The sequence below is a fragment of the Paraburkholderia sp. CNPSo 3281 genome, assembly GCF_024206515.1.
Taxonomy (GTDB): Bacteria; Pseudomonadota; Gammaproteobacteria; order Burkholderiales; family Burkholderiaceae; genus Paraburkholderia; species Paraburkholderia nodosa.
The window spans coordinates 55760-113430 of sequence record NZ_JAMBPS010000022.1 but is presented as its reverse complement, the minus strand read 5'-3'; the positions used below and the strand labels follow the sequence as shown (position 1 = coordinate 113430).

The following is a 57671-nucleotide window of genomic DNA, read 5'->3' as shown; positions in this document are numbered from 1 at the left end:
GACGAACGGGCAAATTTGGGTCTACTACATCAACGCCCTTATCGGAAGCAATCAGCTGGAAGCGGCGCGAATCGCACTCTCCATCGCGCATCGGGAATACGGCCTTCCTGCAGAGGCCGTCGAGACGTTGAGCACTCGCATCAGCCAGTCCAATGCCTCGAGCGAGCCCGCGCGCGCGCCCTTGCACGCAGCCGCGACGCAAAGCGAAACGCCTGTGCAAGAAGCGCCAGAAACGGCGAAAGCCGCGACCACCGGGCACATCGATACGCGCCGCGCAACTCCACGGGAGCTGCGCGAATTTACGCAGCTCGCCAGTTCTGGAAAACTCAATGCCGCGCTGAAGTTTGCCCAACGCCTCACGCAGCAATATCCGTCGCATGGCGAATGTTGGCTTGCGCTCGCCACCACCCTGCGAAACGCGGGCCAGTACCCAGAGTCCGTAGGCGCCGCGGAGCGTGCCGCTGACTTGCTTCCCAACGATCTCATCGCCCAGACCATGCTGACCGACGGGCTGCTTGTCACCCGCCAGTACCGGAAAGCAGCCGTACGCTGCCGTCAAGGTCTCGAAAGGCATCCTGAATGCGTAGCACTGCATCGCACGCTGGGAAGTGCCTTGCAGGCGATGGGCCAACACGCCGAGGGGCTCGTCCATGCCCGGCGTGCAGTGGAACTGGCGCCGAATGACGCTCTCGAAGTCGACGCGCTCGGCAACGCCCTGATGCTTCACGGGCTGTATGACGAAGCGGAAGCCACCTTTCGCCGTGCACTCGAACTGGCACCCACGCAGGCCGCAACACGCAGCAATCTGCTGTTCTGCCTGATGCACAAGATCGATCTCGATGCGGCAAGCGCATTCGCGGAGTTCCGCGAGTTCTCGGCTCACCAGGAAGCCCCCCTGCGCGCGCGCTGGCCGAAGCATACGAACAATCGTAATCCGTCACGGCGCCTGAAAGTCGGCTTCGTTTCGGGAGACCTGGTGAATCACCCAGTCGCTTATTTCTTTCTCTCTGTACTGGAGTATCTGGCGCGCGACCCCAGCCTGTCGCTGCACATTTACTCGAACTATGTGGTCAGCGACGGTTTCACGAAGGAAATCCGGGCACACGCGCACGAGTGGCACGAAGTCTTCAGCCTGAACGCCACCGCATTCGCGCAGAAGATCCGCGACGACGGCATCGACATTCTGATCGACCTGTCTGGCCATACCGGCCGCAACCGGCTCGTGACCTTCGCGCACAAACCGGCGCCGGTCCAGGTCAGTTGGATCGGCAATCCGGCCACAACCGGCCTGACGGCCATCGACTATTACATGTCAGACCGTTTCGTCACGCCGCTCGAACAGTTCGCCGATCAGTTCTCCGAAAAGCTCGTGTTTCTCCCGGCGCTCGCGCCATTCAAGCCTCACCCGCAAGCACCGGACGTGAACGCGTTGCCGGCCCTAAAAAACGGCTACCTGACGTTCGGCAGTTTCAGCCGGCTCGTGAAGGTCGGGCCGGAAGTTGTCGCGCTCTGGGCACGCGTGCTACGCGAGGTGCCGAATTCACGCATGCTCATCGGCGCCATTACGGCGCCGGAGCAAATGAGCAAGCTCGCGAAAATGTTCGCGGACGAAGGAGTCTCCCCGCAGCGCATCGGCTTTCTGCAGCGCAAGGGGGTGACGACCTATTTGCAGCAGCACAATCTGATTGACGTGTGCCTCGACGCGTTCCCGTTCGCCGGTTCGACCACCACGATGCAGGCCCTGTGGATGGGCGTGCCCACCATGACGCTGCCCAGCGTTTCGATGGCGAGCCGCGGCAGCACGGGATGGCTGTCGCACCTCGGGCTCGACGAGGCATTCGTCGCGCGCGACAAGGAGGACTTCGTGCGCAAATGCGCCGCGCTGGCCGACGATCTCGATGCGCTCGCAACGGTGCGCCGCGAGCTTCGTCAGCATTGCATGCAGTCGCCGCTCATCGACGCGAGCACGATCGCCGATGCCGCGTCGCGCGCGCTGCGCATCATGTGGCGGCGATGGTGCGACGGGCTCGAACCCGAGCATTTCGAGGTGCTGGCGCAGACCGGGAATACGCCGGCGTTGCCGGTCGAAGCCCCGGCGCGCGAATCGCAACCGGTGGTACGACAAACCATAGTGATCGACACCGGCGGCCTTCCCGCAGGTATGAAACCCATTCGCTTCGTCTGCGGGACGCGTTGCAACCGCCAGCAGTTCTTTAGCGAAACGGCGCTCGGGCGCTCGCTGAATCTCTACGAAAGCCTGCCCGGTTTACAGCTTCAGTTGTTCGACAACAATACGCGCGGACTCTCCAGCATCTACAACGAGGCAATCGATTACGCGACGCAGCATCCGGCCATTCTCGTATTCGTTCACGATGACGTCTGGCTTAGCGATAACTTCTGGAACGAGCGTATCCGTGAGTCACTCGCCCGTTTTGACGTAGTGGGTCTGGCCGGCAACGTGCGCCGATTGCCGCGCCAGCCGGCATGGTGCTATCCCACGCCAGACCTGCGCCGAGAAGAGCCCCAGTACGTGAGCGGAACTGTCGCTCATGGCAAGGGATTCCCAAGCAAAAACGTATTGACGTTCGGCCCTTCCGGAAAGGAATGCAAGCTCCTCGACGGCCTGCTGCTGATTGCCGATAGCGAAACGATCAACCGCCGGGAGTTGCGTTTCGATGAGCAGTTCGAATTCCACTTTTACGATATGGACTTCTGCCGCCAGGCCGAACTCAAGGGCCTGCGCATGGGGACGTGGTCGCTGAGCGTGGTTCATGAAAGCGTCGGCTCGTTTGGATCGCGCTCGTGGCGCGAAGGTTACGATCTTTATTTAAGCAAATATAAGGAGTAGTACGGTGGATCAAACTCCTGTTCACCAGAATCACAACCCAGATTTGCTCAAGCTCATGCCAGCAGGTGCCCGGCGCGTGGTGGAAGTGGGTTGCAGTTCCGGTGCTTTGGCGCGCGAATATAAAAAATTGAATCCGGCGGTGCATTACACCGGCATCGAAATCGTTCCGGCGTATGCCGAGATGGCGCGCGAGCATTGTGACCGTGTAGTCGATGTGGATATCGAACAGGTACCCGTCGAGCAATTGCGCACGGACTTCGACGCCGACTGCTGGGTCTTCGGAGACGTGCTCGAACATCTTTACGATCCCTGGGCGCTCTTGAAGAAAATCCGCGGGTCGATGGATCGTGGCGGGTGCGTCGTGGCGTGCATTCCCAACGCGCAGCACTGGAGTGTGCAGGCGCGTTTGAGCATTGGCGATTTCCGGTATCAGGATTCCGGATTATTCGACCGCACGCATATCCGCTGGTTTTCGCGCGTCACGATGCTGGAAATGTTTCGCAACGCAGGTTTTATCGTCGATGCCGGCAAGGCCCGCGTATTCAACGAACCGCAACGCGAAGCCTTTTTGCCCGTTATTCGCGCGATGGCGACTGCAGCGGGCGCCGATGCGAACGTTGCGGTCGAGGACTCGAAAGCGCTCCAGTACGTGTTCAGGGCAAGCGTTCTGTGAGCACAATCTAACGGTAGTTCGCGACACCATCGCCTCAGCCCGCCGCGCGCGGGCTTTTTTCTTCTGTGCGAGGCGCAGGCCGGTCCGGCGTTCGGCCTACGCAAGTGGCGCGGCACCAGTCAACATGCTGCGCGTCTGCTTTCCATGCCTTTCCCCTACGCGGCGAGTTCGCCTACCACGCGCTTGAAGTGCTTCTCGAGATTGCGCACGAACTTGGGCGTATCGTAAAGCACCCCGCTCTCCTTAACCTGCGCCAGCTCGCCTCGCAGGCGGCGCAGTTCAGCCGGGTCGTGCGCGAGTGCGACCGCCTTTTCCTCGTAGCCTTCCCATGTATGGGTAATCAGCTCCGGCAGCCCGGCTGCAGTCAGGAGCGCGCCAGCCATGCGCGAGGCGAACGACTGGCCCGAGCAGGTCAGAAGCGGCAGGCCGGCCCAGAGCGCGTCGTTGGCCGTCGTGCCCGCGTTGAACGGGAACGTGTCGAGGAACAGGTCGGCGACAAGGTAGCGTGCGAGATAGGCTTCGGGCGTCACACGCGGCGCGAACACGAGGCGCTGCGGATCGACGCCACGCTTTTGCGCTTCCTTGCGCAGATTGGCTTGCGCCCAGGCGTTGTCCGCGAGCAGCCAGAGCACGCTGCCTGGCACGCGCGAGAGAATGCGCATCCAGACGTCGAAGACCTCTGGCGTGTATTTGAAATTGTTGTTGAACGAGCAGAACACAATGCCGTCTTCGGGCAACCCGCTATCCTTGCGTGACGGCGCCGCGGCAATCACGCGCTGGCGGTCGCTTACCTGATAGACGTCGGGCATGTAGAGCGGCGTTTCGGTGTAGTACTTCGCAGACTTCTTCGGGATGACGAACTCATCGGCGACGACATAATCGATGAACGGGAAGCCCGTTGTGGCCACGAGTCCGAGATACGTCACCTGAATCGGAGCCGGACGCGCGGCGAGAATCTGCGGGCGTGCACCGAGTGTCTGTCCGTGCAGGTCGACGAGAATGTCGATCTCGTGCTTGCGGATCTGCTCCGCTGCCTCCTGGTCCGTGAGGCCGTCAATGCGCTCGAAATGATCCATGCCGCGAATCACGCGCTGACGCAGCGCCGAGCCGTCCTCCTTAGTCCAGCAAAAGCCGTACACCTCGAAGCGCTTGCGGTCGTGCAGCTCGAACAGTTCGGCCGCCAGCATGGCGATCGGATGCAGGCACAGATCTGAAGACAGATAGCCAATACGGATCTTCTTGTGTCCGTAGTTTTTCTTCTCCGCCAATGCGGGCACGTCGCAATTGAGCTTGGCGGCGACGAAGTTGCGCGCGGCGGCAAGCTGTTCCTCGAGATCGTCCGATTGGGAGATCATTCCGAGGGCAGAGGTCGAGCGGCGCATCAGTGCGGGATCGACGCCTGGCAGCGATACGTAGACCGGCCACTCGCAGGCCCGCGCGCGCAGGAAAACGAGGTGATGCAGCACGTCCGGCTGCGATGGATCGACTTCCAGGCTCTTGATGAGCCAGTTCATCGCCTCGCCGTAGTTGCGCTTGTTCTCATGAATCCGCCCCAGATTGTTGAACGCCTGTATGCGCAATGGCGCGTTCTCGGGATCGGTGGGCGAGGCGGTATTCGCAACCCACGTCCATTCGGCAATCGAAGCGTCGATCCGGTCGATACGCTCGTAGATGATGGCAAGGTTGACGTGCGCTTGCGCAAACGAAGGCGCAAGCTCGACGACGCGCAGAAAAGCGCTCTTCGCCTCTTCGGTCATCCCGAGCGCGTTGTAGCTCGCGCCGAGATTGAACAAAACAAAATGATTGAACGGCGTGTTGTTGTGGGCGAGCCAGGTCTGGTAAAGCACAGCAGCCAGTTCATGCTGGCCGGCCGCGCCCAGCGAAGAACAGTAGTCAACGACCTCGTTCAGGCTGAGGCCTGCGCGCCAGGCCGACACGAGCTTGCCTGTGTATCCGGCATCGACCGGATTCGTCTGGGAAATCATAAGTAGATGGAGTTGAGCAAACGTTGTCGGACAGTCGCCTCAAATGGCAGTAGCCCTCAATAAAAGAGGCCAAGCATACCGTGGGGTGGTAGGCCTGGCCTCGTGAACAATACTTCTGTCGTGTCTCCGATACGTCCCTCACGCGGCCCTTTCGGGCGCGCGCGAGGACGTAGCCGTGCGCTAGCTTCAGCGCTTAGTGAACATGCAGCGCCTGGAGCTGATCGCTGCTGAGACCCGCCACCTGCGCCGACGTCAGCGCGTTGACCTGGGTGCTGGTCAGCGAGTTCAGCTGGCTGGTGGTCAAGCCGTTGGCCAGCTGGCTGCTGGTCAGGCCCGAGATCTGGCTCGTCGTCAGGCTCTGCAGAGCGCTGCTGCTGAGGCCCGCGAGACCCGCGGTCGACAGCGAACCGACTTGACTCGAGCTGAGCGACTTCGCTTCGGCCGTCGTCAGGTTCTGGAGCTGCGACGAACCGAGACTCGAGAGCTGCGCAGTGCTCAGACCCGCCACCTGACCCGTCGTCAGCGAGGCGATTGCCAGCGTTGCCAGCTGTGCCGTACTCAGCGAGTTCAGCGTTGCCGTGCTCAGCGCCTGCACCTGCGTGCTGCTCAGCGAGGCGATACCCGTCGTGCCGAGACCCGCCGCGAGTTGCGAGCTGTTCAGCGCCTTGAGATCAGCCGAGTTCAGCTGCTGCACCTGCGTCGTGCTCAGTGCCGCGAGCTGGCCCGTGCTCAGACCCGAAACCTGTGCGCTCGTCAGCAGGTTCACCGACAGCGTCGCCAGCTGCGACGTCGTCAGCGCGTTCAGCGCCGTCGAGGTCAGCGACTGCACTTGCGACGAGGTCAGCTGGCCAATGCCCGCCGAGCCCAGTGCCTGCACTTCTGCCGTGTTCAGTGCGTTGAGGTCCGCCGTGCCGAGCTGCGCGACCTGGCTGGACGTCAGTGCCTTGATGCCCGCCGAACCCAGACCGTTTACAACCTGGCTGGTGCTCAGCGCCTTGATATCAGCCGAACCCAGTTGCTGGACCTGGCTCGAAATCAGGCTCGACAGCTGGCCCGTGCTCAGGCCGGCCACCTGACCCGTCGTCAGCGAGGCGATCGCCAGCGTTGCCAGCTGTGCCGTGCTCAGCGCGTTCAGCGCCGTCGTGGTCAGCGACTGCACCTGCGTGCTGGTCAGCGACGCGATGCCTGCGGTGCCAAGACCGTTCACGAGCTGGCTCGTGCTCAGCGCGCGCAGGTCAGCCGAGTTCAGCTGCTGCACCTGCGTCGCGCTCAGTCCCGCGAGCTGGCCCGTGCTCAGACCCGAAACCTGTGCGCTCGTCAGCAGGTTCACCGACAGCGTCGCCAGCTGCGACGTCGTCAGCGCGTTCAGCGCCGTCGAGGTCAGCGACTGCACTTGCGACGACGTCAGCTGGCCAATGCCCGCCGAGCCCAGTGCCTGCACTTCTGCCGTGTTCAGTGCGTTGAGGTCCGCCGTGCCGAGCTGCGCGACCTGGCTGGACGTCAGTGCCTTGATGCCCGCCGAACTCAGACCATTCACAACCTGGTTGGTGCTCAGCGCCTTGATGTCGGCGCCGTTCAGCGCGTCAACCTGGGCCGAGGTGAGATTCGACAGTTGAGCCGTGCTCAAGCTGGCGATCTGGAACGTCTGCAGCGTGCCGATCGCGTCGGTGCCCAGACCGACGATCGCGCTTGCGCTAATGGCTGCGATCTGATTCGTCTTCAGCGCCTGGAGGGCCGAAGTGGAGAGCCCCGCAATCTGCTCGGAGTGAAGCTGGTTGATCGCTGCGCTGCTGAGCGAAACGATTGCCGATGCACTGATCGCGTTGAGCTGGCCCGAACTGAGGCTGCTCATATCCGCTGTGGTCAGTGCTGCGACATCGGCCGTAGTAAACGTCGCAAATTGCTGTGTTGACAGCTGCCCGACCTGAGTCGGTGATAGCGACGAGATGATCGAAGTCATGTTTTATTTTCCTTCCGATTGCATCCAGTGAGGTTCGCGTGCGGCCTAACTGCTGCCTTTGCCGCCGACAATCACACCAAACCAAAAAGTGTCGGCACTTTGTAAACATTGGCCACTACCCCAGCTCTCAGCGCTGGAGTGCACCCTCCGTGCATAACGGCACTGGCCAGAGCGAGTTAAGGGTTTGGAAGAAAAATTTGGTAAGAACTTCAGAATATTTGTAAGGCGGTCGATGAAATAGGCACTGCCGATGGTTTGCGCCCGAAAGGCGCAAACGTTTCAATTGAGAAAATCGATGCTTTCAGAAAGAAAACAGCGTGAATCGCGGCACTTTGGCGGTGATTGTCAAATGCAGACGCCACGCGGCGCCGGGCCAATTCGTCAGACTTTTGAAGGCGTGTTCGGCTTCGGAATTTCCGATATATTTGCAGCGGCCGCCAAATCGCACGCGCAGGAACACCGGCTGCGGGACATTTTCGTGTCGGATATCTTACAAATTACCACCGAAGTAAGCGGTATACGGCGCCGCCCGATTTCATCGTTGAAGGCGACGCGCAGTTTAACCTTACGGCCAAATAACACGATCTATCATGCGCACTGGAATTGTCACGATACAAAAGAACCGCGCCCCATGGATTCCTGAGTGGATTGCATTTCATCACCTCGCAGGTGTCGAGCGATTTTATTTTTATGCCCACAACTGCACCGACGATACGTCGGATGTGTTGCAGAAGCTCATGCAGTTCTATGACATAAAGTCTTTTATTCTGACCACCGATCAAAACCAGATTCAATTGAGCGCTTATCAACATGCCTATGAGAATTTCGGGCATGAATGCGATTGGCTCGCGTTCATTGATGGCGATGAGTTTCTGTTTCCGGTTGCGGACAGCACGATTGGCGGCGCGCTAGAGCGCTTCAATTACGAAAAAATTTCTGCAATTGGAGCGTATTGGGCGTGTTTTGGCAGTTCGGGCCATGTCGAAGAACCGGCAGGGCTGATCACGAAGAACTATCGATATCGCCATTCACACGATGTACTCGCCAACAGGCACATCAAGAGCATTGTTCGGGGAAGGCAAGCTGTCTCGGTCGGGCCGAATGCACATATCTTCAACACGCCGTATGGCACTGTCGATGAAAATCGACGCAGCATAGTCTCAGGCAGACCGGATTACGATCCGACGTACCAATACTTCAGAATCAACCATTACGTTTGCCAAAGCCTCGAATACTTTCAAAGATTCAAGCAGCGGTCCGGAGCGGCGGACGCAGGTAGCGCATTCGTCAGGCCAGATACCTGGTGGACCGAGCACGATCGCAACGAGGCTTTCGATGACTCGCTTGAAGCGTGGTATCCGCGACTGGAAGCGGAGATGCAGCGGATTGGATTCGAAGACTTCGCGGGCGTCGTGACGCCTTCCGCGCGGGAGTGACCAACTGAACGCGTGCGTGGCTGTTCTCGCCACAATGCACAACATGTGAAGGAAAAGTGCGGCCGCCGCCGGTCAGCCGAAGACCGGCGGCGACAACCACAGCCCGTCAGGAACTCTCGCACCTCTCGAACGGGTCCACCGGATTGGCCGTGCGATTGCCCGCCGCCAACCCGAACCTGATCCTAGTCGTACCTGAAAAGCACGCCCGGCTTGTACTGGCAATTGATTGCATTGAGAACGGCCAACCCGCGCTCGAACGAAAAACTCTTGTCGCTAGTCGGCTGGAAGAATTCAATGAAATCAAGACTTTGCTTTCCATAAACGAAGCCGCCCACGAGCGGCGCGTTGATGGAATACATCCTGGGAATAAGTGCCATCATCGACGTAGCGGGAACGCCGATCAAATGCTCTTCCAGATCGCCATCCTGCATTTGATCTTGCGGATAGAACCATAATGGCGTGCTGATAAAGAGAAACGAGTCGTCTCCCATGCACGTAAGCAGCGTTCGCAATAACCACTTCGCTGTTTCGGCCGACAGGTGCTCGATGACATCCAGCAAGCAGATGATTTTATATTTGCTGATTTGATCGGACGGCAGATTTTGGGCCAATCCATGCCAGACATTTCGATATGTCTTGCTATCGAACAATTCTTGATTATTGCAATTGACATCAAAACCATCGATACCGTCGACGGCCCAGTGCGCCGTGGCCGGATTTGCCTTGATAAGCTTGCCAAGCCCGCCCGTGCCAAATCCGATATCGAGCACATCCACGTCCTGCGAGTTGTCTTGCAAGATATGAAAGATCACTTCCTTGGGGGACGCGGAGGCGCCTTGCGGAGTGAGCGCCGAGCTCGCGATTGGAGCAATGATCGAATAATCATCTACGACTTTCTTTAACATTTAGTCGACTTCCTTTACGCCTTGCGGCAATTTATGCGTGTTTAGGCGCGGCGAGCTAGCCGGTCGCCATCGCGACGCGAAATTGCCGGCCCAGGTTCAGAAGTTTTGCTACAGGACATTACTGTCACCGTGCGGCTGCCTCTACAGCAAGACGATCAAGCAGACTGGCTCTCATCTGGAAATACACGTTGAGGTATTCCGGATGCCCCGTGTCGTTAGCCGCGCGCTTGAGCGCATCCATGGCGACGAGGTCCAGTGCGCTGCCCATGAACGGTGAGTTGTATGAAAACGGCAGTCTCATCGCGCTGAAGCCGCGCACTTTCCATTGCGGCTCGGTGCCGAGAATCAGCGAAGCGATCCGCTCGATAAGAAATACCTTCGCCGGCGCCGCTTTGTGGTCGTACTTCACGTCGCTGCTAAGCAGCCGGCCGAAATCGCTGGTTTCATCTTCCGCGAGATGGAACAAGATCTCGCATTTTTCCAGCCAGCGGCGCCAGAATGCCGGCGTCGCGACGAGATAATTGCAGAAGATCGCGCTGGCCGTGCTCATGACGACGCTGTCCATCTGAATGCCAGGTGCGAGGAATTCGAGCGCCTGCTTGATGATTTCGTCGCTGCCGGGATGCAGAAACTTCATCTGCTCGAACACATTGAGAAACAGCGCGGAATGATCGAAAAACGGCGAAAACGTCACGACATCGACATCGTCCGCCGTTTCCGAAAGAAACTGCATCACCTGCGCGGAATCCAGCCCCGTCTTGCCGGCGAATTTGGGCGACAGGAAGCCGTAACGCGTGTTCTCGTCGAGCGATTCGCGCATCAGGAAGTTTCTGATCGGCCAGTATTCGTACCAGTCTGGCCGCTGCCCCGTGTTGTCGAGCGGGATGAAGCCGGAATCGAGACCCGCGTGAGTTTCCGGCGAATAAAAGATCTGATAGACGAGATTATTCGTTGCACGCGCGCTCGCCGCCAGGGGCGGGTCCTGGGAGACAACTTCGTCCAGGGCGGTGTCCCCGCTCGGGGGTTGGGTATCAGACATGGGCAAGCTGGCGCTGTTCTGGATGCAATTGGGCTGGGGGGCAGTCTAAGCCACGCCCTGGCGCCGCAATTCTCCAAGCAGGCACGAAGTTCACACGCAATTCTTCGTTTGACGCCGCGCGAATGCGAAAGCGCAAGCCGGCTTCCCTGGCGGGTCAGCTAGTGGCACATCGGAAAAACGAAAAGAAGGGTGGGAAAAGCGAAACAATTTTGGCGCGCCCGGCTGGGATCGAACCAGCAACCCCTGCCTTCGGAGGGCAGTACTCTATCCATTGAGCTACGGGCGCGTTGACTTGCTGGCGCCGCCGACTGACCGAAGAATACGGGAAAGGCAGCGCCGAAGAGAGAGCGAGAGAATAACCGGTTTCGGTTAAACCGTCCACCGCGCAGGCTATTAAGGGCCGCATCGACATAGGCACAACAGCTCGAGCCGCCGCCAGTCCGCTCCGGGTAAACGCCCGCTGAACTACGTCCGCACACGCCCACCAGCCGGAAAACCTTCCGTCTATAATCGTCGGTGTTTGATCTGCCGCATGGCCATTGCCGTCCTGCTGTACCGCTCACCATAAAACAACGGGAGTCGAGACAAGCATGAGCGAAGCACCCCACGGAGTCCCGATCAAAACGCCCGGCCAGCTGATCGCCGCTGTCATCGCCGGGTTTGCCGTTCCCATCGTCATCATCATTCTGCTCGTCTACTACGTCGACAACACGACGCGCACCGGCGCGGGCACCGACGAGCTCTCCACCCAGCAGGTCGCCGCGCGCATCGCGCCGGTCGCGCAAATCAACGTGCGCGACGCCAATGCGCCGCGCGTGTACAAGACCGGCGAGCAGGTCTTCCAGGCTGTCTGCTCGGCGTGTCACGCCTCGGGCGCCGCCGGCGCGCCGAAGTTCGGCAACTCGGGCGACTGGGCGCCGCGCATCGCGCAGGGCTTCGACGCGCTCTGGAAAACGGCGCTTTCCGGCAAGGGCGCGATGCCCCCGCGCGGCGGCACGAGCCCCGACGACTACAGCGACTACGAAATCGGCCTCGCCGTCGCCTATATGGCGAACCACGCCGGCGCGAACTTCCAGGATCCGCCCAAGCCCGCGCCAGGCGCGGCCAATGCAGCCAATGCGGCTTCGGGCGCGGCAGCCGCTGCACCGGCCTCGGGTGCGTCGGCCGCCGATGCGAACGCCGCCCAGGCCCAAGCTGCCGCAGCCGCGATCGCGGCCATCCCGCAGGCTTCGTCCGCTCCCGCGGCTGGTGGCGGCTCGCAGAGCGCCGACGCCTCGCAGGCGGGCAAGGCGCTCTATCAGCAGGTTTGCCAGGCGTGTCACGCGGCGGGTGTGCTGGGCGCGCCGAAATTCGGCAACAAGGCCGACTGGGCGCCGCGCCTCGGGGTCCCGATGGACACCGTCTACAACTACGCGCTGCACGGCAAGGGCCAGATGCCACCCAAAGGCGGCTCGACCGCCTCAGACGCCAACGTGAAGGCAGCCGTCGACTACATGGTCAGCGCGGCGAAGTAAGCGCCCCACGCGCGCCAAAGCGCGTAACAATCCCCGCCCGTAGGGATACGGCGCGGGGATTTTTGTATCCGTCGATGAAAAAGCGGTCGCGCATCAGCGCACGGGACGCGCAAAATCGCGGGCAAAGGCGAACGAACCCGAAGCGTCCCCGGCCAGCGCGCCGTAACGCGCAGCCAGTTCGGCGGGAGCGAGCCACGGATAGGTCAAGCCCTCTTGCAGGCGCTCGAGCCGCGCACCGTCCGGGTCGTCGATCACGTCCATCCGGGCAATGTGAATGTGGAATGCCGAAACGCGCGGCGCGATGTCGTTCGCATCGAAAGTCCAGCGATAAGTGCCGTGACCGATGCGCAGCGCGCCCACCGCGTCCTCGCGCATTACGACGAGCCAGGGCAGCACTTCGATCGTGCGCTCGCGCACAACGAGCGCAGCGGCTTCGCAAAGGTAATACGTGCGGCAACGCGAATAACGCTCACCAAAATCGCTGACCAGCGTCTTCGCGATCGCTTCCGCGCCGACGCTACGCGCCGGAAACGCGATATTCGGTGTGGCCAGCGAGAACGTCAGTTCCGCATCAGACGCGAATGCTTCGTGAATCCGTGCGGGCTTCGTGTTGTCCTTCGCGTCGATATACGTTTCAAGCGCGTGACGGTAATGCGGGAGCAATGGATCTTCCATCGGCGGCAGCGAGCAGGACAGGGGCGTTCACTCTACTGCCGTCCGCGTCCCAATAAAGCAAACACCCGCTGCACGCCAGGGTCATCACCCCTTCTGCAACAACGCCTTCAAACTCGCCAACCGGTCCTTCGGCGTCATCGGCGCTTCTTCGGCGGTCGGCGGCGGCGCGTCGTCCAGGCCCATCTCCGGAATGAAGCGCGACGCCTCGCACACCACCGTCTCGCGCGCCCGCTTGCGCTTCTTGCACCAGTTCAGATGCAGGCTGCGCTGCGCACGCGTGATCGCCACGTACATGAGGCGGCGCTCTTCCTCGATGCGCCCTTCGTCGATCACGTCGTCTTCCGAGCCGCCGCGGTGCGGCATGATCCCCTCTTCCACACCCACCAGGAACACGTGCGGATACTCCAGCCCCTTCGAAGCATGCACGGTCGAAAGCCGCACGGCGTCCGGATCCTCTTCCTTGCCTTCGAGCATCGACATCAGCGCGACGGTCTGGATCAGGCCCATGAGGTTCTTGCCGGTGTCGGCGAGGCCGTCGGCGTTGTCGTAACCGGTGGCCTCGCTGTCTTCGCCGATCTCCTGCTCGGGCTTGGTGCCCTTGCGCTTGAGCCACTCCAGGAATTCGAGCACGTTCTGCCACTTCGACTGCGCCTGGCGCTCGTCGAAGGCGTCGTAGAGATACGCCTCGTAGTGAATCGCGTCCATGAGGTCGTCGAGCACGACTGTCGCCGGGTCCTTTTCCGCGCGCTCGGCGAGGCGCTGCATGAAGTCGCAGAACACGCGCATCGGCTCGACCTGACGCGCAGAGAGCCGCGCCTCGATGCCGCCCATGTACACGGCCTCGAACAGCGACACCTTCGCCTGCCCCGCGAACGAGCCGAGCGCTTCGAGCGTGGTGTTGCCCACGCCACGGCGCGGCGTGGTGATCGCGCGGATAAACGCGGGATCGTCGTCGTGATTGGCGATCAGGCGCAGGTAAGCGCAGATGTCCTTGATCTCGGCCTTGTCGAAGAACGACTGGCCGCCCGAGAGCACGTAGGGAATGCGCTCGCGGCGCAGCACCTGTTCGAAGATGCGCGCCTGGAAGTTGCCTCGATACAGAATCGCGTAGTCGCGAAACTGCGCGCGCCGCTCGAACTTGTGCGCCGAAAGCCGGAACACGACCGATTCGGCCTCGTGTTCTTCGTCGTTGCAGGGCGTCACGGTGATGGTGTCGCCCATGCCGTGCTCGGACCAAAGCTTCTTCTCGAACAGCTTCGGATTGTTCGCGATGACGTTGTTCGCCGCCGTGAGAATGCGCACCGTCGAGCGGTAGTTCTGCTCGAGCTTGATGACGTGCAGCTTCGGAAAGTCCTTGCCGAGTTGCGCGAGGTTTTCGAGCGTGGCGCCGCGCCAGCCGTAGATGGCCTGATCGTCGTCGCCCACGGCCGTAAACGCCGCCCGCGGGCCCGCCAGCAGTTTCAGCAGTTCGTACTGGCAGGCGTTGGTGTCCTGGTACTCGTCGACGAGCAAATAGCGCAGCTTGTTCTGCCAGCGGTCGCGCACCTGCTCGTTCTTCGCGAACAACTCGGCAGGCAGCCGGATCAGGTCGTCGAAGTCCACCGCCTGATAGGCATGCAGCGTCGCCATGTAGTTGCGGTAGACGATGGCCGCCTGGTGCTCGTCCTCGTTCGAGGCCGTGGCGAGCGCCTCCTCGGGCATGACGAGACCGTTCTTCCAGAGCGAGACGATCGACTGGATCTTGCGGATGAAGCCTTTGTCCGTCGAGCCCACCTGCTCCTGGATCATGGCGAAGCAGTCGTCGGCATCCATGATCGAGAACTGGGGCTTCAGGCCCAGGTGCTCCGCCTCCTGGCGCAGGATCTGCACGCCCAGCGAGTGGAACGTGCAGACCGTCAGCTGGTTGGTCGGCACCTTGCGGCCTTCCTTGCCGGGCGTGGTGAGCGTCTTGCCTTCGAGCAGCTTGCCCACGCGCTCGCGCATTTCGGCGGCGGCCTTGTTGGTGAAGGTGACGGCGGCGATATGGCGCGGCTCGAAGCCTTTCGCTTCGATGAGGTGCGCGATCTTCTGCGTGATGACACGCGTCTTGCCGCTGCCCGCGCCGGCGAGCACGAGACAGGGCCCGTCGAGATAGCGCACCGCTTCGTTTTGGGCGGAATTGAGGCCTGCGGACATCGTTGCTGGATTGGGAAAACGGGTGGTACGGCTGGGAGGCGTGCGGGCGGGGCGCTTGGCCTTTCGTGACGCCGCACGGCGCGAGGCGTGCGTACGTCGCAGCGGCCTCTCACGCGGGAGGTGCGATGTTAACACGGCGCAGCAATACGCCGATGCCGCCCCCGATGTTCCTCTCTCCGCAGCTCATCCGCCCCTCGCCTCGTTCCGCACGTTATACGCGCCGTGCCACAATGACGGGCTCCCGCCACCCGCACTCGCTGGAAAGAGGACGCGCTAAATGACTGCATCGCAACCGCTGCAAATCGGCCTGATGGGCTACGGCTTCGCCGGCCAGACCTTCCACGCCCCCGTGATCGCGCATAGCGGCGCCGCGCAGCTCGCCGCCATCGCCACGAGTCAGGCCGAACGCGCCCAGGCCGACTATCCCGACGCCGCGATCGTGCCCGACCTCGACGCGCTGCTCTCGATCGACGCCATCGAATGCGTCGTGATCGCCACGCCCAACGACACGCACTACGACCTCGCGCGCCGCACACTCGAGCGCGGCAAGCACGTGTTGGTCGACAAGCCGGTCACGCTCACTGCCGAGGAAGCACGCACGCTCGCAGCCATCGCGAAGCAGCGCGGCCTCGTGTTCGCGCCGTTCCACAACCGTCGCTGGGACGGCGATTTCCTCACCGTTCGCGAGCTGATCGACCGCGGCGAACTCGGACGCATCACGCATTACGAATCGCACTTCGACCGCTTCCGCCCGCAAGTGAAACAGCGCTGGCGCGAAGACGCCACGCGCGGCGGCGGCCTGCTCTACGATCTCGGCCCGCATCTGATCGACCAGACGCTCGCGCTCTTCGGCGCACCCGAGTCGATCACCGCGTTCGTTCACACGCGGCGCGAAAACGCGAGTGCGCCGGATTACGCGCACCTCGTGCTGCGCTACCCGCACCACGACGCCGTGCTGCACGCCAGCGCGCTCGCCGCGTACGCGCCGCGCTTCGCAATTCACGGCACGCGCGGCAGCTATCTGAAGAACGGGCTCGACACCCAGGAAGATCAGCTCAAGGACGGCCTGCGCCCCGGTCAGCCCGGTTTCGGCGCGGGCAACGAGTCGGGCCGCCTGCATGTGCTGCGCGACGACGGCCAGGAAGCCGATCTCGACGTGCCCAACGCCGCGGGCAATTACGCCGATCTGTACCGCGCGCTTGCCGCGGCGATCCGCGAAGACAAGCCGTTCCCGGTGAGCCCGCAGGACGCCATCGACGTCATGACGCTCATCGAACTCGCCATGCAAAGCGCGCAGGAAGGCCGCACGCTGGCGTTCGTGCGCCGGTCCTGAGCGCGCCGGCGCGCGCTTTCGGCTGCGGCGTCGACCTTGCATTGCGCCGACACCGCTGAAAGGTCCATACAAATGGTTACATCTGGTTGCCGCAGCGGGGTCATCACGCGGCAATCGCCAGACGTTTGTGGACATGCAGGACAAAAAAGGCAGCAACGACAAGACAAAGGAGAGTCTGAATGACCCGCTACACCCACGCTCTACGCCTGATCGCCGCTGGCGCGCTCGTCTCGACCCTCGCCGCGTGCGTGGTCAACCAGCCGGCGTCGCGCCCCGCTCCGCCGCCCCCGCCCGGCCCGAATCCGCACGAGGTCGCCGTCGATCGCCTGCATCAGGTCGACGGCCGCATCGACAACCTGGGCCATCGCATCGACATGCGCGTGAGCCAGGGCTATTACCCGCCGCCCCAGGGCGGCGCGCTCCATCACCGCCTCGACACGATCCGCGGCGAAGCGCACGACATGGCCGCGCAGCACGGCGGCGGCATCTCGCCCGACGAGCAGCGCGTGCTGAACCAGGAACTCGACACGGCCGCTCGTGCCATCGGCGAGTAAGCGCTACGCGCATTTGCCTCTCGGCACGGACCGCGCGCTCGCGGTCCGTGCTGCGCCTCACGGCCGCCAGGAACCGTCCCCGTTTTCCCCGGCGCTATGCATGGCGCGCTGCGGATCCGCGCAAGCTCATACCAGCGAGCCTCGCGGCCCGTTGGCCGCGCTGCGGGCAGAATTTTTCCGCATTGACATAGCCCCGAGGCGTCGCGCACAATCGCTGCGCGCGCCGGGAGAGCGCGCCGTTTGCCTCAGCTTGTTTTTGCTAGTGCAACCGGCGCCGCCGAAGGGGCAACCCACAAACTCTCAGGCAAAAGGACCGTGCGCGCCGGACCGCTGATTCGCTGCGTTTGCGCTTTTTTGCGCGAGATAACGCGAAGCAGCACACAGTCCGCAACTCTGGAGAGCGGCAGTAGAACGGGCGGCGGCGGATCGTAACCCCCACGCGTTCAGGCTGCCCACCGAAGGGGCGCGCGCCAGCGGCAACGGCGCAATCTCTCAGGTACCGAGGACAGAGGGGCCATGCAAGAACCGACCACGGGCATCGTGCCTGCGGCGCTTCCTGCATGGCCTTTTTCGTTTTCGCGCGAATTTTCGCGACCGCCTGAGGCCCCATGACCGAACTCAAACGCACCCCGCTGAACGACACGCACCGCGCGCTGAACGCCCGCATGGTCGACTTCGGCGGCTGGGACATGCCCGTCAACTACGGCTCGCAGATCGACGAGCATCGCGCCGTGCGCACCGACGCCGGCATGTTCGACGTCTCGCACATGTGCGTCGTCGACTTTTCGGGCCCGAAGGCGCGCGAGTTCTTCTCCCGCGCGCTCGCCAACAACGTCGCCAAGCTCACCACGCCGGGCCGCGCTCTCTACTCGTGCATGCTGAACCCCGAAGGCGGCGTGATCGACGACCTGATCGTCTACTTCTTCGCCGACGACCAGTTCCGCACCGTCGTCAACGCCGGCACGGCCGAGAAAGACATCGCCTGGTTCGAGAAGCTCAATGCCGAAGGCGGCTTCGGCCTCACCATCACGCCGCGCCGCGATCTCGCGATCGTCGCCGTGCAGGGCCCGAACGCGCGCGAAAAGGTCTGGCAGGTCGCGCCCTCGTCGCGCAGCGCCACTGAAGTTCTCAAACCCTTCAACGCCGCAAAGGTCGAAGCCACGCCGTTCGGCGAGCTGATGATCGCGCGCACGGGCTACACCGGCGAAGACGGCTTCGAAATCGTGGTGCCCGCCGCCGCCGTCTGCGAACTTTGGGACGCCCTGCAGCGCCAGGGCGTGAAGCCCTGTGGCCTCGGCGCGCGCGACACGCTGCGCCTCGAAGCGGGCATGAACCTCTACGGCCAGGACATGGACGACGGCGTCTCGCCGCTCGACGCCGGCCTCGCCTGGACGGTCGACATGAAGGAACCGCGCGACTTCGTCGGCCGCCCGGCGCTGGAGGCGAACGGCTCGCGTTCGGCCTTCGTCGGCCTGATCCTGCAGAAGGAAAACGGCAAGGCCGGCGGCGTGCTGCGCGCGCACCAGAAAGTGCTCACGCCGCACGGCGAAGGCGAGATCACGAGCGGCACGTTTTCGCCGAGCATGCAGGAATCGATCGCCTTCGCGCGCGTGCCGCAGGGCGTGCAGCCGGGCGATATCGTGCAGGTGCAAATCCGTGACAAAGCCCTTCCCGCAAGCGTGGTAAAACTGCCGTTCGTGCGCAACGGCAAGGTGCTCGCCGCCTGATCCGCGAGGATCCTGCTAGCGCGCACGCCCTCCCCTTTTCGAGCAACAAAAACCGAACCACGCACTGGAGCAACCATGAGCATCCCGGCCGATCTGAAATACACCGAATCGCACGAGTGGATCCGCACCGAAGCCGACGGCACGCTGACCATCGGCATCACCGACCACGCGCAGGAAGCGCTCGGCGACATCGTCTTCCTCGAACTGCCCGAAGCGGGCCGCGCGGTCACCGCCGGCGACGCCGTGGCCGTGATCGAGTCGGTCAAGGCCGCCTCGGACATCTACGCGCCGGTCGCAGGCGAAATCATCGAAGCGAACACGTCGCTCGTCGACACGCCCGACCAGGTGAATGGCGCGCCGTACGAGTCGTGGCTCTTCAAGATCAAGCCCGCCGCCGACGCCAAGCTCGACTCGCTGATCGACGCCGCAGCTTACGAAAAGGCGATCGGCGCTTAATTCGCAACCTCGCCTCAACCGCCACGGCGCGGCGGCGCGCTCAGAACGCCGCCCGCGCCCGCAGGAATCCCTATGAAGCTCGAACACCCGGATCGTCTGATGAACTCCCCGCTCTCGCTTGCTGCACTTGAAGCGCACGACGCCTTCGCTGCCCGCCACATCGGCCCCGACACGGCCGACCAGCAGGCGATGCTCGACGCGCTCGGCTTCGCCTCGCGCGCCGCGCTGATCGATGCGGTGATTCCGGCCAAGATCCGCCGCAACGAGACACTGCCACTCGGGCCGTTCTCGCAGCCGCGCTCGGAAGCCGAGGCGCTCGCCGCCCTGCGCGCGCTCGCGGACAAGAATCAGGTGTTCCGCTCGTATATCGGGCAGGGCTACTACGACACGCACACGCCGGCCGTCATCCTGCGCAACGTGCTCGAAAATCCGGCGTGGTACACCGCGTACACGCCGTATCAGCCGGAAATCTCGCAGGGCCGCCTCGAAGCCCTGCTGAACTTTCAGCAAATGATCACCGACTTGACAGGCCTCGCGATCTCGAACGCGTCGCTGCTCGACGAAGCCACCGCCGCCGCCGAAGCCATGACGCTCGTGCAGCGCGTGGGCAAGTCGAAGTCGAACGTGTTCTTCGTCGCCGACGACGTGCTGGCGCAGACCATCGAAGTCGTGAAGACGCGCGCCAAGCCGATCGGCATCGAGGTGAAGGTCGGTCCGGCCGCTGAGGCGGCCGAAGTTGCCAAAACCACAGGCGCCTTTGGCGTGCTGCTGCAATATCCGGGCGTCAACGGCGATGTGCGCGATTACCGCGCACTTGCGCAAGCCGTGCACGCAGCCGGCGGCGCGGTGATCGCCGCCGCCGACCTGCTCGCACTCACCGTCCTCACGCCGCCGGGCGAATGGGGCGCGGACGTAGCCGTGGGCAACTCGCAGCGCTTCGGCGTGCCGATGGGCTTCGGCGGCCCGCACGCCGCCTACCTCGCGGTGAAGGACGAATTCAAGCGCCAGATGCCGGGCCGTCTCGTCGGCGTGACCGTCGACGCGCAAGGCAACCCGGCGCTGCGCCTCGCGCTGCAAACGCGCGAACAGCACATCCGTCGCGAAAAGGCGACCTCGAACGTCTGCACGGCGCAGGCGCTGCTCGCGATCATGGCGAGCATGTACGCCGTCTACCACGGCCCGCAAGGCTTGAAGCGCATCGCGCAGCGCGTGAACCGCGTCGCCGCGATCCTCGCCGCGGGCGCGAAGCAGCTTGGCTACACGCTCGTGACCGAAGCGTTCTTCGACACGCTCACGTTCGAAGCCGGCCCCCGTACCCAGGCGCTGCACGACGCGGCGCTCGCGCGCGGCATGAACCTGCGCCACGTGAGCGAGACGCGTGTGGGTGTGTCCGTCGACGAAACGACCTCGCGCGCCGATCTGGCCGATCTGCTCGCCGTGTTCGCGCAAGCCGCGTTCGCCGGCGAAACGCCTTCGGTCGACAAGCTCGACGCCGAACTCACGCAACGCGCCGCTTTGACGTTCCCGGCCGCGCTGGTGCGCGAAAGCGCGTACCTCACGCATCCGGTGTTCAACCGTCACCATTCGGAAACGGAAATGCTGCGCTACCTGCGCAGCCTCTCCGACAAGGACCTCGCGCTCGACCGCTCGATGATCCCGCTCGGCTCGTGCACGATGAAGCTCAACGCGACCTCGGAAATGCTGCCGGTCACGTGGCCCGAGTTCGGGCGCATCCACCCGTTCGCGCCTGCCGAGCAGACGGTTGGCTATCGCGAGATGGTCGATCAGCTCGAACAGATGCTCGTGGCCGCAACGGGCTACGCCGCCGTTTCGCTGCAGCCGAATGCGGGCTCGCAGGGCGAGTACGCGGGTCTGCTCATCATCCAGGCGTACCACGCCTCGCGCGGCGAAGCGCATCGCAACGTCTGCCTGATTCCCGCTTCGGCGCACGGCACGAACCCCGCATCGGCGCAAATGGCCGGCATGCAGGTCGTGGTCGTAGCGTGCGACGCGCAAGGCAACATCGATCTCGCCGACCTCGAGGCCAAGGCCGGGCAGCATGCGGCGAAGCTCGCGGCGATCATGATCACGTATCCGTCCACGCACGGCGTGTTCGAAGAGAACGTGCGCGAAGTCTGCGAGATCGTGCACGCGGCGGGTGGCCAGGTGTACGTGGACGGCGCGAACATGAACGCCATGGTGGGTCTGGCGGCGCCGGGCCAGTTCGGCGGCGACGTCTCGCACCTGAACCTGCACAAGACCTTCTGCATTCCGCACGGCGGTGGCGGCCCGGGCGTCGGTCCGGTCGCGGTGGGCGCGCACCTCGCGCAATTCCTGCCGAACCAGCTTTCGTCGGGCTACAAGCGCGACGATCACGGCATCGGCGCGGTGAGCGCGGCGCCTTACGGCTCGGCCTCGATCCTGCCGATCTCGTGGATGTACATCGCCATGATGGGCGCGGCCAACCTGACCGCTGCGACCGAAAACGCGATCCTCAACGCCAACTACGTGGCGAACAAGCTCGCGCCGCACTTCCCGGTGCTCTACAGCGGCCCGGGCGGGCTCGTCGCTCACGAGTGCATTCTCGACCTGCGCCCCATCAAGGATGCAAGCGGCATCACCGTGGACGACGTCGCCAAGCGCCTGATGGACTACGGCTTCCACGCCCCGACCATGAGCTTCCCGGTGCCGGGCACGCTGATGGTCGAGCCGACCGAGTCGGAGTCGAAGGAGGAACTCGACCGCTTCATCGACGCGATGGTCGCCATCCGCGAGGAAATCCGCGCCGTGGAAGATGGCCGCGCGGACAAGGAGGACAACCCGCTGCGCCACGCGCCGCACACGGCCGCCGTGGTGGTCGCCGACGACTGGAAGCACGCCTACTCGCGCGAGCAGGCCGCCTACCCGGTCGCATCGCTCGTCGCGCGCAAGTACTGGCCGCCGGTCGGCCGCGCCGACAACGCTTACGGCGACCGCAACCTGTTCTGCTCGTGCGTGCCCATGAGTGAATATTCGGGCGAGCATGCCGACGAAACGGCCGGCGAGTAAGCCGCGCGAAGCCGCCGCGTTATCTTCGGGTAATGCAGCGGCGGTCATCCCCCTCACATTTGCCGCCGCAAACCGCTAACATCACACACCTGTCAGCCTTGAATCAGGGAGTCGCGCATGGCGCGGAAGGTGCGAATGGTTCCATTGCGGGACTCGGTGCGGGACTTACCGCATGCCGCAACGCGGAATTCGGTCCGGCAGACCCGGCACGCGCGCGGTGCGCTGCAAAGCCGCCCACAAAGCCTTGCCGCCGCGCTGGCGCTGGCCTGCGCCACCTTCACCGGCACTTTCGCCGGCACGGCCCACGCGGCCATGAACCTCTGCGCGGCACCCGCGCTGCAATCGAGCGAGCGCACCAACTCCGATCCGGGCGTGAAGGCGCTCGTGGCCGAGGTGCTGACGCACGTGAACGACACGCCGCGTCCGCTGCCGCGCCTGCACACCGAGGGCACGCTGCCGCACGAGGGCATCTACGATCAGAGCGTCGAGGCCGCGAAGGAACTGGACCTCATGCGCAACGCCGCGCTCGCGTGGCGCGCGACGAGCGACGAGCGCTTCCTGAAGCTCGTGGACCGCTTTCTGCTGGCGTGGGTCACCACGTACAAGCCGAGCTTCAATCCCATCGACGAAACGCGTTTCGAAGGGCTGATACTCGCCTACGACTTGACCGCGAGCGCGCTGCCCGTGAAAACGCGCAACGCGACCATGCAGTTCCTGAACAGCTTCGCGACCGGCTATATCGCGCAGATCGACGCGCAGCCGCGCCCGCTCAAGGGAAATTTCGCGAACAACTGGCAGAGCCATCGGGTCAAACTGATAGCGATGATCGCGTTCACGCTCGACAACCGCAAGATGATCGCGACGGCGCAGCGGCTTTTCGTGGAGCATCTCGGCGACAACGTCGCGCCCGACGGCTCGACACTCGACTTTTCCGAGCGCGACGCGCTGCACTACGTGACCTACGATTTGCAGCCGCTCGTGACCGCCGCACTCGCCGCGCGCCGCCACAACCGCAACTGGCTGACCGAGCGCGCGGCCAACGGCACTACGCTCGCCAACGCGCTCGACTGGCTCACGCCCTATGCGCTCGGCCAGAAGACGCACGAGGAATTCGTGCATTCGAACGTACCGTTCGACGCGAAGCGGCGCGAAGCGGGCCTGCCGGGCTACACCGGCCAGTGGGACCCGAAAAACGCCGCCGAACTGTTTCATCTCGCGGCGCGACTCGACGGCCGCTTTGCGCCAGTCGCGCTGAAACTCGCGCCCACGCCGCCCGCGTGGCTCGCTGTCTGTCTGCCGTTGCCGGCGCGGTAAAAAGCGCGCGGGTTGCGGCGGCGGCACGGAAATAACGATGCCGCGAATCGCGCCGCATCCCCACCAACCAACGTCAGACAAGCAGGAGCAGTACCATGGCAGTAAGCGTTTTCGATCTCTTCAAAGTCGGCATCGGGCCCTCCAGCTCGCACACGGTCGGGCCGATGCGCGCGGCCCTGATGTTCGCCGAGGGACTCGAGCGCGACGGCCTGCTCGCGAGCACCGCCGCCGTGAAGGTCGAGCTGTACGGCTCGCTCGGCGCCACCGGCAAGGGCCACGGCACCGACCGCGGGGTCATGCTGGGCCTCATGGGCGACGCACCCGACACCGTCGATCCCGACACCATCAGCGAGCGTCTCGAAGCCGTGCGCACCTCGCGCCAGCTCGCGCTGCTCGGCCGCCATCCCATTACGTTCGTTCCGAAGGAGCACGTGGCGTTCTATCGCCAGGCGCTACCCGAACACCCGAACGGCATGAAGCTGCGCGCGCTCGACGCGAACGGCGATACGCTGCGCGAAAGCACCTACCTCTCGGTGGGCGGCGGCTTCGTCGTCACGGCCGGCGCGCCGAACACGAAGGTGCTCGCCGCCGCGCAGCAATTGCCGAATCCGTTCACCACGGGCGCGGAGATGCTCGCGCTGTGCGCCTCGACGGGCAAGAGCATCGCGCAGCTGATGCTCGAAAACGAGCGCGTCTGGCACAGCGACGAGCAGATCCGCTCAGGTCTCCTGCGCATCTGGAACGTGATGCAGTCGTGTGTGTCGCGCGGTTGCGGCATCAACAATCCCGACGCCGACGGCACGCTGCCCGGCCCCTTCGCCGTGAAGCGCCGCGCGCCGCAACTCTACCGCGCGCTGACCAGCAACCCCGAGCGCGCGCTGCAAGACCTGCTCTCGATGATCGACTGGATCAACCTGTACGCGATCGCCGTGAACGAGGAAAACGCCGCGGGCGCGCGCGTGGTGACCGCGCCGACCAACGGCGCGGCCGGCATCATCCCCGCCGTGCTCCACTACTACGTGCGCTTCACGCCGGGCGCGAACGAACAGGGCGTGATCGACTTCCTGCTCACCGCAGCCGCCATCGGCATTCTCTACAAGCTCAACGCGTCGATTTCGGGCGCCGAAGTGGGCTGCCAGGGCGAAGTGGGCGTGGCCTGCTCGATGGCCGCGGGCGCGCTCGCCGCCGTGCTGGGCGGCACGCCGCTGCAAGTGGAAAACGCCGCCGAAATCGGCATGGAGCACAACCTCGGCCTCACCTGCGACCCCGTGGGCGGCATGGTGCAGATTCCCTGCATCGAACGCAACGCCATGGCTTCGGTGAAAGCCGTGAACGCCGCGCGCATGGCGCTGCGCGGAGACGGCGCGCATTACGTCTCGCTCGACTCCGTCATCAAGACGATGCGCGAGACCGGTGCCGACATGAAGACGAAGTACAAGGAGACCTCGCGCGGCGGCCTCGCGGTGAACATCGTCGAGTGCTGATTCGTTGAAGCGCTGTCGCCTTGCCTGACGCATCTGAACGTAATCACGTAACGATTGAAGGAGACTTGACCGCCATGCAGCAGCCGAACGCATCCGCCACCACCGAAGCCACCACGACCGGGGCTCGCCTCGTCGTCGATGCACTCGTCGCCAACGGCGTCGAGCGCGTGTTCTGCGTACCGGGCGAAAGCTATCTCGCGGTGCTCGATTCGTTGTCCGACGAAACCACGAAGATCGAAACCGTGGTGTGCCGTCACGAGGCGGCGGCGGCGAACATGGCGGAAGCGATCGGCAAGCTCACGGGCAGGCCGGGCGTCGCGCTCGTCACGCGCGGGCCAGGCGCCACGCATGCCTCGATTGGCGTGCACACGGCGTTCCAGGACTCCACGCCGATGATCCTCTTGATCGGCCAGGTCGCGCGCGAGCAGATGGACCGCGAGGCGTTCCAGGAAATCGATTATCGACGCATGTTCGGCCAGATGGCGAAGTGGGTCGCGCAGATCGACGACGCGCGCCGCGTGCCCGAATACCTGAGCCACGCGTTCCATGTCGCGATGTCGGGACGGCCGGGTCCGGTCGTGCTCGCGCTGCCCGAAGACATGCTGAGCGGCGAGATTCCCGCGTCCGAAGCGCAACCCATCGCGCCGCCCGCGCAACGCGTGCAGGCGTCGCCTTCCGCCGCGCAGATGGAGCGCGTGCGCGCATTGCTCGCGGGTGCGAAGAAGCCGTTCGTGATTGGGGGCGGCCATGGCTGGAACCCGCAGGCCTGTGCGGACTTCCAGCGCTTCGTCGAGAACTGGCAATTGCCGGTCGGCCTCGCGTTCCGCTTTCAGGACACGCTCAACAACGACCACCCCAACTACGCGGGCGACGTGGGTCTCGGCGTAAATCCCGCGCTCGCGAAGCGCATCCGCGAAGCCGACGTGCTGCTCGCACTCGGTCCGCGCCTGGGCGAATCGACGACGGGCGGCTACACGCTATTCGACATTCCCAAAACGAAGCAAATACTCATTCACGTACATCAGGGCGCGGAGGAACTCGGCCGCGTCTATGCAGCCGATCTGCCGATCGTTTCGGGCCTCGTGGAATTCGCAGCGCTGCTCGCAGAACTGCCCGCTCCCGCTCAACCCGCGTGGGCCGGCAGCGCCGCTGAAGCGCACGAGGCGTGGCACGCATGGCGCAAGCCGCTGCCGATGCCCGGCGACGTGCAACTCGGCGAAGTCATGCAGCAACTGCGCGCGCGCCTGCCCGACGACGCGATCGTCACGAACGGCGCGGGCAATTACGCAACGTGGCTGCATCGCCATTTCGCCTACCGCCACTTCCGTTCGCAGCTCGCGCCCACGAGCGGCGCGATGGGCTACGGCGTGCCCGCCGCGATCGCCGCGAAGTCGCTCTACCCCTCGCGCACCGTGGTCGCTCTCGCGGGCGACGGCTGCTTCATGATGGCTTCGTCGGAACTCGCCACGGCGATGCAGTACGGCCTGAATGTCGTGTTCATCGTCGTGAACAACGCGCACTACGGCACGATCCGCATGCATCAGGAGCGCCACTATCCGAACCGCGTGCACGGCACGCAGCTCACGAACCCCGACTTCGCGGCATTTGCGCAGTCGTTCGGCGCGCACGGCGAAGTCGTCACGACCACGGCGCAATTCGCCCCCGCGCTGGAGCGTGCGCTCACGGCAGGCAAGCCCGCGCTGATCGAGATCCGTGTGACGAAGGAAGCAAGCACGCCTGCGGCCACGCTCGAACAGATTCGCGATGCAGGCAGGAAAATGCGCGGAGAATGACTGAAAAGGAATCCTGAACAAGCCCACCTTTTACGCTGGATGAGCAATTGCGAGCGCACAATCAAAAGCCCCGCAGATCTTTCGATTCTGCGGGGCTTTTTACTTCCCTGAAGCTCAGGCGCTTACTTGCCGCCCACGCTTTGCAGCGTCGTCCACTTGCCGTCGACAACCTTGTACAGCGTGATGCCGCCGTTCTTCAGGTCGCCGCGCGTGTCGTACGCGAGGTCCGACGTCGTGACCGCCTGCATGCTGGTCTTCGCGAGGAACGGCAGGTACTTCGCCGGATCCGTCGAGTTGGCCTTCTTCATCGCGTCGAACATCGCCATTGCGCCGTCGTAGGCGTACGGCGAGTACGTCTGCACGTCTTCGCCGAAGCGCTTCTTGTACTTCGCGACGTAGTCCTTGCCACCCGGCATCTGGTCGAGCGGCAGGCCGGCGAGCGACGCCACCGTACCGTTCGCCGCGTCACCCGCGATCTGCAGGAAGGTCGGCGTGTGCACCATTTCGCCGCCCATCAGCGGGGCCTTGATGCCCAGCGACTTCATCTGCTTGACCATCGGTGCCGCTTGCGAATCCGCGCCGCCGAAATAGACCAGGTCGGGGTTCATCGCTTTCGCCTTCGTCAGGACCGACTTGAAGTCGACGGCCTTGTCGTTGGTGTATTCACGGTCGATGATGTTGCCGCCCGCAGCCTTCGCAGCCTTCGAGAATTCGTCGGCGAGACCCTGGCCGTAGGCCGTGCGGTCGTCGATCACGACGATCTTCTTCATGCCGAGGCTCTTCACTGCGAACGTGCCTGCCACCGAACCCTGCTGCGTGTCCGAGGTCATCATGCGGAACGTCGTCTTGAAGCCTTGCTGCGTGTACTCAGGCGCCGTCGCCATGGCGATCTGCGGGATGCCTGCGTTCGCGTAGATACGCGAAGCCGGAATCGTCGTGCCCGAGTTGAAGTGACCGAGCATGCCCTTGATGCCGTCGTCGACGAGCTTCTGCGCGACCGTCGTGCCCGTGCGCGGGTCGGCCTGATCGTCGGCCGAGTCGAGCACGAAGTGAACCGGCTTGCCGCCGATCACGGGCTTCGTCGCGTTCATGTCTTCGACTGCGAGCGTGATGCCGTTCTGGAAGTCCTTGCCATAGTGCGCCTGCGCACCCGTCATCGGACCGGCGAAACCGATCTTCACGTCATCGGCTTGTTGTGCGTGCGCAGTCCCCGCCAGCGACAGGGCGGCAACAAGCGTCGCGCCTGCCAGCTGCTTCATCGTGTGTTGCATTGCTTCTCCTTGGTACCAGGTATCAAACGAGCGGCTTCGGTTTCTATGGGCCTTGCCGCTTCCTTGTCTTGAGACGACCGACAGTATCGCTTGTGCTTAACCGATCGTCATCAAATTTGCATTACCGCCTGCTGCTGCCGTATTCACGCTGACCGAACGTTCCGCGAGCAGTCGTTCGAGAGCGTAATCTTCGTCGCCGTTGGCGAGCGCGTGCGCTGCCACGCCCTGCACCGAGACGATCGGACCAGGACGCTTGGCCACTTCCTTCACGAGTGCGAGCAGCTCGTCGCTGTCGCCTTCGAAGAGGACTGCGTCGAAGTCGGCATCCGCCGTCTTCTTGATCGCCACGTGCGCCTTCAGTGCCGCAGGCAACGCGCTCACCAGCGCTTCGCCCGCCGCGCCCTGGAACAGCGCGCGGTTGCCCGTTGCGAGCGCAACGGCGAGTTGCGCGCGGGCGCCCGTGGCCGTCGAGGACACGCACAGCACCGTGCCGCGCGCCGAAAGCGTGTAGGTGTTGCGCTCGCCCGTCGGGCCCGGCAGAACCGCCGTGGCGCCCGCGAGCACGTATTCGAGGTAGCCGTCGCAGCGTGCCGCGAGCGCGGGCTCGCGCTCGGCGATGAGCCAGTCACGCAGCGTCGTAAGCGCAGACTGTGCCGATTGCGGCGCGCCGTTGTTGCCTTCAGCAGCTTGCGGCGCATCGACGACGAGCACATCGGCGAGCGACTTCGGCAAACCAGCTGGACGCTTCGCTAGCAAGCGCGAAAGATACAGCGCGCCACCCGCCTTCGGACCCGTGCCCGAGAGGCCTTCGCCGCCGAACGGCTGCACGCCCACCACCGCGCCGATCACGTTGCGGTTCACGTAGATGTTGCCCACGTGCGCGCGGCCGATCACGTGCGCGATCGTTTCGTCGATACGCGTGTGAATGCCGAGGGTGAGGCCGTAGCCCGTTGCGCGGATCTGCTCGAGCAGCTTGTCGAGCTGGCTGCGGCGATAGCGCACCACGTGCAGCACCGGGCCGAACACTTCGCGCTTGAGTTCGTCGAGGCTGTCGAGCTCGATGAGCGTGGGCGGCACGAACGTGCCTTGCGCGCAGGTGTCGGGCGTCGGCATCTGCTGGACCTTGCGGCCCTTTTCGCGCATGCCGGCGACGTGCGTATCGATACCGCGCTTCGCGTCGATGTCGATCACGGGGCCGACGTCGGTCGAGAGGCGGTCGGGGTTACCCACCGCGAGTTCCTTCATCGCGCCCGTGAGCATTTCGAGCGTGCGGTCCGCCACGTCGTCCTGCAGGCACAGCACGCGCAGCGCGGAACAGCGCTGGCCGGCGGAGTCGAACGCGCTTTGCAGCACGTCGGCCACGACCTGCTCCGCGAGCGCCGACGAATCGACGATCATCGCGTTCTGGCCGCCGGTTTCGGCGATCAGCGGAATCGGGCGGCCTTCGGAGTCGAGGCGCTCGGACAGCGTCTTGTTGATGAGGCGCGCGACTTCGGTCGAGCCCGTGAACATCACGGCGCGCGTGCGGTGATCGGCGACGAGCGCCGCGCCCACAGTTTCGCCGTTGCCCGGCAGCAGTTGCACCGCGCCCGCCGGCACGCCGGCTTCGCGCAGGATGCGCACGGCTTGCGCGGCGATCAGCGGCGTTTGTTCAGCGGGCTTCGCGAGCACCGTGTTGCCGGCTGCGAGCGCGGCCGCCACCTGGCCCATGAAGATCGCAAGCGGGAAGTTCCACGGGCTGATACACACCACGGGGCCGAGCGGGCGATGCGTGTCGTTCGAGAACTCGTCGCGGATCTGCGTGGAGTAGTAGCGCAGGAAGTCGATCGCTTCGCGGATTTCGGCCACGGCGTTCGCCAGCGACTTGCCCGCTTCGCGCACGATCAGGCCCATCAGCGTATGCATTTGCGCTTCGAGCAGATCGGCGGCGCGTGCGAGGCAATCGGCGCGCGCTTCGACGGGCGTGGCCTGCCAGATCGGCGCGGCGGCCACGGCGTGCGAGAGCGCGGCGCTCACGTGCTCGCTCGTGGCTTCCGCCACGGTCCCGACGAGATCGCGATGATCGGCGGGGTTGCGCACGTCGCGTGCAGCGCTGTCTGCGATATCGCTGTCCGCGAGCATCGGCGCGGCGCGCCACGGATGATGCGCGCTCGCCAGCAGCGCCGACGAAAGCGACGCGAGACGATGCTCGTTCGAGAGATCGAGGCCCATCGAATTGAAGCGCTCGCTGCCGTACAGCTCGCGCGGCAGCGGAATCTTCGCATGCGGCGCGCCGAGCGGCACGACCTTGGCGGCGTCGTCGATGGGGTTCGTGACCAGTTCCGCGACCGGCACGGACGCATCGGCGATGCGGTTCACGAACGACGTGTTCGCGCCGTTTTCGAGCAGACGCCGCACGAGATACGCGAGCAGCGTTTCATGCGTGCCGACCGGCGCGTAGACGCGGCACGGACGGTTGAGCTTGCCCTGCGAGAGCGGGCCCGTGACCTCTTCGTACAGCGGCTCGCCCATGCCGTGCAGGCACTGGAATTCGTACTGGCCGGGATAGTAGTTCTGGCCCGCGAGGTGATAGATCGCCGAGAGCGTGTACGCGTTGTGCGTGGCGAACTGCGGATACACGGCATCCGGCGCGCCGAGCAGCTTCTTCGCGCAGGCGAGGTACGACACGTCCGTGTAGATCTTGCGCGTGTACACCGGGTAGCCTTCGAGGCCATCCACCTGGGCGCGCTTGATTTCCGTATCCCAGTAGGCGCCCTTCACGAGGCGCACCATGATGCGGTGACGGCTGCGGCGCGCGAGATCGACGATGTAGTCGATCACGAACGGGCAGCGCTTCTGGTAAGCCTGCACCACGAAGCCAATGCCGTTCCAGCCCGCGAGTTCCGGATCGAAGCAGAGCGCTTCGAGCAGGTCGAGCGAGAGTTCGAGGCGGTCGGCTTCTTCGGCGTCGATATTGAGGCCGATGTCATAGCGGCGAGCGAGCACGGCGAGTGCGCGCACGCGCGGCAGCAGCTCGCCCATCGTGCGTTCCTGCTGCGCGCGCGAGTAGCGCGGGTGCAGCGCGGAGAGCTTGATCGAGATGCCCGGGCCTTCGTAGATGCCGCGGCCTCCCGCGGCCTTGCCGATGGCGTGGATCGCCTGCTCGTACGAGGCGTAGTAGCGCTGGGCATCGGCTTCCGTCGTGGCGGCTTCGCCGAGCATGTCGTACGAGTAGCGGAAACCGCGTGCTTCGAACTTGCGGCTGTTGGCCAGCGCTTCGGAGATGTTCTCGCCCGTGACGAACTGCTCGCCCATCAGGCGCATGGCCATGTCCACGCCCTTGCGGATCAGCGGCTCGCCGCCCTTGCCGATCATGCGCGTGAGCGCCGACGACAGACCGGTTTCGCTGTTCGTCGTGACGAGCTTGCCGGTGATCATGAGGCCCCACGTGGCGGCGTTCACGAACAGCGACGGCGCGTGGCCCACGTGCGATTTCCAGTCGCCCTTGCTGATCTTGTCGCGGATGAGCGCGTCGCGCGTGGCGCGGTCGGGAATGCGCAGCAGCGCTTCGGCGAGGCACATCAGCGCCACGCCTTCCTGGCTGGACAGCGAAAACTCGTGAATCAGCCCTTCCACACCGCCGCCGGTGCCCTTCGCGCGCAGCGTTTCCACGAGCTTTGTGGCGAGCTTCGTCACGTCGCCCGTGAGGTTGGCCGGCAGGCGCCCTTCGCCGATCAGGAACGGCACGCACTCCGGCTCCGGACGGCGGTACGCGGCCGTGATGGCCGCGCGCAGCACCGACTGCGGTTGCACGTTTTGCGCGAATTCGAGGAACGGGTGCGATGCCGCTTCGTCGTCGTCGGTGGTAGCACCTTCGGCGAGATCGGTCGCACCAACATGGCCCTTGAGTTCCGGAGGCAGCTGGCCGTGCTCGATTTTCTCGAGATAGGCAAAGATGGCTTGCTTGATGAGCCAGTGCGGCGTGCGCTCGAGCCGCGTGGCGGCGTCCTTGAGGCGGGAGCGGAGGAGGTCGTCGACCTTGACGCCAAGTGTGGTGCTAGCCATGTTTCCTTCGTATGCCGGCAGACCCGCACCGGCGGTGACCAAAAAGTTGGCGAATCGTAACCCTACCAATAAAAAGGTGCAACCACTCTATCAAAATGGTTGCACCATGGTTGAGGCCTTGTGCAGCCTGGGTTTGCGGCCGACGTCCGCCCACCGGGCCACGCGGGTTGCGCTCGGTATTTTCCCTGGCCCAACAACACGCTGGACAACCCTAATCGATTCCGCGGCCGTGCCGTTATACAAACAGAGCGGGGGTTGTTGATCACAAGAAAGAGCGTAGGGACCGGAAAATGGAAAAGCTGCTGGTAATCGCAGGGATCTGGACGATGTGCGCCATGTGCGCCGTGCTGTTCATGCGCGGCGCGACGGCGCCGGATGAACGCCGCATGAGCTTGAAGCGCGCGGCGCGCAGGGACGTGGCCGATACCGTCGGCCAGTGAGGCAGGAAACGGGAAGTTGATGCCAGGTGGCCCCGCTGTTGCGGCAACGGGGCCAGGCCGGCTGCTGTCCGCTGCTAGATGTCGAGCGGATCGACTTCGAGATTCCAGCGCAGCACGCCGCGCAACGCGCGCAGCGCGGGCTGCCACGCGCGCAGCGTTGCCTGCAGCGCGGCACGCGACTGGCTTTCCACGAGCAGTTGCGCGCGATGCACGTTCATCACCTTCACGATGGTGAGCGGCACCGCGTCGTAGGCCATGACACGCTCGGCGCCTGGAATCGCGGTGAGCGCCGCTGCGGCCTGGGCGAGAAACGCCAACGCCGCCTCCAGCGTGCGCCCTTCGGCGCGCAATAACGCCTGATAGACGAACGGCGGCAGGTGCGCATCGCGCCGCTCCGCGACCTGCGTATTCGCAAACCCCACATAGTCCTGGCGCGCCAGGGCGTGATAGAGCGCGTGGCGCGGATAGCGCGTCTGCACGAGCACCTCGCCGGCCAGTCCGGCGCGCCCCGCCCGCCCGCTCACCTGCATCAACTGCGCGAACAGGCGCTCGCCGGCCCGGAAATCATGTGAAAAGAGCGCATTGTCGGCGTTCAGCACGCCAACGAGCGACACGCGCTGGAAGTCGTGCCCCTTCGCGATCATCTGCGTGCCCACCAGGATGTCGACTTCGCCCGCGTGCACGTCGGAGAAAAGTGCCTGCGCGCTGCCCTTGCGGCGCGTGCTGTCGGCGTCGATGCGCAGCACCCGCGCGCCCGGCACCGCGCTCGCGAGCGCCTCCTCGATGCGCTGCGTGCCGCGCCCCATCGGCGCGATGTCGACGTTGCCGCACTCGGGGCACGAATGCGGAATGCGCGATTCCCAGCCGCAGTGATGGCAGCGCAGCGCGCGCTCGGGCTTGTGCAGCACGACGTACGCGCTGCAGCGCGGGCAGCCCGCCACCCAGCCGCAGGCGTCGCACGCGAGCGTGGGCGCGTAACCGCGACGGTTCAGGAACACGAGGCTCTGCTCGCCGCGCTCGAGACGCGCCTTCATCGCCGCGACCAAAGGCCCCGAGAGCCCTTCGAACGAAGCGCGGCCGCGCCGGCGCTCCTCTTCGAGATCGATCAGCTTGACGGTGGGCAGCACCGCGTCGGCAATCGCGCGGCGCGAGAGCGTGAGGCGCGTGTAGCGGCCCTGCTCGGCCTGCCACCAGCTTTCGAGCGACGGCGTGGCCGAACCCAGCACGACCGGCACGCCCAGCTGCTTGGCACGCCATACCGCGAGGTCGCGCGCCGAGTAGCGCAGCCCTTCCTGCTGTTTGTAGGCGGGGTCGTGCTCCTCGTCGACCACGAGCATCGCGAGACGCGGCAGCGAGGCCAGCACCGCGAGCCGCGTGCCGAGCACGATGCGCGCGCGGCCCGTGTGCGCCGCGAGCCAGTTGCGGGCGCGCTCGCCCTCCGCGAGGCCGCTGTGAAGCGTGACGATGGCCTCATCGGCGAGCGTGGCCGCGAAGCGCGTGCGAAAGGCCGCCTCGAACTGCGGCGTGAGATTGATTTCCGGGACTAGCACGAGCGCCTGGGCGCCCGGGTCGCGCTCGAGCAGCGCCGCGAGCGCGCGCAGATAGACCTCGGTCTTGCCGCTGCCCGTCACGCCGTGCAACAGGAAGGGCGCGAAGCCGCCCGCCGCGCCAATGGCTTCCACGGCGTCGGCCTGCTCGTCGCTCAGGCGCGGGACTTCCACCACGGCGGTCGTCTCCGCGGCGCTGTTGGTCACGCTTGCGGCCGCGCCGAACTCGATGCTTTCATGCTCGACCCAGCCGGCGTCGCGCCAGGCTTCGAGCGTAGCAATCGCCTTGGGATGCAGCGCGCGGGCCGCGGCTGCGTCGAGCTCGCCGGCATCGGCCAGCGCCTGCGCGAGACGGCGCAGCGCCGGCGCGCGCGCCGGCAAGGCGTCGGGCAGCGCGGCGCACCCTTGCGGCGACAGACGGTAGCGCTCCTCGGGGGCGAGCAGGCGTGCCCAGCGCAACGGATCGCGCAACGCCTGCGGCAGCGCCGGCAAGGCAACTTCGCCCAGGCCCCGCTGATAGTAGTCGGCGGCAAAGCCAGCCAGCGCGAGCCATTGCGCCGAAAGCGGAGGGCAGGCGGCGCACACCGCGCTCACGTCACGGAGCTTGTTCGCGGGCACGTCGCTGTGAGCGTTCACTTCGCAGATCAGGCCGACCACGTCGCGACGCCCGAACGGCACGCGCACGAGCATGCCGGGCTCGGGCGCACAGTCGAGGCCATAGCGATAGTCGTAGAGCGCATCCAGTGGATGGTCCAGCGCCACGCGCACGTACTGCCCTGTCATGTCTCGCTCCCAGGGAAGTTCCGTACGCCAGCGCACAGACACGCAAACCTAAAGTAATACTTTAGATTTCGCGCTAAGTTTTGGATTCCGCAGAACAATCGCGCCCCCGAATCTGCGCCTGTGGATAACTTTGTTGAGAACTTCTCGAGCGCTGCCTGCGTGCGCCCGCGCGTGGTCGTTATGTGGGATACCGCACAGAGCGCCGTGGAGCGCCGAAAGCCTTGTCTGTCAAGGGTCTGATTGATTCTGCTCAGACCTAAGCGGGCGCCTGCGACAACCTTTCCCTCTTGCGCGCCGCAACGAGGCAAGTGTGTATAAGTCAAGTCTTGACAGGACCGCGATGGCGTCTGGATGGCCTCTTGAGCCCGGTCATACCCTGACGCCCGGAGCCCAGCTTGCTGCGACGCACCAAAAAAGTCACGCACCGGTCGCGCGAAGCGCGCGGCTGTGACGATGCACTTCGTCCACGAGTTCGGCCACGCTTTCGGGCGGGCTGAACTGCGAAATGCCGTGGCCGAGGTTGAACACGTGACCCGGGTGCGCGCCAAAGCTGTCCAGTACCGCGCGCGCCTGCTCGCGAATCGCGGCCGGCGAAGCGAACAGCACCGTGGGGTCGAGATTGCCCTGGAGCGCCACGCGGTCGCCCACGCGCTCGCGCGCGCGGCCAAGGTTGACGGTCCAGTCGAGGCCAACGGCGTCCACGCCCGTATTGGCGATTTCGTCGAGCCAGAGGCCGCCGCCCTTCGTGAACGTGATCACGGGCACGCGCTCGCCATCGTGCTCGCGCTTGAGCTGCGCCACCACCTGCGCGATGTACGCGAGCGAGAAGCGCTGATACGCGCCGTCCGCGAGCGCGCCGCCCCAGGTGTCGAAAATCATCACGGCCTGCGCACCGGCTTCGATCTGCGCGTTCAGATAGGCCGCCACTGCCTGCGCGTTGACTTCGAGAATGCGCTGCATGAGGTCCGGGCGCGCGTACAGCATCGACTTCACGGTGCGGAAGTCGTCCGAGCCGCCGCCCTCGACCATGTAGCAGGCAAGCGTCCACGGGCTGCCCGAAAAGCCGATCAGCGGCACGCGCTGGCGCCCTTCTGCATTGGTGAGCGCGCGGCGAATTTCGCGCACGGCGTCGGTCACGTAGCCGAGCGTCGCGTCGATATCCGGCACGGCGAGTCGCGCCACGTCTTCTTCAGTGCGCACGGGGTGCGCGAACTTCGGCCCTTCGCCCGCCTGGAACGAGAGGCCGAGGCCCATCGCGTCCGGAATCGTGAGGATGTCGGAGAACAGGATCGCGGCGTCGAGCGGATAGCGCTCGAGCGGCTGCAGCGTGACCTCGGTCGCGTAATCGGGATTCTTCGCGAGGCCGAGGAAGCTGCCAGCGCGGCTGCGCGTGGCGTTGTACTCGGGCAGATAGCGGCCTGCCTGGCGCATCAGCCAGATCGGCGTGTACTCGGTCGGCTGGCGCAGCAGCGCGCGCAGGAAGGTGTCGTTCAGGAGAGTGTGGGCCACGTGCTGGATGCGCGAAGTCGCGCCAAGGTTCGGAAGCAAGCGGCCATTTTACCGGAGCGTGCGCCGCGCCATGCCGCTGATGGGTGGGATCAAACAGTGCAACGACACTGAAGTATAGGTCGTTGCCTACCCAGGTAAGTCCGCGCTTATCTGCCGCGTACGCGAGGACTATCATCAGACGGCTTTCCAAAACATTACATCAATCAAAACCAGATCTGGAGACACGATGAAAAAAGCCGTCCTCGGCCTGACGATCGTGAGCGCCGCTTTGCTGAGCGCGTGCGCCACGAGCCAGTCCGCCGGCACACCCGCCAACGGTGCGCAGGCCGCCACCGCCCCTTCGCGCCTCGACGAAATCATCGCGCGCGGCACGCTGCGCGCCTGCACGACCGGCGACTACAAGCCCTACTCCTTCTACCGGCAGGACGGCACGTTCGAAGGCATCGACATCGACATGACCCAGTCGCTTGCGAAGTCGCTGGGCGTGAACGCCGAGTTCGTGAAGACGTCGTGGTCGAACCTCATGAACGACTTCCTCGCGAAATGCGACGTTGCGGTGGGCGGTGTCTCCACGACACTCGAACGCCAGAAGCGCGCGTTCTTTACCGGGGCTTATCAGGTCGACGGCAAGACGCCGATCGTGCGATGTGAAGACGTCAAGAAGTACCAGACTGTTGCGCAGATCAACCAGCCTTCGGTGCGCGTGATCATGAATCCGGGCGGCACGAACGAGCGCTTCGCGAAGCAATTCTTGCCGCACGCGAATCTCATCATGTATCCGGACAACGTGACGATCTTCAAACAGATCCTCGCGGGCAAAGCCGACGTGATGGTGACCGACGCCTCCGAGACCATGCTGCAGCAGAAGCTCAACCCGGGCCTGTGCTCGGTGCATCCCGACAAGCCCTTTCAATACGGCGAGAAAGCGTGGATGGTGCCGCGCGGCGACGTGGTGTTCCAGCAGTATGTCGATCAGTGGCTGCACCTTGCGCGCGCGAGCGGCGAATATCAGGCAATCTCCGACAAGTGGCTGAAGTGAGGTGTTGAATCGCGCCGCATTGTTATGGCCCTTCGAATTGCTACGATGAGTTGCAGAAGATGGGATGACAGGCGGCGGGCAAAGTTTGCATTTCGCGCACGAGCGCAATGTCGACGCATTGCGCATGTGCGCAGCCGGTAATTCTGTACGGTGCGCGTCGTGCGTAAAAGGCCCATACCGTGGGCCTTCCTTCATGCAATTCGAATCCTCGTGCCCGAGTTGCCGTCAAGGCTGTCAAACAGCCGCGAAAAATAGCGGTAAAAATGACTTGCGCGAAACGCTCAGGATGGCAAAAAGCGCCGCAGAGCCTTATCTGACGGGCGTTACAACCTGAAACACTTTGTTACCGCGAACCTATCTTAATTCGCCCACAATGCCTTCAACGGTTTCAACACGGATGTGGCGCGGTGCCAGTGTGAGCGGACACAAAACACCGGCCGGTCGGCCCTACGCCGAAGCCCTCTCGAGGGGCATCCTTGTTGGAGCCGTGACCGGCGTCGAAGACGTTTCATGACCCGGCTCCTCCTTTGGTCTCCTCGCGCTAACCCCGTAGCGTGTGGTTTTTAGCGGGCTCCAGGCCCGCTTTTTTTTCGCCTGTACGTTTCGTTATTCAACAGGCATCGTTCGACTCCCACTCCCTCCAGCGCCAGCTAATCGTTCGGTTTCCAGACTATTTTTTGCGCGCCCTGAAAAGCTGCCGCGGCGCCATGCATCGCCCGCCGCGGCATGGCATCGAACCACGTATCAAGCCGTCTTCTGCTCGCTGATCTTGAGTTCATCGATCATGCGCGCGCGCATCACGAACTTCTGCACTTTGCCCGTCACGGTCATCGGCAGTTCGTCGACGAAGCGGATGTACTTCGGGATCTTGTAGTGCGCAATCTGCCCCTGGCAGAACGCCTGAATCTCCTCCGCCGTTGCCGCTTCGCCCGGACGCAGCACGATCCACGCACACACTTCCTCGCCGTACTTCGCATCGGGCACGCCGAACACCTGCGCGGACTGCACCTTCGGATGGCGGAACAGAAACTCCTCGATCTCTCGCGGATAGATGTTCTCGCCGCCGCGGATGAGCATGTCCTTGAGGCGACCAACGATGTTGCAGTAGCCTTCGGCGTCGATCGTCGCGAGATCGCCCGTATGCATCCAGCCATCGACGATCGACTCGGCCGTCTTCTCCGCGTCGCCCCAGTAGCCCTGCATCACCGAATAGCCCTTCGTGCACAGCTCGCCCGTTTCGCCCACCGGCACAGTATTGCCGAGCGCGTCGACGATCTTCACTTCGAGATGCGGCTGAATGCGGCCCACCGTGGTCGTGCGCTTGTCGAGCGGGTCGGTGGTTGAACTCTGGAATGACACCGGGCTCGTTTCCGTCATGCCGTAGGCGATCGTGATTTCGGCGAGATGCATCTTCGAGACCACGCGCTTCATCGTCTCGATCGGGCACGGCGAGCCGGCCATGATGCCCGTGCGTAGCTTCGAAAGATCGAAGCGCGCGAACTCCGGATGATCGAGTTCCGCGATAAACATCGTGGGCACGCCGTGCAATGCCGTGCAGCCCTCTTCCGAGACCGCTTCGAGCGTCGCGCGCGGATCGAAAGCCTCGCCCGGGAACACCATGTTCGCGCCAACGGAGACACACGCGAGTACCGCGAGCACCATGCCGAAGCAGTGATAGAGCGGCACCGGAATGCAGAGCGAGTCTTCTTCCGTGAGGCGCATCGCCTGGGCGATGAAACGCCCGTTGTTGAGCACGTTGCGGTGCGTGAGCGTGGCGCCCTTCGGATTGCCGGTCGTGCCGCTCGTGAACTGGATGTTGATGGCCTCGTCGGGCGATAGCGTCGCGTTGATCGCGTCGAGCCACGCCGTGCCGTCGCGGACGATGCGCTCGCGGCCCATCTCCACGAGTTCGCTGAAGCAGAGCATGCCGGGCGTGGCCGTGTCGCACATGCGCACGACCGCGCGAAGTTCGGGCAGGCGCGCAGCCTGCAACTGGCCGGGCGTGGCACTCGCAAGCTCGGGGGCGAGCGTCTGCAGCATCTCCAGATACTTCGAGGTCTTGAAGCTCTCCGCGGAGACGATCGCCTTGCAGGCGACCTTGTTCAGCGCGTATTCGAGTTCGGCGAGACGATAGGCGGGATTGATGTTGACGAGCACCGCGCCGATCCGCGCGGTCGCAAACTGGGTGAGCAGCCATTCGACGCGATTGGGCGACCAGATGCCGACGCGATCCCCCTTGACGATGCCTAGCTCGGCGAAGCCGGCTGCGAGCACGCCCACTTCGGCGGCGAACTCGCGCCAGTTCCAGCGGATACCCTGCTCGCGGAACACCACGGCAGGCCGCTCGGGAAACTGGTTCGCGGTCTCCTGCAGGAACGTGCCGAGGGTCGCGTCGCTGAGCGGCACGTCGGTCGTGCCTCGCACGTAGGAAAGCCCGTCTTTCGGCGCGATGAGCGGCTCATGTACACCGGGCGCGGCGCGCGCGCCTGCTGCGTCGATTGCCATGATGGCTGTCTCCTGGGGAGCGTCACTCCCGCGTTTGAAATGAATTTGAAAACCATTGTGCCACCGGCTTTCCCGGGGGCGGCATCAAGTCTTACCCGCAGGGTCTGGGCCAGCTGCGAACGCATGATTTGGCATTACCTTTCCGTAAACGTCAAGTATGTCAGAGCGTTTTTGTCGACCACCGTGGCCCACGGCATTTATGCCGTGTTTTTCAGCGCGATGCCATTGGGCCGTGCCCGCCCAGCGGCGCGCACATGCAAAAAGGGCTCCCCGGTTGGGGAGCCCTTTTTGCTTCGAACGCGGCGCCACAAGGGCGCGCGTACGAGAACCGATTAGTGCTGGTTCATTTTGCGCAGGCGCTGGATCGCCGCGAGCTGCGCGACCGCGTAGGCCAGCTCGGCCTGGGCGGTGGCGTACTCGAGGTTCGAGCCCGCGTTCTGCAGCGTCTCTTCAGCGCGCTTGCGCGCTTCCGTGGCCTTCGCCTCGTCGAGATCCTTGCCGCGGATCGCGGTGTCGGCGAGCACCGTGACGGCGCCCGGCTGCACTTCGAGAATGCCGCCGGCGACGAACACGAACTCTTCACCGCCGTCTTCCGCCACGATGCGCACGGCGCCCGGACGAATACGCGTGATGAGCGGCGTGTGGCCCGGCAGGATGCCCAGCTCGCCCGCCTCGCCCGGAAGCGCGACGAACTTCGCCTGGCCGTCGAAGATGCTCTCTTCGGCGCTGACGACGTCTACCTTGATGGTTGCTGCCATATATGTCGACTCCTGTGTCGATCGGAGTTGGCGCTTTAGCGCTTACTCCGGTCCCATGCACAGCTTGAGTGGGTTGCGAAGGCGATGCGCCTCACGAATGAAGCGCCGCGCCTTGTTGCCTGCAACTCAACCCTTACTGGATCTTCTTGGCCTTTTCGAAGGCTTCGTCGATCGTGCCGACCATGTAGAACGCCTGCTCCGGCAGATGATCGCATTCGCCGCCAACGATCATCTTGAAGCCGCGGATCGTTTCCTTCAGCGGCACGTACTTGCCCGGCGAGCCCGTGAAGACTTCCGCGACGTGGAACGGCTGCGACAGGAAACGCTGGATCTTGCGTGCGCGGGCGACGGTCAGCTTGTCTTCCGGCGACAGTTCGTCCATGCCCAGAATCGCGATGATGTCGCGCAGTTCCTTGTAGCGCTGCAGCGTTTGCTGCACACCGCGCGTGATCGAGTAGTGCTCTTCGCCGATCACGTTCGGGTCGATCTGGCGCGAGGTCGAGTCGAGCGGGTCGACTGCCGGGTAGATACCCAGCGAGGCGATGTCACGCGACAGCACGACGGTTGCGTCCAGGTGGCCGAAGGTCGTAGCCGGCGACGGGTCGGTCAAGTCGTCCGCAGGGACGTACACGGCCTGAACCGAGGTAATCGAGCCCTTCTTGGTCGACGTGATGCGCTCTTGCAGCTTGCCCATTTCTTCAGCCAGCGTCGGCTGATAGCCCACTGCCGACGGCATACGGCCGAGCAGTGCCGACACTTCCGTGCCAGCCAGCGTGAAACGGTAGATGTTGTCGACGAAGAACAGCACATCGAGGCCTTCGTCACGGAAGTGCTCGGCCATCGTCAGACCGGTCAGCGCGACGCGCAGACGGTTGCCCGGCGGCTCGTTCATCTGGCCGTACACCAGCGCGACCTTGTCGAGAACGTTCGAGTCCTTCATTTCGTGGTAGAAGTCGTTGCCCTCACGGGTACGCTCGCCCACGCCGGCGAACACGGAGAAACCACCGTGTTCCTTGGCGATGTTGTTGATGAGCTCCATCATGTTGACGGTCTTGCCCACGCCGGCGCCACCGAACAGACCCACCTTGCCGCCCTTTGCGAACGGGCAGATCAGGTCGATCACCTTGATGCCGGTTTCGAGCAGTTCGGCCGACGGCGACAGGTCTTCGAACGCCGGTGCCTTCTGGTGAATCGCACGCGTCGTTTCGCTGACGATCGGGCCCGCTTCGTCGATCGGGCGGCCCAGCACGTCCATGATGCGGCCCAGAGTGGGCTTGCCAACCGGCACGCGGATGGGGTTACCCGTGTTCTTCACCACGGTGCCGCGGCGCAGACCGTCCGACGCACCCAAACAGATGGTGCGGACAACGCCGTCGCCCAGCTGCTGCTGCACTTCCAGGGTCAGTTCCGACCCTTCGAGAATCAGCGCGTCGTAGATCTTCGGCATGGTCTCGCGCGGGAATTCCACGTCGATCACCGCGCCGATGCACTGTACGATCTTGCCTTCTACCAAAGCAGTTGTACTCATCGATTTTCCTTTAGATACCTGAATTCTTCACTCGCTCACCGGCATACACCGGCGCGGTTTCGCAATCGGTTCGCGCTTATCAAACGGCTGCTGCACCGCCGACGATTTCCGAAAGTTCCTTCGTAATCGCGGCCTGGCGGCTCTTGTTGTACGAGAGCTGCAGTTCGTTGATGACCGTCTTCGCGTTGTCCGACGCCGCCTTCATCGCCACCATACGGGCCGACTGCTCCGAAGCCATGTTTTCCGCCACGGCCTGATAGACCAGGGCTTCGACATAGCGCACCAGCAGTTCGTCCACGACGGTTTGCGCGTCCGGCTCGTAGATGTAATCCCACGCCGACTTCGGCGTCGTGCCGTCGTCATTCGCTTCGAGACGCTCGGCCGACAGCGGCAGCAGTTGCTCGATCACAGGCTCCTGCTTCATCGTGTTGACGAAGCGCGTGTACGCGAGGTACACGGCGGAAAGCTTGCCTTCCGAGTACTGGTCGAGCTGCACCTTGATCGCGCCGATCAGCTTTTCGAGGTGCGGCGTGTCGCCGAGTTGCACAACGTTCGAGACGACCTTCGCGCGCAGACGGTTCAGGAAACCGAGGCCCTTGCTGCCGATCGCAGTTGCTTCGATCGACGTGCCGGATGCTTCCAGATCCTTGAACTTCTGCAGCGTCGCGCGCAGCACGTTGGTGTTCATCCCGCCGCACAGACCCTTGTCGGTCGTGACGAGAATCACGCCTGCGACCTTCGCACCGGTGTTTTCCACCATGAACGGGTGGCGGTACTCGGGGTTCGCACGGCTCATGTGCGCAGCGATGTCGCGGACCTTGTCGGCATACGGGCGGGCGGCGCGCATGCGCTCCTGGGCACGGCGCATTTTCGACGCCGCGACCATTTCCATCGCCTTGGTGATCTTGCGCGTGTTTTGCACGCTCTTGATCTTGCCGCGAATTTCCTTCATTCCAGCCATTGCTTGCTCCTTGATCGAAGCGAGGCGGGTTTCAACGAACCCCGCGCCGCTTCAATGTCCGTTTATCGTGATTGATTCCCGGACGGATCAGTATGCGCCGGACTTCTTGAAGTCCTTGAGAGCCGCGTGGAGCGCGTTCTCGTCGTCCTTCGACAGGTCCTTCTTGTCCTCGATGCGCGCGACGAGGTCAGCGTGCTTCGACTTCAGGTATTCGCGCAGGCCCTTTTCGAACGGCAGGACGTCCTTGACATCGATGTCGTCGAGGTAGCCGTTGTTCGCCGAGAACAGCGCAACAGCCAGCTCCCACACTTGCAGCGGCTGGTACTGCGGCTGCTTGAGCAGTTCCGTCACGCGGCGGCCGCGCTCGAGCTGCTTGCGGGTCGCTTCGTCGAGGTCCGATGCGAACTGGGCGAATGCAGCCAGTTCACGGTACTGCGCGAGGTCGGTACGGATACCGCCCGACAGCTTCTTCACGACCTTGGTCTGTGCCGCACCACCCACACGCGACACCGAAACGCCGGCGTTGATTGCCGGGCGGATGCCTGCGTTGAAGAGGTCGGTTTCCAGGAAGATCTGGCCGTCGGTAATCGAGATCACGTTCGTCGGAACGAATGCGGTCACGTCGCCGGCTTGCGTTTCGATGATCGGCAGTGCGGTGAGCGAACCCGTCTTGCCCTTCACTTCGCCGTTCGTGAACTTCTCGACGTAGTCGGCCGACACGCGCGCTGCGCGCTCGAGCAGACGCGAGTGCAGATAGAACACGTCGCCGGGGTAAGCTTCACGGCCCGGCGGGCGGCGCAGCAGCAGCGAGATCTGACGGTATGCCCAGGCTTGCTTGGTCAAGTCGTCATAGATGATCAGGGCGTCTTGACCGCGGTCGCGGAAGTATTCGCCCATCGTGCAACCGGCGTACGGCGCGAGGTACTGCAGCGCGGCCGATTCCGAAGCCGAAGCGGCAACGACGATCGTGTATTCGATCGCGCCCGTTTCTTCGAGCTTGCGCAGCACGCTCTGGATCGACGAAGCCTTCTGACCGATGGCGACGTAGATACAGATGAGGTCCTTGCCCTTCTGGTTGATGATCGTGTCGACGGCCACTGCGGTCTTGCCGCACTGACGGTCGCCGATGATCAGCTCACGCTGGCCACGGCCGATCGGCACCATCGAGTCGATCGACTTCAGACCCGTTTGCACCGGCTGCGACACGCCTTCACGCCAGATCACGCCCGGAGCGATCTTTTCGATCGCGTCGGTCATCTTGGCGTTGACCGGGCCCTTGCCGTCGATCGGGTTGCCGAGCGGATCGACCACGCGGCCGATCAGTTCGGGGCCAACCGGCACTTCGAGAATGCGGCCCGTCGTCTTGACGATGTCGCCTTCCGAGATGTGCTCGTACTCGCCCAGAATCACCGCGCCGACCGAGTCGCGCTCGAGGTTCAGCGCGAGGCCGAAGGTGTTGCCCGGGAATTCGAGCATTTCGCCCTGCATCACGTCCGACAGGCCGTGGATACGCACGATACCGTCGGTCACGGAGATCACGGTGCCCTGGTTGCGAACGTCTGCGCTCGCTTCAAGGCCCTGGATCCGGCTCTTGATCAGCTCGCTGATCTCAGAGGGATTGAGTTGCATTATTCGCTCCTGATGTTCAATTCTGTTGCGTGCCAGCCGCCGCGCCCGATTTTTGGAATCGAGGCGCTCAGGCGGTCAACGCCGCCTGCATGCCGGCGAGCCGCGCGCGGACCGAGGTATCGAGCACTTCGTCGCCGACCGTGACGCGCACGCCGCCGATCAGCGAGTTGTCGATCTCGACGGTCGGCTTCAGCTTGCATTTGAACTTGCGTTCGAGGCTGCCGACGAGGTCGTTCAACTGGGCGCCTTCGAGCGGGAACGCGCTGACGATCACTGCGTCAGCAGCACCTGCCTTGGCGTTCTTGAGCGCTTCGAACTGCGTCTGGATTTCCGGCAGCAGTGCCAGGCGATGATTCTCGATCAGCATCTGCACGAGGTTCTTCACCTCGGCCGATTCCTTGACCGGCGACTTCACCGCCGCGAGCAGCAGCTCGGCGACCTGGGCATGGCTTACCTTCGGGCTCGTCGCGACCGACTGCACCTCGGGCAAGGCCGCAACCTGTGCCAGCTCCGAAACGAGCGTGGACCAGGCGGCGGTGTCACCAGCTTCGGCCACGCCAAACAATGCTTCTGCGTACGGGCGGGCGATGGTTGCAAGTTCGGCCATGATCAGAGCTCGGCTTTCAGTTGATTCAGCAGTTCGGCGTGGGCCGACTGATCGACTTCGCGCTTCAGGATCTGCTCGGCGCCTTGCACGGCGAGGGCGGCGACTTCAGCGCGCAGTACTTCGCGTGCCTTGACGACCTGCTGGTCGGCGTCGGCCTTCGCCTGGGCGATGATGCGTGCCGCTTCGGCGTGAGCCTGGGCCTTGATTTCCTCTGCGACGGCCAGCGCGCGCTTTTCAGCGTCGGCGATACGGCTTTGACCCTCGTTACGGGCGGTAGCGAGCTCTTCGCCGACGCGCTTGTGCGCCGCTTCGAGTTCCGCCTTGCCCTTTTCCGCAGCGGCGAGGCCGTCTGCGATCTTCTTCGAGCGCTCGTCGAGGGCGTTGATCAACGGCGGCCACACGAACTTCATCGTGAACCACGCGAGGATCAGGAACACGACCATTTGCGCAAACAGGGTTGCGTTGAGATTCACGGTGTTTCCTTAATCGTTGCTATTCCGGGGAATTGAAACGGCAAGGCGCTCATCGGTTGTGAACTCGATCAGCGCCTCGTCTCCCGTTCCGCCATGCGCCCACTACCCGTTATAGGTCAGGCGCAACCTTCCAGGGAACTTAGCCCGCGAGCTTCGAGAGCAGCGGGTTAGCGAACGCGAACAGCATTGCAACACCAACGCCAATCAGGAACGCCGCATCGATCAGACCAGCCAGCAGGAACATCTTCGTCTGCAGCGGGTTCATCAGTTCAGGCTGACGTGCGCACGCTTCGATGTACTTGCCGCCCATCAGGCCGATACCGATACAGGCGCCGATTGCACCCAGGCCGATGATGATGCCGATACCGATGGCCGTGAAACCCTGGATGTTGGCGATGAAAGCTTGCATGATCACTCCTTATTGAGATTTTCTGGAACTGGGGATTTAAAACTGCAAATCTGGTTTGACGAGCACTTAGTGCTTGTCGTGTGCCTGGCCGATGTACACCAGCGTCAGCATCATGAAAATGAACGCCTGCAGCAGAACGATCAGGATGTGGAAGACCGCCCAGACGCTGCCCGCAATCACGTGGCCGATGAAGCCAAGCACCGTCGTGTCCGCGCCGAAGCTCCACAGACCGCCCAGCAGCGCGATCAGCAGGAACAGCAGCTCGCCTGCATACATGTTGCCGAACAACCGCAGGGCGAGCGAAACCGTCTTGGCGACGAACTCGATGATGTTCAGTGCAAGGTTCGGGATCCACAGCAGCGGATGCGCGCCGAACGGGGCCGAGAGCAGCTCGTGTGCGAAGCCGCCAGGACCCTTGATCTTGAGGTTGTAGTAAATCATGAGCACGAACACGCCGAGCGCGATGCCGAACGTGCCGTTGAGGTCGGCGGTCGGAACGATGCGCTGGTGCGGCAGTGCTTCGGACAGACCCAGCCAGCCGATCACGCGGCCCGGCAGGTCAACCGGAATGAAGTCGAGCGAGTTCATGAGCGCGACCCAGATGAACACGGTCAGCGCGAGCGGTGCGATGAATGCGCGGTTGCCATGGACGATGGACTTGGACTGGTCCTCGACCATCTCGACCAGCATTTCGATGGCGCACTGGAAGCGGCCCGGTACGCCCGGGGTCGCCTTGCGCGCGGCGAGGCGCAGGATGAAGATAGTCACGACGCCGCACAGGATCGACCAGAACAACGTGTCGATGTTCCAGACGCTGAAGTCGACGATCGACGTCTGGTGCGAGGTCGCAAAGTTCTGCAAGTGGTGAGCAATGTACTCGGACGGACCCGGTGCGCTCGTTCCTTCGCTAGCTGCCATATCGTTAAAGCCACCCAAATTGTCGAAAATCGTTTTCGGCCGCTCCCGCCGCAATACTGTATTGCGGGAACGCACCGCCGTGGATCGCGTCTTACCTGCTTCGCATCGGCCAGCTAACTTCCACCGTCATCGCTTCGACGCCCTGACTTGAGGCGGCGCGATGTGGGTGGGTCAGCGCCACGCGAGCGCGATCCAGTATGTCTTTAGTGCGATCAGGTACGTGACGAGCAAGGGAATCCACTGCACGTCGTGATACCAGAACGCGATGGCGACGAACATCGCAATCGTCGCCCCCATCTTGAAGGCTTCACCGAGCATCCAGTTAAACACGGTGCCGGCACGACTCAACTGCTTCAGGCGCGCTGCGAACAGCGCACCGGGAAACCAGCAGATCGCTCCGCCCAGGAACGCCGACAACGCAGCACTGCCCGGCGGCTTATAAAACAGCCACCACGCCAACGTTGCAACCAGGGACAAAACCACTTGCGCCGCGACGACACGAAACGGCGTGACGCGCGATGGGCGACTCACCTGCGCGCCGAAGATCTGCTCGGCTTCGGCCCGAGTGAGCGGAACGATGTCGTTGTTATCTTGCTGGCTGGCGTCCAGCTCATCCCAGCGCGCGTTGTGATCAACGTGTCCGGAATTTCTTGCCGCTGCATCCTGCCCCCGGCGGGATGCTCCGACTTCGCCCGGCGGTACATCGGGCCCCTCATGCGCCTGCGGCGCTTCATCTGGCCTCTGACCCACCATCGCTTGATTCCGGAAATTCGCCTCGCACGCGTTTTATTACAGCGCACTTACAGCATCGCCAACCAAATAAATCCGGGCGATTGTAAGCGATAGTTGCAGGCAATTCAAGACTTTAGGCCCTTCAATAACACCTGTGAAATGCGACTCCATGATGCGGGAAACGCGGCGCCGCGAAGGTGTGACCGGTAACTGTAAGGGACGAAGCAAGGAAGAATGGATCGTCAGGAGGACCAGGTAAATATGAGGTCATCTGGCGCGTAATCGGGCTACGCGCCAGGATACGGGGACGGGTGGCGTCAGAACAGATGCAGCAGCAGCGCGCCGCCCAAAAAGGCCACGATCCAGAACGGCACGGCGATCAGGTGAAACAGCAGCCAGACGCCGCGCTGGCCGGATAGACGCACGGCGATGAGATTCGCCAGCGAGCCGATGGCGACCCCGAAGCCCCCCACGCTCACGCCGAACGCGAGCGCACGCCAGTCGTGTGTGAAGCCCGCAAGCACAATGGCGGCCGGAACATTGCTAATGATCTGCGACAGCACCGCGCCTGCGGCAAAAGCGCGCATCGGCGTTTGCAGCGACAGCGACGTCAGCGCGTGATGAATGGCGGGCAGCGCGGCCACGCTGCGCAGGACGATGAACATCAGCACGAAGATCAGCAGCAGCAGCCAGTCGATCTTCAGCACGATGCGAATGCGCCAGACCACAAAGCCCGCGGCGACCGCGGCCAGCGCGACGCCTGCGTGGTGTGCATCGGCGAGCAGCACGAACGCGACGAAGAGCAAGGCCGCCACGCTCGCCAGTGCGCGATCGACGCGCTGCGGCGCGGCGTCTTTCGAGAGATCGAGCGGTGTGGCCTTGAAAAGAAACGCGGCGATCACGACAAGCATCGCCATAAGAAACGCGCAAAGCGGAGCGAGCCCCACGACGAAACGTCCGAACGACACCCCGCTCGCCTGCCAGAGAAACAGGTTCTGTGGGTTGCCGAGCGGCGTGAGCACCGAGCCTGCATTCACGGCAAGCGCGATGACGATCACGAGGCGCTTGAGCGGCAGCGGCGTGAGCTTGTGGAGCGACAGCACGAGCGGCACCACGACAAAAAGCGCCACATCGTTGGTCACGATCATCGCCAGCACCGCGGCCAGCGCGACGAGCAGCAGCGCGAGCCCGCGCTCCGAGTGAATGTGGTGGACGAGCTTGTGCGCGAGCCAGGTCAGCAGTCCTGAATATTCGATACCCTTCGTCAGAATGAGCAGGCCCGCGAGGGTCATCACCGTTTGCCAGTCGACCAGTGCGGGCAGCGAGGCGATAGGAGGAGGCGCGTAGATCTGCAACGCCACGAACGCCACGACGAGAATTGCGAGCACCGGCTCCGAAACGGCAAATGCGCCGATGCGGCGCAGCAGGTTCAAGGGCTCACGCGCGCCCTGTTCCGATTCGCGCACCGGCTTTATGCGCCGGCGCGCGCGTTAGCCGCGGCGGCCCGCATCAGGCCCATCACGCCGCCGTTTCGCCGCGCAGACGCAGCAGGATGCCGTCGAGCGCGTCGAGGTCGCCGAAGTCGACCGTGAGCTGACCTCGCCCGCGTCGGCCGAGCTTGATCTTCACCGATGCGGCGAGCAGGTCCGACAGCTCCTCCTCGAGGCGACGCGTGTCGCGCCCGCCGTCGTGCGCGGCCTTCGCCTTCACTGCCGGTGCGGCCTTCGTCGTGGCCGAAACGAGCTTCTCCGTTTCACGCACCGACATCCGCTTGTTGACCACCTGGTTCGCCAGCGTGATCTGCGTGGCGGCGTCCACGGCGAGCAGCGCACGGGCGTGGCCCATGTCGAGATCGCCGGCCAGCAGCATGGTCTGCACGGGCGCTGCGAGGTTGAGCAGACGCAGCAGGTTCGACACCGCGCTGCGCGAGCGTCCCACGGATTCGGCCGCCTGCTCGTGCGTGAAGCTGAACTCGTCGAGCAGGCGCTGGATGCCCTGCGCCTCTTCCAGCGGATTCAGGTCCTCGCGCTGGATGTTCTCGATCAGCGCCATCGCGGCGGCGGCCTGGTCGGGCACGTCCTTCACGAGCACCGGCACTTCGGTCAGGCCGGCGATGTGCGCCGCACGGAAGCGTCGCTCCCCCGCGATGATTTCGTAGCGCCCCGTCGCAATCGGGCGCACGAGAATCGGCTGCATCAGACCCTGTGCGCGAATGCTCGCGGCCAGCTCCTGGAGCGCGCCCTCGTCCATGCGCGTGCGCGGCTGGTACTTGCCCGCCTGCATCTGCGTGAGCGGCAGCGAGTTAGGCGCGCCGTCGATCTTCACCGCCTCGGTGATGTCCGCGCTGCCGCCAAGCAATGCTTCCAGGCCCCGGCCTAGCCCCTTCTTCCGTGCAACTGCATTCATCGTGCTTCCCCAGTCTCGTCAGAGTGCGCGCACGCGCTCGATCATTTCCGCGCCGAACTGCACGTAGGCCTGTGCGCCGCGCGAGGCGCGATCGAATACCACACCCGGCAAGCCGTAGCTGGGTGCTTCAGCAAGCCGGACGTTGCGCGGGATCACGGCGTCGAAGACCTTGTCGCCGAAGTGCTCCTTCAACTGCTCGGAAACCTGCTGCTGCAGGGTGATGCGCGGGTCGAACATCACGCGCAGAAGGCCGATCACCTTCAGGTCGCGATTCATGTTCGCGTGGACCTGCTTGATCGTATTGATGAGATCCGAAAGGCCTTCGAGCGCGAAGTATTCGCACTGCATCGGGATCACCACGCCATGGGCGGCGCACAAGCCGTTGAGCGTGAGCAGCGAAAGCGCCGGCGGGCAGTCGATGAGTACGAAGTCGTACTCGGCGTCGACTTCGGCGAGCGCGGCCTTCAGACGCCGCTCGCGCTGCTCGACCGTCACCAGTTCGACCTCGGCGCCAGCCAGCTCGCGGTTGGCCGGCAGCACGTCGTAGCCGACCTGTTCCGGCCGCGTGCGCGCGGCGTTCACCGTGACACCGTCGACGAGCACCTCGTACACCGTGTTCTCGCACGCGGCCTTGTCGATGCCGCTGCCCATCGTTGCGTTGCCCTGCGGGTCGAGGTCGATGAGAAGGACACGTTGTCCCTGCGATGCGAGGCTCGCGGCGAGATTGACCGTTGTCGTCGTCTTGCCGACGCCGCCCTTCTGGTTCGCAACGCAGAAGATTTTTGCCATCTTTCGTGTGTCCCTTTTACTACCTTAAGTAGTTTGCTTACGTTATGACGCGACTGCCTCGCACACCATTCGGCCGATTGGCCATCGCCGGACCGGTTCAGGCCGCCGGTTCAACCGACACTTCGATCAGGTGGCGCTCCGCATCGAGCATCGGCACGCTCAGGCGGATCGTATTCAGCGCCCGCGTGCCCGTCGGCAAGCGCTCGATCTCGTCTTCGGGGTGCACACCCTTCATGGCCCAGATCGCGCCGCCTTCGACAACGAGATGACGGGCCAGTGTAACGAAATCGGCGAGATCCGCGAATGCCCGAGACACGATCAAATCGAATTTTTTCGGTACTTCCATGCCTGGACGCAGCGATTCGACCCGGCCGGTCACCACCGAGAGGTTCGCGAGTGCGAGTTCCGCCTTCGCTTGCGACTGGAACGCCGACTTCTTCTGCACGATATCGTTGAGCGTGACCTGCCAGTCCGGGCGCACGATCGCGAGCACGATGCCGGGCAGGCCGCCGCCGGAGCCGACATCGAGCACCGTTGCGTCGGCGCGCGTCGGCAGATGCGGTACGATCGAAAGCGAGTCGAGAATATGCTGAATCAACATCTGACGCGGATCGCGGATCGCCGTAAGGTTATACACGGCGTTCCACTTCGCAAGCAGCGCGACGTAGTCGAGCAACTGCTCGTGCTGCCGTTCGGCGAGTTCGACGCCCAAGGCCTCTGCGCCCTCTTTCAGCAGACGAGCCAGCGCGTCGCGGTCCGCAATGCCGGGTTGCCTCGAGCGGCCCGTCATTGCGCCACCGGCGTCGAGTCGGTGCCGCTTTCGTCAGCAGCGCCCGAATTCTGGCGACGGCGCCCAAGGCCACGCTTCAGGTGAACCATCAGCAGCGAGATCGCGGCGGGCGTAATGCCCGAAATGCGCGACGCCTGACCGATCGTCTCCGGGCGGAATTGGCTCAGTTTCTGGCGCGCTTCAAACGAGAGGCCACGCACTTCCGCGTAGTCGATGCCTTCCGGCAGACGGGTGTTCTCTTGCGCGCCATTGCGCTCGATCTCGTCGGCTTGACGATCGATATAACCCTGATATTTGATGCCGATTTCGATCTGCTCCTTGATCTGGGCGAGCAGAACCGCGTCATCGGCGAGCGGGGTTTCTGGCGCACAAGCGCCTTCGCGCAGCCTGCACACGCCGTCATAGCTCACACCCGGGCGACGCAGCAGGTCCGCGAGGTTGTATTCGCGGTCGATCGACTTGCCAAGCAGTGCCGTCGCTTCTTCGGCCGAAAGCGTCTTGGGGTTCACCCACGTCGACTTCAGACGCTCTGTTTCACGTGAAACAGCATCGCGCTTGCGGCAGAACGCGTCCCAACGCACGTCATCAATCACGCCCAGCTCGCGGCCGACCTCCGTCAGGCGCATATCCGCATTGTCTTCGCGCAGGCTCAAGCGGTATTCGGCTCGGCTCGTGAACATGCGATACGGCTCGGAAACGCCCCGCGTCACCAGATCGTCGACCAACACGCCGAGGTACGCCTGATCGCGGCGCGGGCACCATGCGTCCTTGCCCTGCACCTGCAGGCTTGCGTTCATGCCGGCGAGCAGGCCTTGTGCTGCCGCCTCTTCATAGCCCGTCGTGCCGTTGATCTGACCCGCAAAAAACAGACCGTTGATCACCTTGGTTTCGAGCGAAGCCTTGAGGCCGCGCGGGTCGAAGTAGTCGTATTCGATTGCGTAACCCGGACGCAGGATATGCGCGTGCTCGAGGCCGCGCATCGAGTGCACGAGTTCGAGCTGCACATCGAACGGCAGGCTCGTGGAGATCCCATTCGGGTAGAACTCGTTCGTCGTCAGGCCTTCCGGTTCGAGGAAGATCTGGTGTGATTTCTTCGAAGCGAAGCGATGAATCTTGTCCTCGATGGACGGGCAATAGCGCGGCCCTACCCCTTCGATCACGCCCGTGTACATTGGCGAGCGGTCGAGACCGCCGCGGATAATGTCGTGGGTGCGCTCGTTAGTGTGCGTGACCCAGCACGGAATCTGACGCGGATGCAGTTCCGCGCGGCCGAGAAACGAGAACACCGGCACCGGATCGAGGTCGCCCGGCTGTTCTTCGAGCACCGAGAAGTCGATCGTGCGGCCGTCGATACGCGGCGGCGTGCCCGTCTTGAGGCGGCCCTGCGGCAGCTTCAGATCCTTCAGGCGCGACGAGAGCGTCACGGCAGCAGGATCGCCGGCGCGGCCGCCCGTGTAGTTGTTCAGGCCCACGTGGATCTTGCCGTCGAGGAAAGTCCCTGCCGTCAGCACGACTGCACGGCTGCGGAAGCGGATGCCCACCTGCGTGACGGCGCCCACGACGCGGTCGCCTTCGACCATCAGGTCTTCCACGGCCTGCTGGAACAGCCACAGATTTGGCTGATTCTCAAGGCGTCGGCGGATCGCTGCCTTATAAAGAATGCGGTCGGCCTGCGCGCGCGTCGCCCGAACCGCCGGGCCCTTGGACGAATTGAGGATGCGAAACTGGATCCCGCCCTCGTCCGTTGCGGCGGCCATGGCGCCACCGAGCGCATCGACTTCCTTGACCAGATGGCCCTTGCCAATGCCGCCAATCGACGGATTGCAGCTCATCTGGCCGAGCGTTTCGATGTTGTGCGTGAGCAGGAGCGTCTTGACGCCCATGCGGGCGGCGGCAAGCGCAGCCTCGGTTCCGGCGTGACCGCCGCCGACGACGATGACGTCAAACTCTGTGGGATAAAGCATGGCGGGACCTCACGCATGGACGAAAACGACCGCGTGAGCCTTCTCAGAAAAAAGTGGTATGCGCGAATTATAACGGCTTACGGTTTATCGCCGTGCACACCCGAATAATGTGTCGGCCAGAATTAGCGCTTTAGCGCTGACTCTGGCCCCACGCAAAGCGCTCCGCGCGGTGCGGTATCGCAAAAAAAAGCGGCGTGTTTCACGTGAAACACGCCGCTCATTTCTACAGCGACAGACGAAGTCAGACGGGTTTCTTCGCCAACCCGAGATACGTTTCAATTACGCGTGGGTTCTGCGCCAACTCCCCCGCCGGTCCTTCGAGCGCCAGGTCGCCCGTTTCCAGCACGTAGCCGTAGTCGGAAATCTGCAATGCGGCGCGTGCGTTCTGCTCGATGAGCAGCGTCGCGACGCCGGTTTGCCTCAGCGCGCTAATGATGTGGAAGATTTCCTTCACGATCAGCGGCGCGAGACCGAGGCTCGGCTCATCGAGCATCAGCAGATCGGGCTTGCCCATCAATGCGCGGCCGACTGCGAGCATCTGGCGCTCGCCGCCCGAAAGCGTGCCGGCCGCCTGCGCGCGGCGTTCCTTCAGGCGCGGAAACAGCGTGAAAACCGGTTCGAGCTGATCGAGGAAATTACGCTCACCGGCGCGCTTGCGGCGATACGCACCGAGCACGAGGTTGTCCTCCACCGTCATCGAGGCAAACAGCTCGCGCTTTTCCGGCACGAGGCACATGCCGCGCGCCACGCGCCGCTCGATCGGCAGCGCGCCGATCTCTTCGCCCATATAAGCGATGCGGCCGCTCGCATGCCCTGTCACAGGCAGCGCGCCCATGATGGCGTTGAGCAGCGTGGACTTGCCCGCGCCGTTCGGACCGATCACGGAGACGATCTGACCTGCGCCCACCTTGATCGCCGCTTTGTGCAGCGCCTCGATCTTGCCGTAGCGAACCGCGAGTCCGGACACGTCCAGTACGGGAGTCGTCATCATTCCACCCCGCCCAGATACGCTTCCAGCACAGCCGGATCCTTCTGCACCTCTTCCGGCAAACCTTCTGCGATGCGCGTGCCGAACTCCATCACCACGAGGCGGTCGGTGAGATTCATCACGAAATCCATGTCGTGTTCGACCAGCAGCACGCTCATCCCCTCTTCTCTCAGTTTGCGCAGCAAGGCCGCCAACTGTTGCTTTTCCTGGTAACGCAGGCCCGCCGCAGGCTCGTCGAGCAGCAGCAAGGTCGGATCGCAGCACAGCGCGCGTGCAATCTCCAGGATGCGTTGCTGACCGAGCGCGAGGCTGCCCGCTTCGTCATACATATGCTGTTCGAGGCCCACGCGACGGATCTGCTGCGCCGCCTCGCTCATGAGCCGTCCTTCTTCCGTCGCATTGAGCTTGGCCACGCTGCGCAGCACGCCCGCGTGACCACGCAGGTGTGCGCCGATGGCGACGTTCTCGAGCACCGTCATCGTCGGCAGCAACTTGACGTGCTGGAACGTGCGGCCAATGCCGCGCGCGACGATTTCACGTGAAGTCAGGCGGTCGATGCGCTCGCCGCGGAACGTGATCTCGCCGCTGGTCGGCTGAAGCACACCAGTCACGAGATTGAAGGTCGTCGACTTGCCCGCACCGTTGGGACCGATCAAGCCGATGATCTGCCCTGCCTTCACGTCGAAGCTCACGTCGTTCACGGCCACGAGGCCGCCGAACTGCTTGCGCGCCTTGTTCACCGTCAGCAGCATTTCGCCCGTGGCCGGCTTGCTGCGCTGCGGCAAAGCTTCGGCATGCTCGGGCACATGCGCCTGCGGACCACGCGGGAAGAAGCGCGCCACGAACGGCCAAACGCCACGCCGCGCGTATTGCAGCAGCAGCACCATCAGAATGCCGAACACGATGATCTCGAAGTTGCCGTTCTCGCCAAGCAGCTTCGGCAGCAGCGTTTGCAGCCAGTCCTGCAGCACGGTGAGAATCGCCGCGCCCAGCACCGCGCCCCAGACGTGCGCCACACCGCCCACCACGGCCATGAAGAGATACTCGATGCCGTGATTCAGACCGAACGGCGTCGGGTTCACCGCACGCTGCAAATGCGCGTACAGGAAGCCCGAAACGGCTGCGAGCACGGCCGCATAGACGAAGATCACCACACGCATCCAGCCGGTGTTCACGCCCATCGCCTCGGCCATCATCCCGCCGCCGCGCAGCGCGCGAATCGCCCGGCCCATGCGGCTATTAAGCAGATTTTGAACAGACACCACGGATGCAAGCACCACGACCCAGATCAGGTAGTAGATATGGCGGCCCGATTCGAGGTCGATGCCCAGCACGTTCAGCACGGGAATGCCGTTGATGCCGTCGTACTTGCCAAGCATGTCGAGGTTGCCGAACAGGAAGAACAGCGCGAGGCCCCAGGCGATCGTGCCGAGCGGCAGGAAGTGGCCCGACAGACGCATCGTGACGAGCCCCAGAACGAGCGCCACGAGCCCTGTGATCACCACGCCGACAATCAGTGCGAGCCAGGGCGAAACGCCGTACTGCGTCGTCAGATACGCGGTCGCGTAAGCACCGAGCCCGACGAACGCGGCCTGCCCGAAGCTCGTCATCCCGCCGATGCCGGTGAGCAGTACGAGCCCGATCGCGACGATCGAATACAGGCCGATATAGTTGAGCAGCGTGATCCAGTACTCGGGCACGTGCACCGGATGCGGCAGCACGGGCAACGCGAACATCACCACGAGGAACAGCCAGAAGAAGCGGTTGTGCATGACGAATCGTTTCATCGCGTCACTCCTCTTCCTCTTCGGCGTGCGGCGTCGAGAGCGAGCGCCACAGCAACACCGGGATGATCAGCGTGAACACGATCACTTCCTTGTAAGAGCTCGCCCAGAATGACGAGTAGGACTCCAGCAGGCCCACGAGCACGGAACCTGCCGCAGCCAGCGGATAGCTCACCAGGCCGCCGATAATGGCGCCTACGAAGCCCTTGAGGCCGATCAGGAAGCCCGAGTCGTAGTAGATGGTGGTGAGCGGCGAGACGAGAATCCCGCACAGCGCGCCGAGGCCCGCGGCGAGCGTGAACGCGAGCCGCCCGGCCTGCGTGGTGCCGATGCCGACGAGCCGCGCGCCGAGCCGGTTCACCGAGGTCGCGCGCAGCGCCTTGCCCGAAATCGTGCGATCGAAATAGAGATACAGCGCGACGATCAGCACGGCGGCCGTGCCGATCACCCAGAGGCTTTGGCCCGAGATCGAGAGGCTGCCGATGTTGAACGTGGCGTCGGAGAACGCGTTCGTGCGCGAGCCTTCCGCGCCGAACATCACGAGCCCGAGGCCCACCATCGCGAAGTGCACGGCCACCGCAACGATCAGCAGCAGCAGCGTGGTTGCCTCGGCGATGGGCTCATACGCGAGGCGATAGATGAACGGCCCCATCGGCACCACGATCGCGAGCGTGAGCGCAATCTGGACGAGCATGGGCAGCTGCTGGCTCGCTACGCCGCGCGTCACCGCATAGAGCGCGATGGGAAAGAGCAGATACTTGCCTGCGAGCATCACGAGCGTGCGCGCCGCATGGCGCCGCCGTTCGGCGTGGCGCACGAGCCCGGCGGTCTCGACCACGAAGCACGCCGCGCCGAGCGCGACGAGCAGCCAGCAGGTG

At 63.9% G+C, this 57671-nt stretch carries 43 protein-coding genes, 1 tRNA gene and 2 riboswitches (2 of these 46 running past the window's edge); of the genes, 15 read left to right on the top strand and 29 right to left on the bottom strand.

Annotated elements, in window-relative coordinates; translation table 11 throughout:
* A protein-coding gene (locus tag M3I56_RS21730) for a tetratricopeptide repeat protein (protein WP_254355758.1) crosses the window boundary here: on the top strand, positions 1-2848 show its 3' portion. It extends 266 nt beyond the left edge of the window; only the last 2848 of its 3114 coding nucleotides appear in the window; its start codon lies off the left edge, out of view; it ends in the stop codon at positions 2846-2848.
* 4 nt (positions 2849-2852) lie between these two features.
* Positions 2853-3521, top strand: a complete 669-nt coding sequence (locus M3I56_RS21725) for a class I SAM-dependent methyltransferase (protein WP_254355757.1) — start codon at positions 2853-2855, stop codon at positions 3519-3521.
* 155 nt (positions 3522-3676) lie between these two features.
* Here the strand turns inward: M3I56_RS21725 and M3I56_RS21720 are convergent, their stop codons facing one another.
* Positions 3677-5506, bottom strand: a complete 1830-nt coding sequence (locus M3I56_RS21720) for an acetylglucosamine transferase (RefSeq protein ID WP_254355756.1) — start codon at positions 5504-5506, stop codon at positions 3677-3679.
* A 193-nt stretch (positions 5507-5699) separates the two neighbouring features.
* Complete coding sequence (locus M3I56_RS21715) at positions 5700-7358, bottom strand: hypothetical protein (RefSeq protein ID WP_254355755.1); 1659 nt, start codon at positions 7356-7358, stop codon at positions 5700-5702.
* A gap of 403 nt (positions 7359-7761) precedes the next feature.
* On the opposite strand from M3I56_RS21715, the gene M3I56_RS21710 reads away from it, so the two are divergent.
* Positions 7762-8109: a hypothetical protein gene (locus M3I56_RS21710; protein ID WP_254355754.1), complete on the top strand. Its 348-nt coding sequence runs from the start codon at positions 7762-7764 to the stop codon at positions 8107-8109.
* A complete protein-coding gene (locus tag M3I56_RS21705; RefSeq protein ID WP_254355753.1) occupies positions 8057-8902 on the top strand; it encodes a glycosyltransferase family 92 protein in 846 nt (281 codons plus the stop codon). The genes M3I56_RS21710 and M3I56_RS21705 overlap by 53 nt, the downstream gene beginning before the upstream one ends.
* A gap of 182 nt (positions 8903-9084) precedes the next feature.
* On the opposite strand, the gene M3I56_RS21700 is transcribed toward M3I56_RS21705, so the two are convergent.
* The 3 genes from M3I56_RS21700 to M3I56_RS21690 form a co-directional block, all read right to left on the bottom strand.
* Positions 9085-9807: a methyltransferase domain-containing protein gene (locus M3I56_RS21700; protein ID WP_254355752.1), complete on the bottom strand. Its 723-nt coding sequence runs from the start codon at positions 9805-9807 to the stop codon at positions 9085-9087.
* A 124-nt stretch (positions 9808-9931) separates the two neighbouring features.
* Positions 9932-10846 (bottom strand): hypothetical protein, encoded by a 915-nt coding sequence (locus M3I56_RS21695; RefSeq protein ID WP_254355751.1) that lies wholly within the window; start codon positions 10844-10846, stop codon positions 9932-9934.
* 210 nt (positions 10847-11056) lie between these two features.
* Positions 11057-11132: transfer RNA gene (locus M3I56_RS21690), tRNA-Arg, on the bottom strand.
* A gap of 304 nt (positions 11133-11436) precedes the next feature.
* On the opposite strand from M3I56_RS21690, the gene M3I56_RS21685 reads away from it, so the two are divergent.
* Complete coding sequence (locus M3I56_RS21685) at positions 11437-12360, top strand: cytochrome c5 family protein (RefSeq protein WP_254355750.1); 924 nt, start codon at positions 11437-11439, stop codon at positions 12358-12360.
* A 93-nt stretch (positions 12361-12453) separates the two neighbouring features.
* Here the strand turns inward: M3I56_RS21685 and M3I56_RS21680 are convergent, their stop codons facing one another.
* Together M3I56_RS21680 and M3I56_RS21675 are read right to left on the bottom strand one after the other, a co-directional pair.
* Positions 12454-13035: a hypothetical protein gene (locus M3I56_RS21680; RefSeq protein WP_254355749.1), complete on the bottom strand. Its 582-nt coding sequence runs from the start codon at positions 13033-13035 to the stop codon at positions 12454-12456.
* A gap of 84 nt (positions 13036-13119) precedes the next feature.
* On the bottom strand, positions 13120-15210 hold the full coding sequence (locus M3I56_RS21675) for a UvrD-helicase domain-containing protein (RefSeq protein WP_254355748.1): 2091 nt from the start codon (positions 15208-15210) through the stop codon (positions 13120-13122).
* A gap of 277 nt (positions 15211-15487) precedes the next feature.
* Here M3I56_RS21675 and M3I56_RS21670 point away from each other — a divergent pair, with 277 nt between their 5' ends.
* The 8 genes from M3I56_RS21670 (at position 15488) to M3I56_RS21635 (ending at position 26919) form a co-directional block, all read left to right on the top strand.
* On the top strand, positions 15488-16543 hold the full coding sequence (locus tag M3I56_RS21670) for an oxidoreductase (RefSeq protein WP_254355747.1): 1056 nt from the start codon (positions 15488-15490) through the stop codon (positions 16541-16543).
* Positions 16544-16722: 179 nt separating this feature from the next.
* Positions 16723-17097, top strand: a complete 375-nt coding sequence (locus tag M3I56_RS21665; protein ID WP_035512641.1) for a hypothetical protein — start codon at positions 16723-16725, stop codon at positions 17095-17097.
* A 214-nt stretch (positions 17098-17311) separates the two neighbouring features.
* Positions 17312-17422: riboswitch (glycine riboswitch) on the top strand.
* A 58-nt stretch (positions 17423-17480) separates the two neighbouring features.
* Positions 17481-17616, top strand: a riboswitch (glycine riboswitch).
* An 89-nt stretch (positions 17617-17705) separates the two neighbouring features.
* Positions 17706-18824, top strand: coding sequence for a glycine cleavage system aminomethyltransferase GcvT (gene gcvT, locus M3I56_RS21660; protein WP_254355746.1), 1119 nt, complete (start codon positions 17706-17708; stop codon positions 18822-18824).
* A gap of 75 nt (positions 18825-18899) precedes the next feature.
* Positions 18900-19280 carry a glycine cleavage system protein GcvH gene (gcvH, locus tag M3I56_RS21655; protein WP_028203325.1) on the top strand — a complete coding sequence of 127 codons (381 nt, stop codon included), beginning with the start codon at positions 18900-18902 and terminating at the stop codon, positions 19278-19280.
* A 72-nt stretch (positions 19281-19352) separates the two neighbouring features.
* On the top strand, positions 19353-22328 hold the full coding sequence (gcvP, locus tag M3I56_RS21650) for an aminomethyl-transferring glycine dehydrogenase (RefSeq protein ID WP_254355745.1): 2976 nt from the start codon (positions 19353-19355) through the stop codon (positions 22326-22328).
* A 135-nt stretch (positions 22329-22463) separates the two neighbouring features.
* On the top strand, positions 22464-23642 hold the full coding sequence (locus M3I56_RS21645) for an alginate lyase family protein (RefSeq protein WP_254355744.1): 1179 nt from the start codon (positions 22464-22466) through the stop codon (positions 23640-23642).
* A gap of 95 nt (positions 23643-23737) precedes the next feature.
* Positions 23738-25126: an L-serine ammonia-lyase gene (locus M3I56_RS21640; RefSeq protein ID WP_254355743.1), complete on the top strand. Its 1389-nt coding sequence runs from the start codon at positions 23738-23740 to the stop codon at positions 25124-25126.
* Positions 25127-25200: 74 nt separating this feature from the next.
* Positions 25201-26919, top strand: coding sequence for a thiamine pyrophosphate-binding protein (locus M3I56_RS21635; RefSeq protein ID WP_254355742.1), 1719 nt, complete (start codon positions 25201-25203; stop codon positions 26917-26919).
* Between the two features lie 122 nt (positions 26920-27041).
* Here the strand turns inward: M3I56_RS21635 and M3I56_RS21630 are convergent, their stop codons facing one another.
* On the bottom strand, positions 27042-28190 hold the full coding sequence (locus tag M3I56_RS21630; RefSeq protein WP_254355741.1) for a branched-chain amino acid ABC transporter substrate-binding protein: 1149 nt from the start codon (positions 28188-28190) through the stop codon (positions 27042-27044).
* Positions 28191-28286: 96 nt separating this feature from the next.
* Positions 28287-32234 (bottom strand): trifunctional transcriptional regulator/proline dehydrogenase/L-glutamate gamma-semialdehyde dehydrogenase, encoded by a 3948-nt coding sequence (gene putA, locus M3I56_RS21625; protein WP_254355740.1) that lies wholly within the window; start codon positions 32232-32234, stop codon positions 28287-28289.
* 290 nt (positions 32235-32524) lie between these two features.
* Between putA and M3I56_RS21620 the strand changes: the two genes are divergently transcribed.
* On the top strand, positions 32525-32674 hold the full coding sequence (locus M3I56_RS21620) for a hypothetical protein (protein WP_254355739.1): 150 nt from the start codon (positions 32525-32527) through the stop codon (positions 32672-32674).
* Between the two features lie 74 nt (positions 32675-32748).
* Here M3I56_RS21620 and M3I56_RS21615 read toward each other — a convergent pair whose 3' ends face one another.
* Positions 32749-35004, bottom strand: coding sequence for a primosomal protein N' (locus tag M3I56_RS21615; protein ID WP_254355738.1), 2256 nt, complete (start codon positions 35002-35004; stop codon positions 32749-32751).
* 417 nt (positions 35005-35421) lie between these two features.
* The gene (gene hemE / locus M3I56_RS21610) at positions 35422-36513 is read right to left on the bottom strand and encodes a uroporphyrinogen decarboxylase (protein WP_254355737.1); all 1092 of its coding nucleotides are present in this window, start codon (positions 36511-36513) and stop codon (positions 35422-35424) included.
* Positions 36514-36739: 226 nt separating this feature from the next.
* Here hemE and M3I56_RS21605 point away from each other — a divergent pair, with 226 nt between their 5' ends.
* Positions 36740-37552, top strand: a complete 813-nt coding sequence (locus M3I56_RS21605) for a transporter substrate-binding domain-containing protein (RefSeq protein WP_254355736.1) — start codon at positions 36740-36742, stop codon at positions 37550-37552.
* A 744-nt stretch (positions 37553-38296) separates the two neighbouring features.
* Here M3I56_RS21605 and M3I56_RS21600 read toward each other — a convergent pair.
* The 18 genes from M3I56_RS21600 to M3I56_RS21515 all read right to left on the bottom strand — a co-directional run.
* A complete protein-coding gene (locus M3I56_RS21600; protein WP_254355735.1) occupies positions 38297-40057 on the bottom strand; it encodes an AMP-binding protein in 1761 nt (586 codons plus the stop codon).
* 332 nt (positions 40058-40389) lie between these two features.
* A complete protein-coding gene (locus tag M3I56_RS21595) occupies positions 40390-40815 on the bottom strand; it encodes a F0F1 ATP synthase subunit epsilon (RefSeq protein ID WP_028203314.1) in 426 nt (141 codons plus the stop codon).
* Between the two features lie 133 nt (positions 40816-40948).
* Entirely contained in the window at positions 40949-42343 is a 1395-nt protein-coding gene (atpD, locus tag M3I56_RS21590; RefSeq protein WP_254355734.1) for a F0F1 ATP synthase subunit beta, read from the bottom strand.
* 79 nt (positions 42344-42422) lie between these two features.
* The gene (atpG, locus tag M3I56_RS21585; RefSeq protein WP_028203312.1) at positions 42423-43304 is read right to left on the bottom strand and encodes a F0F1 ATP synthase subunit gamma; all 882 of its coding nucleotides are present in this window, start codon (positions 43302-43304) and stop codon (positions 42423-42425) included.
* A gap of 87 nt (positions 43305-43391) precedes the next feature.
* A complete protein-coding gene (gene atpA, locus M3I56_RS21580) occupies positions 43392-44933 on the bottom strand; it encodes a F0F1 ATP synthase subunit alpha (protein ID WP_028203311.1) in 1542 nt (513 codons plus the stop codon).
* Positions 44934-45000: 67 nt separating this feature from the next.
* Complete coding sequence (locus M3I56_RS21575; RefSeq protein WP_254355733.1) at positions 45001-45540, bottom strand: F0F1 ATP synthase subunit delta; 540 nt, start codon at positions 45538-45540, stop codon at positions 45001-45003.
* Positions 45541-45542: 2 nt separating this feature from the next.
* Positions 45543-46013: a F0F1 ATP synthase subunit B gene (locus tag M3I56_RS21570; protein ID WP_028203309.1), complete on the bottom strand. Its 471-nt coding sequence runs from the start codon at positions 46011-46013 to the stop codon at positions 45543-45545.
* Between the two features lie 139 nt (positions 46014-46152).
* Complete coding sequence (atpE, locus tag M3I56_RS21565) at positions 46153-46422, bottom strand: F0F1 ATP synthase subunit C (RefSeq protein WP_028203308.1); 270 nt, start codon at positions 46420-46422, stop codon at positions 46153-46155.
* A 66-nt stretch (positions 46423-46488) separates the two neighbouring features.
* Complete coding sequence (gene atpB / locus M3I56_RS21560) at positions 46489-47340, bottom strand: F0F1 ATP synthase subunit A (RefSeq protein ID WP_035512639.1); 852 nt, start codon at positions 47338-47340, stop codon at positions 46489-46491.
* 171 nt (positions 47341-47511) lie between these two features.
* A complete protein-coding gene (locus M3I56_RS21555) occupies positions 47512-48093 on the bottom strand; it encodes an ATP synthase subunit I (protein WP_254355732.1) in 582 nt (193 codons plus the stop codon).
* Between the two features lie 296 nt (positions 48094-48389).
* On the bottom strand, positions 48390-49538 hold the full coding sequence (locus tag M3I56_RS21550; RefSeq protein ID WP_375541767.1) for an SLC13 family permease: 1149 nt from the start codon (positions 49536-49538) through the stop codon (positions 48390-48392).
* 52 nt (positions 49539-49590) lie between these two features.
* Positions 49591-50478 (bottom strand): ParB/RepB/Spo0J family partition protein, encoded by an 888-nt coding sequence (locus M3I56_RS21545; protein WP_028203304.1) that lies wholly within the window; start codon positions 50476-50478, stop codon positions 49591-49593.
* A gap of 18 nt (positions 50479-50496) precedes the next feature.
* Positions 50497-51267, bottom strand: coding sequence for a ParA family protein (locus M3I56_RS21540; RefSeq protein ID WP_254355731.1), 771 nt, complete (start codon positions 51265-51267; stop codon positions 50497-50499).
* A 97-nt stretch (positions 51268-51364) separates the two neighbouring features.
* A complete protein-coding gene (rsmG, locus tag M3I56_RS21535) occupies positions 51365-52057 on the bottom strand; it encodes a 16S rRNA (guanine(527)-N(7))-methyltransferase RsmG (protein ID WP_254355730.1) in 693 nt (230 codons plus the stop codon).
* A complete protein-coding gene (gene mnmG, locus M3I56_RS21530; RefSeq protein ID WP_254355729.1) occupies positions 52054-54021 on the bottom strand; it encodes a tRNA uridine-5-carboxymethylaminomethyl(34) synthesis enzyme MnmG in 1968 nt (655 codons plus the stop codon). The genes rsmG and mnmG overlap by 4 nt, the downstream gene beginning before the upstream one ends.
* A 241-nt stretch (positions 54022-54262) precedes the next feature.
* A complete protein-coding gene (locus M3I56_RS21525; RefSeq protein WP_028203300.1) occupies positions 54263-55012 on the bottom strand; it encodes an ABC transporter ATP-binding protein in 750 nt (249 codons plus the stop codon).
* The gene (locus tag M3I56_RS21520) at positions 55009-56796 is read right to left on the bottom strand and encodes an ATP-binding cassette domain-containing protein (protein WP_254355728.1); all 1788 of its coding nucleotides are present in this window, start codon (positions 56794-56796) and stop codon (positions 55009-55011) included. The genes M3I56_RS21525 and M3I56_RS21520 overlap by 4 nt, the downstream gene beginning before the upstream one ends.
* Before the next feature lie 4 nt (positions 56797-56800).
* Positions 56801-57671, bottom strand: the 3' portion of a protein-coding gene (locus M3I56_RS21515) for a branched-chain amino acid ABC transporter permease (protein WP_254355727.1). The gene runs 185 nt beyond the window's last position; 871 of the gene's 1056 nt are visible here — the last part of the coding sequence; the start codon falls outside the window, past its right edge; its stop codon occupies positions 56801-56803.

Coding starts and splice junctions, on each gene's coding strand:
- M3I56_RS21720 (WP_254355756.1), bottom strand. CDS start 5,506: ATGATTTCCCAGACGAATCCGGTCGATGCCGGATACACAGGCAAGCTC.
- M3I56_RS21715 (WP_254355755.1), bottom strand. CDS start 7,358: ATGAGCAGCCTCAGTTCGGGCCAGCTCAACGCGATCAGTGCATCGGCA.
- M3I56_RS21710 (WP_254355754.1), top strand. CDS start 7,762: ATGCTTTCAGAAAGAAAACAGCGTGAATCGCGGCACTTTGGCGGTGAT.
- M3I56_RS21705 (WP_254355753.1), top strand. CDS start 8,057: ATGCGCACTGGAATTGTCACGATACAAAAGAACCGCGCCCCATGGATT.
- M3I56_RS21700 (WP_254355752.1), bottom strand. CDS start 9,807: ATGTTAAAGAAAGTCGTAGATGATTATTCGATCATTGCTCCAATCGCG.
- M3I56_RS21695 (WP_254355751.1), bottom strand. CDS start 10,846: ATGTCTGATACCCAACCCCCGAGCGGGGACACCGCCCTGGACGAAGTT.
- M3I56_RS21685 (WP_254355750.1), top strand. CDS start 11,437: ATGAGCGAAGCACCCCACGGAGTCCCGATCAAAACGCCCGGCCAGCTG.
- M3I56_RS21680 (WP_254355749.1), bottom strand. CDS start 13,035: ATGGAAGATCCATTGCTCCCGCATTACCGTCACGCGCTTGAAACGTAT.
- M3I56_RS21675 (WP_254355748.1), bottom strand. CDS start 15,210: ATGTCCGCAGGCCTCAATTCCGCCCAAAACGAAGCGGTGCGCTATCTC.
- M3I56_RS21670 (WP_254355747.1), top strand. CDS start 15,488: ATGACTGCATCGCAACCGCTGCAAATCGGCCTGATGGGCTACGGCTTC.
- M3I56_RS21665 (WP_035512641.1), top strand. CDS start 16,723: ATGACCCGCTACACCCACGCTCTACGCCTGATCGCCGCTGGCGCGCTC.
- gcvT (WP_254355746.1), top strand. CDS start 17,706: ATGACCGAACTCAAACGCACCCCGCTGAACGACACGCACCGCGCGCTG.
- gcvH (WP_028203325.1), top strand. CDS start 18,900: ATGAGCATCCCGGCCGATCTGAAATACACCGAATCGCACGAGTGGATC.
- gcvP (WP_254355745.1), top strand. CDS start 19,353: ATGAAGCTCGAACACCCGGATCGTCTGATGAACTCCCCGCTCTCGCTT.
- M3I56_RS21645 (WP_254355744.1), top strand. CDS start 22,464: ATGGTTCCATTGCGGGACTCGGTGCGGGACTTACCGCATGCCGCAACG.
- M3I56_RS21640 (WP_254355743.1), top strand. CDS start 23,738: ATGGCAGTAAGCGTTTTCGATCTCTTCAAAGTCGGCATCGGGCCCTCC.
- M3I56_RS21635 (WP_254355742.1), top strand. CDS start 25,201: ATGCAGCAGCCGAACGCATCCGCCACCACCGAAGCCACCACGACCGGG.
- M3I56_RS21630 (WP_254355741.1), bottom strand. CDS start 28,190: ATGCAACACACGATGAAGCAGCTGGCAGGCGCGACGCTTGTTGCCGCC.
- putA (WP_254355740.1), bottom strand. CDS start 32,234: ATGGCTAGCACCACACTTGGCGTCAAGGTCGACGACCTCCTCCGCTCC.
- M3I56_RS21620 (WP_254355739.1), top strand. CDS start 32,525: ATGGAAAAGCTGCTGGTAATCGCAGGGATCTGGACGATGTGCGCCATG.
- M3I56_RS21615 (WP_254355738.1), bottom strand. CDS start 35,004: ATGACAGGGCAGTACGTGCGCGTGGCGCTGGACCATCCACTGGATGCG.
- M3I56_RS21605 (WP_254355736.1), top strand. CDS start 36,740: ATGAAAAAAGCCGTCCTCGGCCTGACGATCGTGAGCGCCGCTTTGCTG.
- M3I56_RS21600 (WP_254355735.1), bottom strand. CDS start 40,057: ATGGCAATCGACGCAGCAGGCGCGCGCGCCGCGCCCGGTGTACATGAG.
- M3I56_RS21595 (WP_028203314.1), bottom strand. CDS start 40,815: ATGGCAGCAACCATCAAGGTAGACGTCGTCAGCGCCGAAGAGAGCATC.
- atpD (WP_254355734.1), bottom strand. CDS start 42,343: ATGAGTACAACTGCTTTGGTAGAAGGCAAGATCGTACAGTGCATCGGC.
- atpG (WP_028203312.1), bottom strand. CDS start 43,304: ATGGCTGGAATGAAGGAAATTCGCGGCAAGATCAAGAGCGTGCAAAAC.
- atpA (WP_028203311.1), bottom strand. CDS start 44,933: ATGCAACTCAATCCCTCTGAGATCAGCGAGCTGATCAAGAGCCGGATC.
- M3I56_RS21575 (WP_254355733.1), bottom strand. CDS start 45,540: ATGGCCGAACTTGCAACCATCGCCCGCCCGTACGCAGAAGCATTGTTT.
- atpE (WP_028203308.1), bottom strand. CDS start 46,422: ATGCAAGCTTTCATCGCCAACATCCAGGGTTTCACGGCCATCGGTATC.
- atpB (WP_035512639.1), bottom strand. CDS start 47,340: ATGGCAGCTAGCGAAGGAACGAGCGCACCGGGTCCGTCCGAGTACATT.
- M3I56_RS21555 (WP_254355732.1), bottom strand. CDS start 48,093: ATGGTGGGTCAGAGGCCAGATGAAGCGCCGCAGGCGCATGAGGGGCCC.
- M3I56_RS21545 (WP_028203304.1), bottom strand. CDS start 50,478: ATGAATGCAGTTGCACGGAAGAAGGGGCTAGGCCGGGGCCTGGAAGCA.
- M3I56_RS21540 (WP_254355731.1), bottom strand. CDS start 51,267: ATGGCAAAAATCTTCTGCGTTGCGAACCAGAAGGGCGGCGTCGGCAAG.
- rsmG (WP_254355730.1), bottom strand. CDS start 52,057: ATGACGGGCCGCTCGAGGCAACCCGGCATTGCGGACCGCGACGCGCTG.
- mnmG (WP_254355729.1), bottom strand. CDS start 54,021: ATGCTTTATCCCACAGAGTTTGACGTCATCGTCGTCGGCGGCGGTCAC.
- M3I56_RS21525 (WP_028203300.1), bottom strand. CDS start 55,012: ATGATGACGACTCCCGTACTGGACGTGTCCGGACTCGCGGTTCGCTAC.
- M3I56_RS21520 (WP_254355728.1), bottom strand. CDS start 56,796: ATGAAACGATTCGTCATGCACAACCGCTTCTTCTGGCTGTTCCTCGTG.